Source organism: Tepidimonas thermarum, assembly GCF_007556705.1.
Taxonomy (GTDB): domain Bacteria; phylum Pseudomonadota; class Gammaproteobacteria; order Burkholderiales; family Burkholderiaceae_C; genus Tepidimonas; species Tepidimonas thermarum.
In genome coordinates this window covers 1-49934 of the sequence record NZ_VJOL01000015.1, presented here as the reverse complement: position 1 = coordinate 49934, position 49934 = coordinate 1, and the positions used below count along the sequence as shown (strand labels likewise).

Genomic DNA, 49934 nt, shown 5'->3' with positions numbered 1-49934 from the left:
CAGTCGCGCACTTGCTGGCCGTCGCCGTAGATGGGCAGCGGCTTGCCCGCCAGGGCGTTGACGATCATCAGCGGAATGAGCTTTTCCGGAAAGTGGTAGGGCCCGTAGTTGTTGGAGCAGTCGGTGGGGGCGTCGGTCCCCGCGGCGCTGGGTATGGCCGGGCAGGGCGCGGCGCGCTCCAGGGCCAGCGGCGCATGCCAACCCGCCACCGTCCACCACTGTTGGCGGCGGTGTCCGGCCAGCCCCTGCAGCGCGTCGGCCTGCGCCAGGGCCTGCAAGGCGGGGCGGTCCAGGGCGGCACGGCGTGCCAGGTCGTCCACACTGCGCAGCGGCTGCGCCTGCCGCGCCGCCACCACGCGCCGGCCCGCGGCCTCGCCCAGCCCCTGCACCAGCCGCAAGCCCAGCCGCACGGCCGGGTCGGGGGTGGCGCCTGCGGGCTCCAGCGTGCAATCCCAGTCGCTGATCTGCACGTCCACCGGCAGCACGCGCACCCCGTGCCGCTGGGCGTCTTGCACCAGCTGCGCCGGGGCGTAAAAGCCCATTGGCTGGGCGTTGAGCAGCGCGGCCAGAAACGCCGCCGGCTCGTGGCACTTGAGCCAGGCGCTGGCGTAGGCGAGCAGCGCAAAGCTGGCCGCATGGCTTTCGGGAAATCCGTAGCTGCCAAAGCCGCGGATCTGACGCACGATGGCGTGGGCGAAGTCGGGGTCGTAGCCGCGCTTGGCCATGCCGTCGAGCAGCCGTTGCTCGAAGCGCTCGAGCTCGCCCGGGCGCCGCCAAGCGCCCATGCTGCGGCGCAGCGCGTCGGCCTCCTCGGCGCTGAAGCCCGCGGCCAACATGGCAATTTGCATCACCTGTTCTTGGAAGATCGGCACCCCCAGCGTGCGCTCGAGGGCCGCGCGCAGCTCGGGGCGCGGCAGCGGCAGCGGCTCGCCCCGGCGCTGGCGCTCGCGGGCGGCCAGGTAAGGGTGGACCATGCCACCCTGGATCGGCCCCGGCCGCACGATGGCCACTTGCACCACCAGGTCGTAGAAGCAGGCCGGGCGCAGGCGCGGCAGCATGCTCATCTGCGCCCGGCTCTCGATTTGAAAGACGCCCACCGTGTCGGCGCGTTGGATCATGGCCAACGTGGCAGGGTCCTCGGGCGGGATGTCCGCCAGCGCAAACGGTCGGCCGCGCCGCTGGCTCACCAGTCGCAGGGCGCCCTGCAGCGCGCTGAGCATGCCCAGCGCCAGCACATCCACCTTGAGCAGGCCGAGTGCGTCGATGTCGTCTTTGTCCCACTCGATGACGGTGCGCCCCGGCATGGCGGCTGGCACCACCGGCACGGTGTGGGTCAGCGGCTCGCGCGTGAGCACGAAGCCCCCCGGGTGTTGCGAGCGGTGCCTGGGTGCACCGACCAGCGCCTGGGCCAGCGCCAGCCAGTGCTGCACGGCCGGATCGTCCGCGCGCAGCCCGGCGGCCGCCAGCGCCGCGGGTGGCAGGTCCTGCGGGGCCTGGTGGCGGCACTGGCGCGCCAGCGCGTCCACGGTCTGGGCCGCAAAGCCCAGCGCCTTGCCCACGTCCCGGATGGCGCGGCGGCCCTGCCAGCGGATGACGCTGGCGGCCAGGGCGGCGCGCTCGCGCCCGTATTTGGTGTAGAGGTACTGGATCACCTCCTCGCGGCGCTGGTGCTCGAAATCCACGTCGATATCCGGCGGCTCGGCGCGCGCGCGGCTGATGAAGCGCTCGAAGAGCAATGTGTGGCGCGTGGGATCGACTTCGGTGACGCCCAGGCAGTAGCAAACCGCGGAATTGGCTGCCGAACCGCGGCCCTGGCACAGGATGCCGCGCTCGCGCGCAAAGCGCACGATGTCGTACACGGTCAAAAAGTAGTGTTCATAGCCGAGTTCGGCGATCAGCGCCAGCTCGTGTTCCAGTTGCGCCTGCACCGGGGCGGGCGTGCCGTGGGGGTAGCGCTGGCGCGCGCCGGCCTGCACCAGCGCGCGCAGGTGTTGCGTCGGGGTGTACCCGGCCGGCACGACTTCGGGCGGGTACTCGTAGCGCAGCTCATCGAGCGTGAAGGTGCAGCGCGCGGCGATCTCGCGTGTGGCGGCGATCAGCGCCGGGTCGAAGCGCTGCGCCCAGCGCGCGACGGGCCACAGGTGGGCCTCGGCGTTGGCGCTCAGGGCCAGCCCGCAGGCGCTCAGCGGGCGCTGCAGCCGGATCGCGGTCAGGGTGTCGAGCAGGGGCTGCTCGCCCGGGTGACGCATGCGCACCTGCGGTGCGGCCACGGCGGGCAGGCCGCTGCGCCGGGCCGCCGCCATCAGGCGGTGCTGCCAGGCGGCGTCATCGAGCCGTCCGTCGGCGCTCACGCCCAGCCAGACCCGCTCGGGGCCGCGCGCGTGCAGCCAGTCGGCCAGGGCGCGCAGACCGGCGTCCCAGGCGGTATCGTCGGCCAGCGGCAGCGCCCAGGCCCAGGGCACGGCCATCAGCAGACAGCCGGGCAGCTCGGGCACGCGGTCGGCGTCGGTGTGCAGGGGCAGGGCCTGGGGGTCGCCCGGGGCCGCTGCATCGGCACGGGGCGTTGGGTCGCCACCGGTGGTGGCCTGGCGCAGCCGGCTGATCCAGGCGCTGATGTGCCCATAACCCGTGCGGTTGGCCGCCCAGGCCACCAACGTAAAGCCGCCGCCCGGCAGCGCCGGCCAGCGCACCCGCCAGTGGCTGCCGATGCACAACGGCAGCCCGCAGCGGCGCGCGGCCAGGTGCGCTTGCACCACGCCGCCCAGGGTGTTGTCGTCGGTCAGGCCGATGGCCGCATAGCCCAAGGCCTGGGCATGCTCCACCAGCGCCTGGGGGCTGGAGGTGGCGCGCAGCAAGCTGTAGTGGCTCAACGTCCACAGGGCGGCGGGTGCGCTCATGCGTACACCCCGGCTAGCGACCAGCGCGCGGTGCCATCGCCGCCACGTTGCCGCCGCAGCCACCAGCAGCGTCCATCGAGTGTGGCGGCCACATACAGCGCCTGCTCGGTGGGGGTGTCCCACCACCCCGTGCGGATGCGCTGTGGCCCGAGCAGCCGCCGCAGGGGCTGGCCATGCAGCCGTGGCTGCTCATCGGGGCCGGTGTCGAGGGGCAGCGCCTCGGGCAGCCACCAAGGGGGTTCCCACAGGCTGGCCAGGGCCAGCGCGGTGTCGGGCGCACCGCTGCTGGTGCGTGTCGCGGTGCCCGGGGCGGCGGCGTCGGGCACGCCATCGGCCTGCATGGGGCCCCAGGTTTGGCGCCGCGCCGGATCCCAATGCGCCGTGCAGCGCACGCCCTGCACCCGCTCCCGCCCCAGCCGGCTGGACAGGCGCGCCAGCAGCGCCTCCCAGTCCAGGGCGCCGTCGGTCGTGGTGCCGGCCAGCCAGTCGGCGGTGGGGGCCGACCACGGGGCCAGGTGCACGGTTTCAATCCACAAGCCTTCGACGGCGGCATCGAGCCGGGTGCGGGCCAGGGCGTCTTGCAACAGTTGGCGCAGCAGCGTGGCATCCCGCAGCGGGCGGCGGTGGCGAAAGGTCAGCGCGTCGGCCGCGGGCTGGCCGTGCCAGCCCAGGCGCCAGTGCAGCACGCCGGCCTGCCGCTGCTGCAGCCAGGCCACCATGCGCCCGATCAGCCGCTGTCCCGCAAAGGCCAGGGCGCTGGTGTCGCCGGTGGGGGCGGGCAGGGCCAGCGTTTCGTGAAAGCGCGCCGGTGCCGCCCAGGCCGGCTGCACGAACGGGGCCTGCCCGTACAGCACATCCAGCGCATGGAGCAAACCGGGGGCGGTGCGGCGGGCCAGGGCCGCGCGCGGGCAGCGCCGCAGCTCACCCAGGGTGCGCAGCCCGGCTGCGGCGAGCAGCGGCTGGTGCGCGTGGGCTGCGGGCAGGCGATCGAGCGGTAGCGCGTCCAGGTGCTGCGTCCAATCCGGCCCCAGCACCCAGCGGGCACCGCCCGTGGCCGGGGTGTCGAGCGCCAGTGCCAGGGCCGCCAGCGCCGTTGGGGCCGCACCCAGCCGCCCCCAGCCCTGCGCGCCGCCCTCCTGCTGCAGCCGCTGCAGCAGCGCGTCGCGGCCGCCAAACAGCCGCTGCGAGCTGCTCAGCTCCAGCAGCCACCCGCCCGCGTAGGCCACGGGGTGCGGCCCATAGCGGGCCAGCCAGGGCGCGGCCGGGTCAGGCGCGCACGAGGCGCAATGGGGCAGACAGGCGATCCACAGGGGGCGAGGGGGCATCGGGGTTGGCCTCCGCATCCGAAGCAGGGTGGGGGTCGCACAGGCGCTGCAGCGGCAACGGCTGTGCCAGCCAGATCGGGGTGGACAGCGGCGGGCCGCGCCGTTTGCGGATGTGCACCGCCACGCCGGTGGCGTCGCCCGCGCTGGCCTCCAGCCGCAGGGGGGCGACAGACGCGGGCAGCGTCGCGCTGCGCGGGTACGTGGCCAACACCCATGGCGCGGGCCATGCGCCCGGCAGCGCGGCGTGGCGCTGCGCCGCCGCGGCCGCCAGTTGCAGCCGGCGCATGCCGCTGGCGCTGGGGCGCCGCAGGTGCACCCAGCACAGGGCCACGTCGGGGCAGCGCAGCGATTGCTCCGCAGACCACAGCGCATCCTGGTCGGTGGCGGTCTGCACGCGCACCCATCGCCGCGGGGTCACGCCCTGCGCGACCCAGGCGTGCACGTTGGGCTCCAGCGGCAGCCCAATCAGCACCAGCGGCCCTTGCGCGGCGGCTGCACGCAAGGCCGGCAGCAGCAACCGCCAGGGCAGGGCATCAGGCTCCAGCGCGCATTCGATCAGGCTGCCCAGTGGCCAGCCCTGCCCAGGCAGCGCGGCGTCGAGTGCCGGCCAACCCGTCGGCACGGTGGGCCAATCGGCGGGGCCGACCTGATCGGCCCACCAGACATCGGGATGCAGCGGCAGCGGTGGCATGCCATAACTGTACAAAAAAACAGTATTGCCGTGTGCCGCGCGCGCTGCCATGGGCCGGGGCGGGGGCTCAAGGGTGGGTTGGTCCGCCGAACGGTGCCGCAGGGCCTTGGGAATGCGGCGCGTCAGCCCTACAATGGTCATACCGGCCACAGGGGTGGCGGTTTTGACAAAGGGATTGCATGTCTGGATTCGAGTCGGCCTGGAACATCGTCATTGACTTCCTGGCCCAGGGGCTCACCGCAGCCTCGTGGTGGCAGATCGTTCTGTTCACGCTGGTGCTCACGCACCTGACCATCGTCAGCGTCACGCTGTTTTTGCACCGCCACCAAGCGCACCGCGCCCTGGATCTGCATCCGGCGGTGTCGCACTTCTTCCGCTTTTGGCTGTGGCTGACCACGGGCATGGTGACCAAGGAGTGGGCGGCCATCCACCGCAAGCACCACGCCAAGTGCGAGCAGGAGGGCGACCCGCACAGCCCGCAGGTCTTTGGCATCCGCAAGGTGTTCTGGGAAGGCGCGGAGCTCTACCGCGCCGAGGCCAAGAACGAGGAAACCCTGCGCCGCTATGGCCACGGCACGCCGGATGACTGGATCGAGCGCCACCTGTACACGCGCCACTCGCGCCTGGGGGTGAGCCTGATGCTGATCTTGGACGTGGCGCTGTTTGGCGCCGCCGGGTTGGCGGTGTGGGCGGTGCAGATGGTGTGGATACCGTTTTGGGCGGCCGGGGTCATCAATGGCATTGGCCACTACTGGGGCTACCGCAATTTCGAGGCGCCCGACGCCAGCACCAACGTGTCGCCCTGGGGCATCATCATCGGCGGGGAGGAGTTGCACAACAACCACCACACCTACCCGACGTCGGCCAAGTTTTCGGTCAAGCCTTACGAGTTCGACATCGGCTGGGTGTACATCCAGGCGCTGGCCAAGCTGGGGCTGGCCAAGCCCAAGAAGGTGCCGCCCAAGCTGGCCTTTGGGGACGTCAAGCCGGTGCCCGACGAACAGACGCTGGAGGCGATCGTGGCCAACCGCTACGAGATCATGGCCCGCTATGCGCGCCAGATGCGTGCCGCCATGCGCGCCGAGTGGGAGACGCTGCGCGCCAAGACCGGCGACGAGTCGCTGTTGAAGCTGGCGCGCCGCTGGCTGCACCGTGACGACGACAAGGTGCCTGCCCCGGTGCGGGCCCAGTTGCAGCAGGTGCTCTCGATGGCCCCCACGCTGGCCAAGATGCACGCCATGCGCGAGGAGCTGCGGCAGCTCTGGTCCAACACGGCGCTCACGCGCGAGCAAATGGCGCGCGAGTTGCAGGCGTGGATCCACCGTGCCGAACAAAGCGGCATCCAGGCGTTGAGCGAGTTTGCCCAGCGCCTGCGCGCCGCCCGCATGGCGCCGTCAGCCGCCTAAGCGCCGGGCGGGGGCGGTGGTCCCCGCCGCTTGCCGGCGTTCGCGCACCCAACAAAAAACGCCAGCATGTGCTGGCGTTTTTTGTGGTGTGGGGGAAACGTTGGCCAGCCACCAGGGCCGGCCTGGGCTCACTTGAGCTTGGTTTCCTTGTACTCGACGTGCTTGCGCGCCACCGGATCGAACTTCATGAACGACAGCTTGTCCGGCGTCGTCTTCTTGTTCTTGGTGGTGGTGTAGAAGTGACCGGTACCCGCGGTGGATTCCAGCTTGATCTTTTCGCGTCCGCCTTTGGCAGCCATGATGGACTCCTCTCTCGTAATCAGGCCTGACCGCGCGCACGCAGGTCAGCCAGCACGGCATCGATGCCGACTTTGTCGATCAGGCGCAGCGCCGCGCCCGAGACGCGCAGACGCACCCAGCGGTTTTCGCTCTCGACCCAGAAGCGGCGGGTTTGCAGGTTCGGCAGGAACCGGCGCTTGGTTTTGTTGTTGGCGTGGGAGACGTTGTTCCCCACCATGGGCTTTTTGCCCGTGACTTCGCACACACGTGCCATGTTGGTCACTCCAATCCAATATCGCCCGCCGGGTCGCCCCGGCCGGCACCTCGCCCGCGTCCTGTGCTGTGCCGCCTGCCACACGTGGAGTGCCTCGTCTGGACAATACACGGCGTGTGGACGGCTCCGGCTCGCGGGCGGCCCATTGCGGCGGCCCGCATGTGACAGGCCCCATGGGCCAGCCCAAGCCGCAGCAAACCTAAAATTATACCGGCAAGCGCGCCCGGCCGGTGGTCAGCGCGGGTTTTGCTCCAAAAAACGCTGGGCGTCGAGTGCGGCCATGCAGCCGGTGCCGGCGCTGGTGATGGCCTGCCGGTACACGTGGTCCTGCACGTCACCGGCGGCAAAGACGCCGGGCACGCTGGTCATGGTGGCCATGCCCTCGTGTCCGCCGCGGGTGATGATGTAGCCGTCCTTCATCTCGAGCTGGCCTTGGAAGATCTGCGTGTTGGGGCTGTGGCCGATGGCGATGAACACGCCCTGCAGCGCCAGTTCCTCGGTGGCGCCGGACGCGACATGGCGGATGCGCACCCCGGTGACGCCCTGCGCGTTGCCCAGCACCTCGTCGAGCACGTGCCACAGCTTGAGCTCGATCTTGCCCTCGCGCACCTTCTCCATCAGCTTGTCCACCATGATGGCCTCGGCGCGGAAGGTGTCGCGCCGGTGGATCAGCGTGACCTTGCGCGCGATGTTGGACAGGTACAGCGCCTCCTCGACGGCGGTGTTGCCGCCGCCGACCACGCACACATCCTGCCCCCGGTAGAAAAACCCGTCGCAGGTGGCGCAGGCGCTCACGCCCTTGCCCATGAACGCCTGCTCCGACGGCAGCCCCAGGTATTTGGCCGACGCCCCGGTGGCGATGATGAGCGCGTCGCAGGTGTAGGTACCGCTGTCGCCCACCAGGGTGAACGGGCGCTTGGACAGGTCCGCCGTGTGGATGTGGTCGAACACGATGTGGGTGGCAAAGCGCTCGGCGTGTTGCTGAAAGCGCTGCATCAGCTCGGGCCCCTGCACCCCGTGCACGTCGGCGGGCCAGTTGTCCACCTCGGTGGTGGTCATGAGCTGACCGCCCTGGGCCAAGCCGGTGATGAGCAACGGCTTGAGGTTGGCGCGCGCGGCGTAGATGGCCGCCGTGTAGCCGGCAGGGCCGGAGCCAAGGATGAGGACGTGGGCGTGCGTGGTCATGCGCCGCATTGTACGAAGGCAAGCCACAGCGCGTCCGGCGACGGGCCGATCCCGGGTTAAGCTAGCGGGTGCCGCTGTTTTGCATTGCCGCCCATGAGCCGATCCGCCAACGCCCTCAATGCCGACCTGGCCGCCCCGGGCCGTGGCTGGCAGCGTTTTGCCCAGGAAGTGGCGCTGCTGCTGGGGGCCATGGTGTTGGGCTTTGGGTTGCTGGCAATGCTCAGCCACGATGCGGCGGACCCCGCCTGGTCCACCTCCGGCACCGGGGTGGGCTACCGCAACTGGGGCGGCCGCGTGGGCGCCTGGGTGGCGGATATCGGCTACACCGTGTTTGGTGCCTCGGTGTGGTGGCTGCTTGCCGCTGGTCTGCGCGCCTGGCTGGGGGCGCTGGCGCGCTGGCTGCGCACACAGCCCGCCGAGGCCGCAGCGCCGGCCACCCCGGCCGCCTGGTGGGCATCCCCCGTGTGGCGGGGGCTGGGGTGGGGCGCTGCGGCAGTGGGGCTGATGCTGGCGAGCTGCGTGCTCGAATGGAGCCGCCTCTACCGCTGGGATGCTTGGCTGCCAGGCCACATCGCCGGCGGCGTGGTGGGCGAACTCGTCGGCCCGCTGGCCTTGCGCTGGCTGGGGGATACCGGCTCGGCCCTGGTCGCGCTGACGTTGTGGGCGGTCACGGTTGCCGTCGTGTTTCGCTTCTCGTGGGCGCAGGTGGCCGAGCGCATCGGCGCGGCGGTGGACCAGTGGATCGCGAGCCGGCGCGAGCGGCGCGAGGTGGACGAAGACGTGCGCATCGGCCGCCGTGCCGCGCGCGAGCGTGGCCGCGAGGAGGCCGCGACCCGTGCCGCGCATCCCCCGCGCGAGGCCCAGGCGCCGCACAGCGCGCCGGATGCGCAACCGCACGGGGCGCAGGCGCCGCTGGCGGACGCGCCAGACACCGCTGCAGCGGCAGCGCCGCCCGATGACCCCGCGCCGCGCACGCCGCCCAAATCCGGCCCCCGCCTGCACATCGAGCCCACCGTCGCCGAGGTCGCGCCCAGCGCCCGGGTGGCGCAGGAGCGTCAGCAGGCGCTGTTCGCCGAAGGGGAGTCACCCCTGCCCCGGTTGGACCTGCTGGATCCGCCTGCGCGCCAGCCCGCCACGGTGGCGCCGGAAACGCTGGAGATGACCAGCCGCCTCATCGAAAAGAAATTGGCCGATTTCGGCGTCGAGGTGCAGGTGGTGGCGGCGCAGCCCGGCCCGGTCATCACGCGCTACGAAATCGAGCCAGCCACCGGCGTCAAGGGCTCGCAAATCGTCAACCTGGCCAAAGATTTGGCGCGCTCGCTGTCGCTGGTGTCGATCCGGGTCATCGAGACCATCCCCGGCAAGAGCCTGATGGCGCTGGAGCTGCCCAATGCGCGGCGCCAGACCATCCACCTCAGCGAGATCCTGGGCTCGCAGGTCTACCACGACGCCAAGAGCCTGCTCACCCTGGGCCTGGGCAAGGACATTGCCGGCCACCCGGTGGTGGTGGACCTGGCCAAGATGCCGCACTGTCTGGTGGCCGGGACGACGGGCTCGGGCAAGTCGGTGGGCATCAACGCCATGATCCTGAGCCTGCTCTACAAGGCCGAGCCGAAGGACGTTCGCCTGCTGCTCATCGACCCCAAGATGCTTGAGCTCAGCGTCTACGAGGGCATTCCGCATCTCATCGCGCCGGTGGTCACCGACATGAAGCAGGCTGCCAACGGCCTGAACTGGTGCGTGGCCGAAATGGAAAAGCGCTACCGGTTCATGAGCAAGCTGGGGGTGCGCAACCTGGCGGGCTACAACGCCAAGATCGACGAGGCCGCCGCGCGCGGCGCATCCATTCCCAACCCGTTTAGCCTGTCGCCCGAATCGCCCGAGCCGCTGGCGCGCCTGCCGTACATCGTGGTGGTGATCGACGAGCTGGCCGACCTAATGATGGTGGTGGGCAAGAAGATCGAAGAGCTGATCGCGCGGCTGGCGCAAAAGGCGCGCGCCGCTGGTATCCACCTGATCCTGGCCACCCAGCGCCCGAGCGTTGACGTCATCACGGGGTTGATCAAGGCCAACATCCCGACGCGCATCAGCTTTCAGGTCAGCAGCAAGATCGACAGCCGCACCATCCTCGACCAGATGGGGGCCGAGGCGCTGCTGGGCATGGGCGACATGCTGTACATGCCGGCGGGCACGGGATTGCCTACACGCGTGCACGGCGCGTTCGTCAGCGATGACGAGGTGCACCGCGTGGTGGCCTTCCTCAAGGAGCGCTACGGCGAGCCCGACTACGTCGAAGACGTGCTCGAAAGCACCGGCGGCGACGGCTTGGGCGGACCCGATGCCATGGGCGAGGGCGAAGCCGGTGGCGAGAAAGATCCGCTGTACGACCAGGCGGTGGCCATCGTGCTGCAGGATCGCAAGGCCAGCATCAGCTATGTGCAGCGCAAGCTCAAGATTGGCTACAACCGCGCCGCGCGGCTGTTGGAGGACATGGAAAAAGCCGGCCTGGTCAGTGCCCTGACCGCCAGCGGCCAGCGCGACATCCTGGTGGGCGGCCGGCCCGAATGATGCCGCGCGCACCCGTTGCGCGTGGCGCAGCGGCGCGCTCGGAACCGCATCCCACCCCCGTCCCTCGAAGCACCATGCACCGACGCAACACCCTGATCCTCCTGAGCACCCTGGCCGCTGCCCTCGCGGGCGCGCTGCCGCGGCTGGTGCACGCGCAAGCCGGCGGGCTGCAGGATTTGGAGGCGTTTTTGGCGGGCGTGCAGCAGGGGCGCGCCAGCTTTACGCAGACCGTTACCGCCCCGCTGCGCGAGGGCGAAACCGTGGCGCGCCAGCGCACCAGCCGCGGCGAATTTGCGTTTTTGCGCCCCGACCGTTTTCGCTTTCACTACACCCAGCCGTTCGAGCAGCTCATCGTGGCCGACGGGCAGACGCTGTGGCTGTTCGACCCCGACCTCAACCAGGTGACGGCGCGCCGCCAGGCCGAGGCGTTGGCCAACACGCCGGCCGCGTTGCTGGCCGCCGCGCCCGATTTGCGGGCGGTGCGCCAGGTCTTCACGCTCGCCGAAGGCGAGGCGGGCGACGGCCTGCGCTGGGTCGAGGCCACGCCCAAGGCGCGCGACGGGCAGGTGCAGCGGATTCGCATCGGTTTTCGCGCCGGGCAGCTCGAAACGCTGGACATCCTCGACAGCTTTGGCCAGCGCTCGCTGCTGCGCTTTGGCCCGCTGGAGCGCGCGGCAGGCTTGACGGCGGCGAGCTTTCGGTTCCAGCCGCCGCCCGGCGCCGAGGTGGTGCGGCCGTAACGGCCGTCTGGGCTGCCGCCCGGCCGCGCAGGCGCCACCGCCCTGGCTCACCCGCGCAGCGGCAGCGCGGCGCCGATGGCCATGAACACGCCGCCGCAGGCTTGGTTGAAGCGCCGCCCGACGCGCCGCAGCCACGGCGTCAGGCGCGACGCGGTGCTCGCGATCACCGCTTCGGTGGCGATTTCGATCACGGCAAAGGTGCCCGCCATCACCACGAATTGCCCCCACAGGCTGCGGTGCGGGTCGATGAACTGCGGCAAAAACGCGGCGAAGAACAGCAACCCCTTGGGGTTGGTCACCGCCGACAGCAGGCCCTGGCGAAACATCGAACGGCGCGAGCGCTGGGCCTGGCTGGCGCGGATGTCCATGCCGATGGGCGGGGCGCGCCAGACCTGCACCCCCAGGTACACCAGGTACAGGCCCCCGACCCACTTCATCACCGTCAGCCACACCAGCGAGGTTTGCAGCAAGGCCCCGATGCCAAACATCGACAGCGCGATCACGATGACGAAGCCCAGCGCCCCGCCACCGATGGTGTAGAACGTGCGCCGGCGCCCGTAGAGCGCACCGTGGGTGAGCGCCAGCAAGCCGTTGGGGCCGGGGGAAAGCGACAGGCCCAGCGCGGCCAGCGCGTAGACGATCCAGGTGTCGAGTGCCATCGGACGCATCGTGCCACTGGCGACGGGCGCGGGTCAAGCGCAGGCCAGCGGCTGCGCGACAATGGCGCCATGGCGTCCGCACCCCATGTCCCCCTGGCCGAACGGCTGCGACCGCGCACGCTGGGCGAGGTCATCGGCCAAGCCCACCTGCTGGGCGAAGGCATGCCACTGCGGCTGGCGTTCGAGAGCGGCCGTCCGCACAGCTGCATCCTGTGGGGGCCGCCGGGCGTGGGCAAGACCACGCTGGCGCGCCTGATGGCGCAGGCGTTCGACGCCCAGTTCATCGCCATCAGCGCGGTGCTCGGCGGGGTCAAAGACATCCGCGACGCGGTGGAGCGCGCCGAGGCCGCCCGCAGCGGCCTGCGGCCACAGCCCACCATCGTCTTCGTGGACGAGGTGCACCGCTTCAACAAAGCCCAGCAGGATGCCTTTTTGCCGCACGTGGAAAGCGGCCTGTTCACCTTCGTTGGCGCCACCACCGAAAACCCGAGCTTCGAGGTCAACGCCGCGCTGCTGTCGCGCGCCACGGTGTATGTGCTGCAGCCGCTGACCGAAGCGGATTTGCAGGCCCTCATCGACCGCGCGCTGGCCACCGGCGAGCTGCCGGCGCTGCAGGCCGAGGCGCGGCAACGCCTGGTGGCCTATGCCGATGGCGACGCGCGCCGCCTGCTCAACACCCTGGAGACGCTGGCGGTGACCGCGCGCGCCCAGGGGCGCACGGCGATCGACGACGCCTGGCTGCTGCGCACGCTGGGCGAGCGCTTGCGCCGCTACGACAAAGGGGGCGAGCAGTTCTACGACACCATCAGCGCCTTGCACAAGAGTGTGCGCGGCTCCGACCCGGACGCGGCGCTGTACTGGTTCGTGCGCATGCTCGACGGCGGGGTCGATCCGCGCTACGTGGCGCGGCGGCTGATTCGCATGGCCAGCGAGGACATCGGGCTGGCCGACCCGCGCGCGCTGCGGCTGGCGCTGGACGCCGCCGAGGTCTACGAGCGCCTGGGCAGCCCCGAGGGGGAATTGGCCCTGGCCGAGGCGGTGGTGTACCTGGCCGTGGCCCCCAAGAGCAACGCCGTCTACACCGCTTACAAAGCGGCGCGCAACTTTGTGGCGCGCGATGGCACCCGGCCGGTGCCGCTGCACCTGCGCAATGCGCCCACCGCGCTCATGAAGCGCCTGGACTACGGCCGCGGCTACCGCTACGCGCACGACGAGCCCGATGCCTTCGCGGCGGGCGTGTGCTACTTTCCCGAGGGGGTGGCGCCGCCGCGCTTTTACGAACCCGTGCCACGCGGGCTGGAGATCCGCATCGGCGACAAACTGGCCGAGCTGCGGCGTCGCAACGCCCAGGCACAGACGCCGCCAGGGCCGAAGCACGGCGACCATTAGTGCATCTAATGCAGCGCCAGTTGTATTGATGAAGCTGCACGGACCGGCTGCCGGATACCCCAACCGCGCGGGTAAACCCTGAGGTTTTGGGCCAGCCTAGGGCAAACACCGTCGCGCGCCGGCGGGGGCCTTGGCTACAATCCCGCCGCCGAACCCGCCCCACGGCCCTGATCGGGCCAAAACTGGCGGGTTTTTTGCTAACCCGTTCGGCCAGCAGTCGCACAGGTTGGTCGTTCCTCACAACGGAGAGCTCTCATGGATGTTTTGCTACAGCAGATCATCAACGGTCTGGTGCTGGGCAGCATGTACGCGTTGGTGGCGCTGGGCTACACCATGGTGTACGGCATCATCGGGCTGATCAATTTTGCCCATGGTGACGTGCTCATGGTGGGCGCGCTAACCAGCTGGACGATCATCGTCCAGGCCCGCGAGGCCATGCCCGGCGCACCCGGCTGGGCCGTGCTGATCCTGGCCGCGCTGATCTCGATGGTGGTGTGCGCCGTCCTCAACTACTCGATCGAAAAGCTGGCGTACAAGCCGCTGCGCAATTCGCCGCGCTTGGCACCGCTGATCACCGCCATCGGCATGAGCATCTTGCTGCAGACGCTGGCGATGATCATCTGGAAGCCCAACCCCAAGTCCTACCCCACGCTGCTGCCGAGTGAGCCGTTCAACCTGGGCGGGGCGGTGATTTCGCCCACGCAGGTGGTGATTTTGGCCACCACCGCGATCGTGCTGTCGCTGCTGATGTACATGGTCAACAAGACCAGCCTGGGCCGCGCCATGCGCGCCACCGCCGAAAACCCGCGCGTGGCCGGGCTCATGGGCATCCGGCCCGACGTGGTGATTTCGGCCACCTTCATCATCGGCGCCATGCTGGCGGCCATTGCCGGCATCATGTGGGCGTCCAACTACGGCACGGTGCAGCACTCCATGGGTTTCATGCCCGGGCTCAAGGCGTTCGTGGCGGCGGTCTTTGGCGGCATCGGCAACCTGGCGGGCGCCGTGGTCGGCGGCATTTCGCTGGGGTTGATCGAATCGCTGGGCGCCGGCTACCTGGGGCCGCTGACGGGCGGCTTCCTGGGCAGCCAGTACTCCGACATTTTTGCGTTCATCGTGCTGGCCATCGTGCTCACGCTGCGTCCCTCGGGGCTGCTGGGCGAGCGGGTGGCCGACCGCGCTTGATGGGCTGGGACAGGAGCTTGACATGAGCCAATCCAAAACCTCCTCCAAGCTGGTCGTCTTCGCGCTGGCGGCCATCGGCCTGCTGATGCTGCCGCTGCTGCTGCAGGCCACGGGCAGCAACTCGTGGGTGCGCATCGTCGATGTCGCGCTGCTGTATGTGATGCTGGCGCTGGGCCTCAACATCGTGGTCGGCTACGCCGGGCTGCTGGACCTGGGCTTCATCGCCTTTTTTGCCGTCGGCGCCTACCTCTACAGCCTGTTGGCCTCCAGCCACCTGGCCGACAACTTCCCGGCGATTGCCGCGATGTTCCCCAACGGCATCCACCTCAGCTTCTGGATCGTCATCTTCCTGGCGGCGATCTTGGCGGGCATGACCGGGCTCATCCTGGGCTATCCGGTGCTCAAGCTGCGTGGCGACTACCTGGCCATCGTGACGTTGGGCTTTGGCGAGATCGTGCGCATCTTCATGCTCAACCTGGACCGTCCGATCAACCTGACCAACGGCCCCAAGGGCATCGCCGGTGTCGATGCGGTGACGGTGTTTGGGCACAACATGGGGCAGCGGCTGACGATCTCGTTCGGGGACTGGACCTACACCTTCGAGTCGGTGACGCTGTACTACTACCTGATCCTGTTCTTCGTCGTGATGACGGTGATCATCGCGCACCGCATGGGCAACTCGCGCATCGGTCGCGCCTGGATGGCCATCCGCGAGGATGAAATCGCCGCCAAGGCGATGGGCATCAACACGCGCAACCTCAAGCTGGCGGCGTTTGGCTCCAGCGCCACGTTCGGTGGCATTGCCGGCGTGCTGTTTGCCTCGCTCATGCGCGGCGTGTACCCGGAGTCGTTCGTCCTCATGGAGTCGGTGATGATCGTCGCCATGGTGGTGCTGGGCGGCCTGGGCCACATCCCGGGCGTGATCCTGGGCGCGCTGCTGCTGGCCGGGCTGCCAGAGCTGCTGCGCCACCTGGCCGGGCCGCTGCACCACCTCACCGACGGCCGGCTGGCGCCGGAGATCTTGCGCCAGCTGCTGATCGCGCTGGCCATGGTCATCGTCATGCTGCTGCGTCCGCGCGGTCTGTGGCCCGCGCCCGAGCACGGCAAGGCCCTGAGCAAGTGAGGAGCACCCCATGACCGACACCATCCTGAAAGTCAGCGGCGTCTCCAAGCGCTTCGGCGGCCTGCAGGCGCTCTCCGACGTTGGCATCGAAATCAAGCGCGGCCAGGTCTATGGCCTCATCGGCCCCAACGGCGCGGGCAAGACCACGTTTTTCAACGTGCTCACCGGCCTGTACACGCCCGACAGCGGCACGTTCGAGCTCGCGGGCAAGCCCTACACGCCCACCGCGGTGCACGAGGTGGCCAAGGCGGGCATCGCGCGCACCTTCCAGAACATCCGGCTGTTTGCCGAGATGACCGTGCTGGAAAACGTCATGGTCGGGCGCCATGTACGCACCAAGTCGGGCATCTTTGGCGCCATTTTGCGCACGCCGTCCTTCCGCGCGGAGGAGCGCGCCATTGCCGAGCGCGCCATGGAGCTGCTGGAGTACGTGGGCATTGCCAAGTACGCCGACTACAAGGCGCGCACCCTGTCCTACGGCGACCAGCGCCGGCTGGAGATTGCGCGCGCCTTGGCCACCGACCCGCAGCTCATCGCGCTGGACGAGCCGGCCGCCGGCATGAACGCCACCGAGAAGGTGCAGCTGCGCGAGCTGATCGACCGCATCCGCCGTGACAACCGCACCATCCTGCTCATCGAGCACGACGTCAAGCTCGTCATGGGGTTGTGCGACCGTGTGACTGTGCTGGACTACGGCAAGCAACTCGCCGAGGGCACGCCGGCCGACGTGCAAAAGAACCCCAAGGTGATCGAGGCCTATCTGGGCACCGGAGGACACTGAGATGGCGAACACCCTGTTGAAAGTCACGGGCCTGAAGGTCTCCTATGGCGGCATCAAGGCCGTCAAGGGCATCGACTTGGAGGTGCGCGAAGGCGAGCTGGTCACGCTCATCGGCTCCAACGGCGCCGGCAAGACCACGACCATGAAGGCCATCACCGGCATGCTGCTGGCCGAGGGGGGCGACATCGTCTATCAGGGTCAGTCGATCCGCGGCGTGGGCTCGTGGGACCTGGTCAAGCGCGGGCTGGCGATGGTGCCCGAAGGCCGCGGCGTGTTCACGCGCATGACCATCACCGAAAACCTGCTCATGGGCGCCTACGTGCGCCGCGACAAGGACGAGATCGCGCGCGACATCGACCGTATGTTTGCGCTCTTTCCGCGTCTGAAGGAGCGGCGCGACCAGCTCGCGGGCACCATGTCGGGCGGTGAGCAGCAGATGCTGGCCATGGCGCGCGCGCTCATGAGCCGGCCCAAGCTGCTGCTGCTCGACGAGCCCTCGATGGGCCTGTCGCCGATCATGGTGGACAAAATCTTCGAGGTCGTGCGCGACGTGCACGCCCAGGGCATGACGGTGTTGCTGGTGGAGCAAAACGCCCGCCGTGCCTTGCAGGTGGCCGACCGCGGCTACGTCATGGACTCGGGCGAAATCATCATGACCGGCGACGCCAAGGCCATGTTGGACGATCCCAAGGTGCGCGCGGCGTACCTGGGCGAGGCGGCGGCCGAGGTCTAAGCCCCCATCAGGGGCGCCCCGCGCGGCGTGGGCGCGGCCTACAATAGTGGGTTTTGCGGCACCGGCTGCAAAACCCTCTTTCGTTGTGACGCCATGACCCATACGCCCGTTGCCCCGTCGGATGCCGCGCCTGCCGAGGCCGTCAGTGAAAACCAGCTGATTGCCGAGCGCCGCGAGAAACTGCAGGCGTTGCGCGCCGCCGCGCGGCAGGGTGGCGGGCCCGCCTTCCCCAACGATGTGCGGCCGCAGCACACCGCCGAGGCCCTGCACGCCGAGTACGGCCACATGAGCAACGAGCTGCTCGAGCCGTTGCACGCACGCGTCAGCGTCGCTGGGCGCATGATGCTCAAGCGCGTCATGGGCAAGGCGAGCTTCGCCACCCTCCAGGACGCGTCCTTTGGCCCGACCGGCGGGCGCATCCAGCTCTACCTGACCAAGGACGCGTTGGGCGAGGCCACCTACGATGCCTTCAAGCACTGGGATCTGGGCGACATCGTCTACGCCGAGGGCACGGTGTTCAAGACGCGCACGGGCGAGCTCTCGATCAAGGCCGACCGGCTGCGCCTGGTGGTCAAAAGCCTGCGGCCGCTGCCGGACAAGTTCCACGGCATCCACGACCCCGAGCTCAAGGCCCGCCAACGCTATGTGGACCTGATGACCGATGTGTCGGCGCGCCAGCGCTTCGTGGCGCGCAGCCTGGCGGTCACGGCGTTGCGCGAGTACATGGTGCAGCACGGCTTTTTGGAGGTCGAAACCCCCATGCTGCACCCGATTCCGGGTGGGGCCAACGCGCGCCCGTTCGTGACGCACCACAACGCGCTCGACCAGGAAATGTACCTGCGCATCGCGCCGGAGCTCTACCTCAAGCGGCTGCTGGTGGGCGGGTTCGACCGCGTGTTCGAGATCAACCGCAATTTCCGCAACGAAGGCATCAGCGTCCGCCACAACCCCGAATTCACCATGATGGAGTTCTACGCGGCGTACTGGAACCACGTGGACCTCATGGCGTTTACCGAGCAGCTGCTGCGCCACGTCGCGCGCACGGTTTGCGGCGGGGGGCAGCTGGTCTATCAGGGCCGCGACGTGGACCTGGAGGCGCCGTTTGCGCGCCTGACCATCCGCGAAGCCATCCTGCAGCACACCGATGCCGGCGAGCGCGTCGATGATGCGGCGTGGCTGCGTGCGCAACTGCGCCGTCTGGGCCTGGACCCGGTCAAAGAGCGGCTGGATGCGCGCAGCCTGGCGGGTCTGCAGGTGCTCTACTTCGAGGAGGTGGTGGAAGACAAGCTCTGGCAGCCAACCTTCATCTGCAACCACCCGACCGAAATCTCGCCGCTGGCGCGCGCCAGCGACACCGACCCCACGATCACCGAGCGCTTCGAGCTCTACATCACGGGACGCGAGATCGCCAACGGCTTTTCCGAGCTCAACGACCCGGAGGACCAGGCCGAGCGCTTCCACGCCCAGGTGGCCAACAAGGACGCCGGCGACGACGAAGCCATGTACTACGACGCCGACTACATCCGTGCGCTGGAGTACGGCATGCCGCCCGCCGGTGGCTGCGGCGTGGGCATCGACCGCCTGATCATGCTGCTGACCGACAGCCCCAGCATCCGCGACGTCATTCTCTTTCCCGCGCTGCGGCGCGAGGGCTGAGCAAGGCGGCGCGCGTCAGGCGTAGGCTTCGAGCGCCTTGCGCAGCTTCTTGAGCGCGGCCGCCTCGATTTGGCGGATGCGCTCGGCGCTGACGCCATACTCGTCGGCCAGCTCCTGCAGCGTGGCGCCGCCGCTGCCGTCGTCTTTGACCTGCAGCCAGCGCGCGGTCACGATGCGGCGCGAGCGCTCGTCGAGCTGCGCCAGGGCGTGCTCGATGCCTTCGGAGCCCAGGCGCTCGCGCTCGCGCGCCTCCAGCACCGCGGTCGGCTCGTGCCGGTGGTCGGCCAGGTAGGCGATCGGGCCGTAGGCCTCCTCGCCATCGTCGCCCGGCAGCGGATCGAGCACCACGTCGGCGCCGCTCAGGCGCGTCTCCATCTCGATGACGTCTTCGCGGCGCACATTGAGCTCGCGCGCCACGACGTCGATTTCGGCGTCGGTCAGGCGCTCGCGGGCAGCGTCTTCGTCCGCCGCGTCGGCCTTGAAGCCGCGCTTGAGGGCGCGCAGGTTGAAAAACAGCTTGCGCTGCGCCTTGGTCGTGGCCACTTTAACCATGCGCCAGTTGCGCAAGATGAACTCGTGGATTTCGGCCTTGATCCAGTGCACCGCGTAGCTGACCAGCCGCACGCCTTGCGCGGGGTCAAAGCGCTTGACGGCTTTCATCAGGCCGATGTTGCCCTCTTGAATCAGGTCGGCCTGCGGCAGTCCGTAGCCCAGGTACTGGCGCGAGATGGCCACCACCAGGCGCAGGTGCGACAGGACCAGCTTGCCGGCGGCCTCCAGATCCTGGTGCTGGCGCCAGCGCTGGGCGCAATCGCGCTCCTCCTCGGCGCTGAGCATGGGGATGCGGTTGACCGCGCTGATGTAGGCGTCCAGATTGCCCAGCGGCGGCAGGGTCAGCGAGGTGCTCGACCACGCCGTCGCCGGTGTTTGCGCAGCAACCGGGGTCAGGGCAAGGGACGTGGCAGTCATCGGCTCTCCTCTCCTGCAATGCATCGTCATCATGTTAGCACTCTCTTGGATCGAGTGCTAAGGCCTTGGTTCCCCGTCTGGGTAAGATCACCGCTGGCGCCCGCCATGATGGCGCCGCTGCCCCTTATTTGACCTGCGGAGCCTGACGTGCCACAGCCCTCCACCGGGTTGCGAACCCCGCGCAAACTGCGCAACACGGTCGTGTTGACGGTGGGGGTGTTTGCGCTGGCCTTTCCCCTCCTGGTCTTGGCCGGATTTGCCTGGCTGTACTACCCAGAGCGACTGGAGACGGCGCACTCGTACGTGCAGGAGCGCAACCGGGCCATCAGCGCCTTCGTCGAAGGCTATTTTCGTGAAATCCGCAACACCGTCCAGCTGCTGGGCGCGATGCCGGCGGTGGCCAGCGCGCCGTGGGCGCCAGAGACCGTGCGGCAGGACGTGCTGCGCCTGTACCGCGAGGCGCAGCGGGCCAACCCGAACATTTATTACGTCTACTCGGGCTACACGGACGGCACGCTGTTGATCAACGACTACACCCCGCCGCCCGGCTTCGATCCCCGCGTCAGACCCTGGTACCGGGCGGTCATGGACGCCCGCGGCGGTCGCCAGGAGGTCGTGGGGCTGCTCTACGCGGAGGCGACGACCGGCGAGCTGCTGCTGGCCACGGCGCGTTTGCTGACCGGCCCCGACCGCAGCGCCACCGGCGTGCTGTCGATCGACAGCCATACGCGGGAAATCGCTGCGCAGATCGAAGCCCGCTCGCACATTTTTGCGTCGGCGCAAAGCTTTCTCATCGACAGCACGCACACCATCGTCGCGCATGCCAATCACGCCCTGATCGGCAAGTCGGTGCGACAGGTCTGGGGGGACGACCCGCGCATCGGCCCGCACGGTGAGATTGCCTATACCGACGGGACGCAGCGGCGCATCGGCTACATCTCCGAGATTCCGATGGCCGCCTGGCGGCTGGTGACGACGGTGGATGAGGCCGAAATCCGCGCCCCGATTCTGCAGCGGCTGGCCGTGCTGGCCGGGATGTTGTTCGCGTCATCGCTGGCCATGACGCTGGTGCTGGCGGTCCTGTGGCAACGCCGCGTCATGCGGCCGCTGGCGCTGCTGCTGCAACGCCTACGGGCCCTTTCCGCCACGGGCAGCGCGGAGGGTTTGGCAGCGCAAGCGGACGATGGGATGGCGCAAATCGCCGCGGCCATCGAGAGCACCCTGATGCAGACGCTGCTGGCGCGCAACGCCCAATTGGACCAGGCCAACCAGCAAATCTCCGCGCTCAATCAGACGCTGGCGCAGCGCAACGTTGAGCTCGCGCGCCAGGCGACATTGGACGGGCTGACGGGCATTCCCAACCGCCGAACCATCGACGCGCATCTGGTCGCTGAGCACCAGCGTTTTCAGCGGCATGGCACGCCGTTTTCGGTCATCATGTTCGACATCGACCACTTCAAAGCGGTCAACGATGTGTTTGGGCATCAAGCCGGCGACGACGTGTTGCGCGAGTTGGCGCGCATCGTGTCGCAACGCATCCGCACCACCGACGTGGTGGGCCGCTGGGGCGGGGAGGAGTTTTTGATCGTGGTGCGCAACGGCACGCTGGCCGAGGCGCAGGAACTGGCGGAGCAGCTGCGTGCCCGGGTGGCGGCGCATGCCTTTCCCATCGATCGCCCGGTGACCATCAGTTTGGGGGTGGCGCAGGTCCTGCCGCACGAGTCGATCGAGCACTTGGTCGGCCGTGCCGACGCGGCGCTGTACCAGGCCAAACACGGCGGGCGCAACCAGGTGTGTGCGGCCCCGTCCCCTGCGGCGTGAAGGAGCACAGGCTGCGCGACGCAACCCTTGAAGGAGTCTGCCATGCGATGGATCCGTGGTGCGGGTGTGGTGCTGGTGGCGGCGACCGTGGCCTTGGCCGCGGGGGCGGAGGCGGCCACGCGCGTGCAGGCCGAGACGGTGGCCAGTGGGCTGGAGCACCCGTGGGCGGTGGCCTTTTTGCCACAGGGGCGCTTTTTGGTGACCGAGCGCCCCGGGCGGCTGCGCGTGGTGGAGCCGGACGGCCGCCTGCAGCCCCCCATCGCGGGCGTGCCGCGCGTGGACGCGGTCGGGCAGGGCGGCCTGCTGGATGTGGTGCTCGACCGCGACTTTGTGCGCAACCGCGTGCTCTACCTGTGCTATGCCGAGCCCGACCCGCAGCGTCGCGGCAATGCCACCGCGCTGGCGCGCGCGGTGTTGTCGCCCGATGCGCGCCGGCTGGACGCGGTCGAGGTGTTGTTCCGCCAGCAGCCCCCGGTGGCCAGCCGGCTGCATTTTGGCTGCCGCATCGTCGAGGCGCCGGACGGCACGTTGTTTTTGACGCTGGGCGAGCGCTACCACCGCATGGCCGATGCGCAGGCGCTGGACAACCACCTGGGCAAGGTGGTGCGGGTGGGCAAGGACGGCCAGGTGCCGCCGGACAACCCGTTCGTCGGGCGGGCCGATGCGCTGCCGCAGATATGGAGCTATGGCCACCGCAACCCGCAAGGCGCGGCCTGGGGGCCGGATGGCCGCCTGTGGATCCACGAGCACGGCCCGCAGGGCGGCGACGAAATCAACCGGCCGCCGCCTGGCGGCAACCACGGCTGGCCGGTGGTGACCTTTGGCGAGCAGTACGGCGGCGGCCCGATTGGCGAAGGCACGGCCAAGCCCGGCATGGTGCCCCCCATCCACCACTGGACGCCGTCGATCGCGCCGTCGGGCATGGCGTTTTTGACCAGCGACCGCTATGGCACCGCCTGGCGTGGCAACCTGTTCATCGGCGCGCTGCGTGGGCAGCACCTGGTGCGGCTGGAGCTGGACGGGCCGCGCGTGGTGCGCGAGCACCGTTTGCTGACCGACCTGGGCGAGCGCATCCGCGACGTGCGGCAGGGGCCCGATGGCTACCTGTATGTGTTGACCGATGCGTTCGATGGCCGCCTGTTGCGCTTGCGGCCCACACCCTGAGGGGACCAGCCGGGTGGCCCGGGTGCTTTCCTGGCGTAGACTGTCGGCTCGGGGTCGGCAGGGTGTCGGTCCCAACCGTCTGGAGGCGTCCCATGCGCATCACGTTTTCCCATCTCGCCACGGGTTTGATGGTCGGCACAGCGGCGCTGGCCATGGCGGCCAGCCCGGCCTGGGCCCAGTCCCCGGCCGATGGCGCGGGCCCCACCTGCCACGCGGCGGCCGCCCACAAGAAGCTGGCCGGTGCGGCCAAAACGTCGTTTCTGAAGAAGTGCGAGCAGGATGCCCAGACCGCCTGCGATGCCCGCGCGGCCGAGAAGAAACTGGCCGGTGCGGCCAAGACCAGTTTCACACAGAAGTGCCTGCGCGACGCGGTGGGGCAGGCCGCGCCGTGAGCACAACGATCGGTTGCGCGCCATGTCCGTTTTGACGCTCCAACAGGCCGTGCGTGCCAACCCCGTGCTCGCCGACGTGGCCGAGCGTGCGTGGGCGTCGCGCCGGTTGTTGCAACGCGTGGTGGTGCACCTGCCGCCGGGCCTGCGGGACCAGGTCAGCGCCGGTCCGCTGGACGAAGGGGTGTGGTGCGTGCTGGCGGCCAACCCGTCGGTGGCGGCCAAGGTGCGGCAGCTCGCCCCGGTGTTGCTGGCGGCGGCGCGCACGGCGGGGGCGGACGTGCAAACCCTGCAGGTGCGTGTGCAGGGGCATCCCCCCCGGGCATAACGGGCGCTGGCGCCAGACCCGTGGCACGCGGGGCTACAATGCCTGCAGCAAGTGGCCTGGGCACGCAAGTGCCCGGGCCGCGCGTCATGGCGCCCTGCCGGTGGCTGGGTGTTCCGAGTTTCGCTTTGGCCACGCGCGCTGCGCGCGCTTGCGTGGTGGGATTTGTATGGCCATCCCCTTTTTGACCAAGATTTTTGGCAGCCGCAACGACCGGCTGCTCAAGGGCTACCGCAAGATCGTGGCCCGCATCAATGCGCTGGAGCCGACGTTTGCCATGCTCAGCGACGAGCAGCTGCAGGCCAAGACGGCCGAATTCCGGCAACGGCTGGCCAACGGCGAGTCGCTCGACGCCCTGCTGCCCGAGGCGTTTGCCACCGTGCGCGAGGCCAGCAAGCGCGTCATGAAGATGCGCCACTTCGACGTCCAGCTCATGGGTGGCATTGCCTTGCACCAGGGCAAGATCGCCGAGATGCGCACCGGCGAGGGCAAGACGCTGACCGCCACGCTGCCGGTGTACCTCAACGCACTCACCGGCAAGGGCGTGCACGTGGTCACCGTCAACGACTACCTGGCCAGCCGCGACGCGCAGTGGATGGGCAAGTTGTACAACTGGCTGGGCCTGAGCGTGGGCGTGAACCTGCCGCAGATGCCGCGCGAGCACAAGCAAGCCGCCTATGCGGCCGACATCACCTACGGCACCAACAACGAGTACGGCTTCGACTACCTGCGCGACAACATGGTCTACGAGGCGCGCGACCGCGTGCAGCGGGGCCTGCACTACGCCATCGTGGACGAGGTGGACTCGATCCTGATCGATGAGGCGCGCACGCCGCTGATCATCAGCGGTCAAGCCGAAGACCACACCGAGCTCTACCTCAAGATCAAGGCGCTGGTGCCCGCCCTCACGCGCCAAGAGGGTGAGGCCGACCCGCGCACGGGCGAAGGCGTGATCAAGCCGGGCGACTTCACGGTGGACGAAAAGTCGCACCAGATCCACCTGACCGAGCAGGGGCACGAGCACGCCGAGCAGTTGCTGGCGCGCGCGGGGTTGCTGCCCGAGGGGGCGTCGCTCTACGACCCGGCCAACATCACGCTGCTGCACCACCTGGTCACGGCGCTCAAGGCGCAGCACCTCTACCACCGCGACCAGCACTACGTGGTGCAAAACGGCGAGGTCATCATCGTCGATGAGTTCACCGGCCGCCTGATGGTGGGGCGGCGCTGGAGCGATGGCCTGCACCAGGCGGTGGAGGCCAAAGAGGGCGTGCCCATCCAGCCCGAGAACCAGACGCTGGCCTCGATCACGTTCCAGAACTACTTCCGCCTCTACGACAAGCTGGCCGGCATGACCGGCACGGCCGACACCGAGGCCTACGAGTTCCAGGAGATTTACGGCCTGGAGACGGTGGTCATCCCGCCCAACCGGCCGAGCCAACGCCGCGACGAGCAGGACCGCGTCTACAAGACGATGGCCGAAAAGTACATGGCCGTCATTGCCGACATCCGCGAGTGCCACGAGCGTGGCCAGCCGGTGTTGGTGGGCACCTCGTCGATCGAAAACTCCGAACTGCTGTCGCAGATGCTGCAGCGCGAAGGGCTGCCGCACGAGGTGCTCAACGCCAAGCAGCACGCGCGCGAGGCCGACATCATCGCCCAGGCTGGCCGCCCGGGTGCGATCACCATCGCCACCAACATGGCGGGTCGCGGCACCGACATCGTCCTTGGGGGCAACCTGGAAAAGATGATCGCCGCGGTGGAGGCCGACACGACGTTGGATGCCGCCGCCAAGGCGCAGCGCATCGAGGCGCTGAGCGCGCAATGGCAGGCCGACCACGAAAAGGTCAAGGCCTTGGGCGGCTTGCGCATCATCGGCACCGAGCGGCACGAAAGCCGCCGCATCGACAACCAGCTGCGCGGCCGCGCCGGGCGCCAGGGCGACCCGGGTTCGTCGCGCTTTTACCTGTCGCTGGACGACCCGCTGATGCGCATCTTTGCCGGCGACCGGGTGCGCGCGATCATGGATCGCCTCAAGATGCCCGTGGGCGAGGCGATCGAGGCTGGCATCGTCACCCGCTCCATCGAGAGCGCGCAGCGCAAGGTCGAGGCGCGCAACTTCGACATCCGCAAGCAACTGCTGGAGTACGACGACGTCGCCAACGACCAGCGCAAGGTCATCTACCAACAGCGCAACGACATCATCGACGCCGAGGACCTGTCGGCCCAGGTGGCGGCGCTGCGCGAAGGGGCGCTGACCGATCTGGTGCGCCGCTACGTGCCCGCCGGCAGCGTCGAGGAGCAGTGGGACCTGCCGGGCCTGCAGCAGGCCCTGGCCGAGACCTATGGCCTGACGCTGGACCTGGTGGGTGAGGTGCAAAAAGCCGAGGCGATGGACGACGACGACATCGTGCGTCGGGTGGTCGAGGCCGGGCACGCCGCCTACGAGGCCAAGGTTGCCCTGGCGGGACGCGCGGCGTTTACGCCCTTTGAGCGCGTGGTGCTGCTGCAGACGCTGGACAGCCACTGGCGCGATCACCTCAGCGCGCTGGACTACCTGCGCCAGGGCATCCACCTGCGCGGCTATGCGCAAAAGCAGCCCAAGCAGGAGTACAAGCGCGAAGCCTTCCAGCTCTTTGGCCTGATGCTCGACAGCGTGCGCGACGAGGTGACGCGCATCCTCATGAACGTGCGGGTGCAGTCGCCCGAGCAGGTCAGCGACGCTGCCGAGCGCATGGAGCAGGACGCCGAGCGCCTGAGCAACGTCACCTACACCGCCCCCACCGAGACCGGCGAAGCCGAAACCACCGCCGACCAGGGGCTGCTCAGCCGCTCGGCTGGCGCCGGTGTGGCGCGCGTGGGCCGCAACGATCCCTGCCCCTGCGGCAGCGGCAAGAAGTACAAGCACTGCCACGGCAAACTGACCTGAGACCCAAGGGGAACCGATACCATGGCCGTCAACTGGACCGTACCGAGCGCCGACCAACTCTGGCCCGTGGCCGGCGTGCGCCTGGGCGTGGCCGAGGCGCACGTGCGCAAGCCCAACCGCAAGGACCTGACCGTGATGCTGCTGGATGAGGGCGCGGCGGTGGGCGGCGTGTTCACCCGCAACCGCTACTGTGCCGCGCCGGTGCAGGTCTGCCGCGAACACCTGGCGGCGGGTATGGGCGTGCGGGCGCTGGTCATCAACACCGGCTGCGCCAACGCCGGCACGGGCGAGCAGGGCCTGGTCGATGCGCACACCGTGTGCATCGCGCTGGCGCAAAAGCTCGATCTTGCGCCGCAGCAGATCCTGCCGTTTTCCACTGGGGTGATCATGGAGCCGTTGCCCGTGCCGCGCATCCTGGCCGGGCTGCCGGCGGCGCTGGCCGATGCCGCGCCGGACGGGGCGCACTGGCTGCGCGCGGCCGAGGGCATCATGACCACCGACACCGTGCCCAAGGCGGCCAGCCGGCGCATCCTCATCGAAGGCGTGCCGGTGACCGTCACCGGCATCGCCAAAGGCGCTGGCATGATCCGGCCCAACATGGCCACGATGCTCGGGTTCGTCGCCACCGATGCGCCGCTGGCGCCGGGCCTGATCGACGCGCTGGCGCGCCGCGCGGCGGACGGCTCGTTCAACCGCATCACGGTGGATGGCGACACCTCGACCAACGATTCGTTCGTCGTCATGGCCACCGGGCGCGCGCCGCTGGCGCGCATTGAGTTGCTCGACAGCCCCGCAGGGCAGGCGCTGCTGGCAGCGGTGACCGAGGTGGCGCGCACCCTGGCGCACGCCATCGTGCGCGATGGCGAGGGCGCGACCAAATTCATCACCGTGCGCGTCGAAGGCGGCCGCGACGCCGACGAATGCCTGCGGGTCGCGTACGCGGTGGCGCATTCGCCCCTGGTCAAAACCGCGTTTTACGCCAGCGACCCCAACCTCGGCCGCATCCTGGCCGCGGTGGGCTACGCGGGCATCGACGATCTGGACCAGGGCCGCATCGAGCTGTACCTGGACGATGTGCACGTGGTCACCCGTGGCGGGCGCCACCCCGCCTACCGCGAGGAGGATGGCCAGCGCGTGATGCGGCAAAGCGAAATCACCGTGCGCGTGGACCTGGGCCGGGGCGCGGTCGCCGAGACGGTTTGGACCTGCGACCTCAGCCACGACTACGTGAGCATCAACGCCGATTACCGCAGTTGACGGCCATGAACGAGCATTTCGAGCGGGTGCTGATGCGGGTGGAGGCGCTGGTCGCCCGCCTGGAGTCCATCCTGCCGCAGCCGCTGGGGGCGCCGGACTGGAACGCCTCGGTTGCCTTTCGCTACCGCAAGCGTGGTGCCCACGGCGTGCTCGAGCCGGTGCGCCACGTGGCCCCGATCCGGCTGGACGATTTGCGCGAGATCGACGACCAAAAGGCCAAGGTGCAGCGCAACACCGAGCGCTTTGTGCAGGGGCTGCCGGCCAACAATGTGCTGCTCACCGGCGCGCGCGGCACGGGCAAGAGCTCGCTGATCAAAGCCTGCCTCAATGCCTACGCCGCGCAGGGCCTGCGCCTGATCGAGGTGGACAAGGCCGACCTGACCGACCTGCCGGACATCGTGGACGTGGTGGCGCCGCGGCCCGAGCGTTTCATCGTCTTTTGCGACGACCTCAGTTTCGAGGAAGGCGAGTCGGGTTACAAGGCGCTCAAGTCGATCCTGGACGGCTCGGTGGCTGCGGCCAGCCCCAACGTGCTGATCTACGCCACCAGCAACCGGCGCCACCTGCTGCCGGAGTACATGCGGGAGAACCTCAGCTACACCCACACCGATGACGGCGAGGTGCACCCCGGCGAGGCGGTGGAGGAAAAGATTTCGCTGTCCGAGCGCTTTGGGCTGTGGGTGAGCTTCTACCCCTTCAGCCAGGACGAATACCTGAGCGTGGTGCGCCAGTGGCTGACGCACTACGGCCTGGGGGAGTCGGCGATCGAAGCCGCGCGCCCGCACGCACTGGTCTGGGCGCTGGAGCGTGGCTCGCGCAGCGGCCGCGTGGCGTACCAGTTTGCGCGCGACTGGGCCGCTCGCTGGTCGCAGGAGGGGGCGTGAGCACCCCGGCCGACGCCGGCGCGCCCGGGTTGCTGGTCATCGACCCCGACCGGCCGCGTGCGCCCGGGCCGCGCCCGGTGGTGGACGTGGCGGTGGGCGTGCTCATCGACGCCGCGGGCCGCTTGTTGCTGACGACGCGGCCGCCCGGCAAGGCCTATGCGGGGTATTGGGAGTTCCCCGGCGGCAAGATCGAGCCGGGTGAGACGCTGGAGCAGGCGCTGCGGCGCGAGCTGCAGGAGGAAATCGGTGTGACCATCGGCGCCGCGCACCCGTGGCGCGTGCTGCACGCCGATTACCCGCATGCGCGCGTGTGCCTGCAGGTGTGCTGCGTGTACGACTGGCACGGCGCGCTGCACATGCACGAGGGCCAGCGCTATGCCTGGCAGACGCTGCCGGTGACGGTGGCGCCGATCCTGCCGGGCACGGTGCCGCTGCTGGACGCGTTGGCGCACCATCCGCCGCCACACCGCCCGCGTTGACGGCGGGCTGCAGCCGCCTGTGGCGTCAATGCAGCCGCGTGCCATCCCCTTGTGCGCCGGGGTCGGGCGGCGTCGGGTCGGGCACGCGAAAGTGCTCGCTGGCCCAGGCGCCCAGGTCGATTTGCTTGCAGCGCTCGCAGCAAAACGGGCGCCACGGGTTGTCCGGGGCGTAGCGCGACGGCCCGCCGCAGGTGGGGCAGGTCACGGTACGGGCTGGAAACGGTGTGGTCATCGGGGGCCCTTGGGGCTCATGCGCACAGGTGAACTTCGAACTCGGCGTCGGCATCGGCGGCGTGCTCGAGCCGGCCATCCTCGGTGCGCCGCAGCAGCCGCACCGAAAACAGCAGCCGGTTGCCACTGATTTCCGGAATCAGCCCCAGCGCCGGGTCCAGCCACACGCGCAGCAGCTGGAAGGTACGGTTTTGCGGCAGGCTTTGCTGGAACTGGCCGCGGCTGGCGTACACCTTTTGCGCCAGCCCCGACTCGCGCAGCAGCCCCAGCAGCAGCTGCACCGGCTCGGCCAGGCAGGCGATCTCGCCCGCCCAGCGCGCCAGGTCTGCCTGCCGCTGCGCCGCCGGGCGGTGTTGCCAATCGTGGTAGGCCGGCAGGTCGAAGGCACAGGTGCCCCCCGGGATGGTGATGCGGTTGCGAATCGCCGTCAGCCATTCGATGCCTGCCAGCGCATGACCGGCCTTGCCTTCGTCGTCGCGCAGCGCGGCGTAGCAGGTGTCGATGCGGGCGATGAGCTGGTCCAGCGCCACCTCGGAGATGGCGGGGTTGCCCCGGTACCCGTTGAACACGTGCTTGTGCCGCTCCAGGTCCTTGAGGATTTCGGTTTTGAGGTCGGCGCGTGCGCCCACTTCCACGATCTCGAACAGCGTCTGGATCGCGAAGTGGTGATCCAGCGGGTGCTCGCGCGCCACCAGCGTGGCCAGCCGGTGCAGCAGGTGCTCGAGGCGCAGGTAGGTGCGGATGCGCTCGTTGAAGGGGTATTCGTAGAGGATCACGCGGGCATCATAGCGGCAATCCCCGCCGCTCCCACGCTTGGCGCACGCGCGCGCGCAACGTGTCGAGGTCGATGCCGTCGTTGTCGATCACCACGTCGGCCGCGGCCAGCCGCTGCGACCGGCTGGCCTGCTGGGCCAGCACCGCCAGCACCTGTTCACGCGGCCAGCCGTTGCGCGCCATGACGCGGCGGATCTGCGTCTCGGGTGCACAGTCCACCACCCACACGCGGTCGCAGCGCGTGCGCCAGGCGTCGGATTCGACCAGCAGCGGCAGGTCGAGCACGATGGCATCGGCCGCGCAGGCGGCGACGCGGCGGTCGATTTCGGTGCGCACCAACGGGTGGATGATGGCCTCGAGCCGCGCCTTGGCCTGTGGATCGGCAAACACCAGGGCGCGCATGCGGTCGCGGTCCAGCGCGCCGGCCGGGGTGATGAAGTCGGCGCCGAAGGCGCGCCGGATGGGCTCGATGGCGGCGCCGCCCGGGGCCGTGCTGGCACGCGACAGCGCATCGGCATCCACCACCGGCGCGCCGAGTTCGGCCAGCATCGCGGCCACCGTGCTTTTGCCGCTGCCTATGCCGCCGGTCAGGCCGATGCGCAGGGGCGGTGCCATCACAGCCCCAACAGGCCCAGCAGCCGCTGCGGCCCCAGCGCCCACACCAGCAAGCCACCAAAGGCCAGAAACGGCCCAAACGGCACGTAGCGGCCCTCGCGCAGCGTGTCGGCGGCCTTCATGGCCAGCCCCACCAGGGCGCCCAGGGCGGACGCCACCAGCACCACGGGGATGAGTGCCTGCCAGCCCAACCACGCGCCCAGCGCCGCCAGCAGTTTGAAGTCGCCATAGCCCATGCCCTCCTTGCCGGTGAGCAGCTTGAAGGCCCAATAGACGCTCCAGAGGCTGGTGTAGCCCGCCACCGCGCCCCACAGCGCATCGGGCAGCGCCACCCCCGTCCAGCCCAGCGCCGCAGCGACCAGTCCCCCCCACACCAGCGGCAGCGTCAGATCATCGGGCAGCAGGGTCGTGTCCCAGTCGATGAAGGCCAGCGCCAGCACCGTGGCCGCAAACGCCCACCACGCCACGGTGGCCGCGCTGGCCCCGTAGCGGCCACAGACCCAGGCAAAGGCCACGCCGGTGAGCAGCTCCACCAGTGGGTAGCGCCAGCCGATGGCTGCGCCACAGGCGGCGCAGCGGCCGCGCAGCACCATCCAGCCCAGCAGCGGGATGTTGTGGTACCAGCGGATGGGGGTTTGGCACGCCGGGCAGTGGGAGCGCGGCACGAGCAGGTTGTAGCGCGCCGGCGTGCCGTCAGCCCCGGCGCCCATACCCGCCCCGGTGCCGGCGCGGGTGTTGGCGCTGGCGGGCCCAGCCTCGGCGGTTGGCTGGGCAGCGGCGCTGGTGGCGGCATAGGCGGCGCATTCGTCCGCCCAGCGGCGCTCCAGCATGCGCGGCAGGCGGTGGATGACGACGTTGAGAAAGCTGCCGATCACCAGCCCCAGCACCGCCGCGGCGGCCACGAGCAGCGCGGGGTCCAAGGGTGTGGGGTCGGCAGGCATTGGGCTGGTGCGGTAAGGGCTGACCGCACGAGTGTAGCGCGGCCGCTGTTGCGCACTCAGGCCGGGGTGTCGAGCAGCCCGCGCCGCTCGATGAACGCCACCACCTCGTCCAATCCCTGCAGGGTCTTCAGGTTGGTCATGACCCAGGGGCGGCGCTGCGCATCGGGCCGCATACGCGCGGTATCCGCGGCCATGACCTCGAGGTTGGCCCCGACGTGGGGGGCGAGGTCGATTTTGTTGATGACGAACAGGTCGCTTTTGGTGATGCCGGGGCCGCCCTTGCGCGGAATCTTTTCGCCAGCGGCTACGTCGATGACGTAAATCGTCAGGTCCGACAGCTCGGGGCTGAAGGTGGCGGCGAGGTTGTCGCCGCCGCTTTCGACGAAGACGATGTCGGCGTCCGGAAAACGCCGCAGCATGCGATCGATCGCCTCCAGGTTGATCGAGCAGTCCTCACGTATTGCGGTGTGCGGACAGCCGCCCGTTTCCACGCCGAGGATGCGCTCCGGTGGCAGGGCGCCGCTGACCGTCAGCAGGCGCTGGTCCTCCTTGGTGTAGATGTCGTTGGTGATGGCCACGAGGTCGTAGCGCTGGCGCATCGCCTTGCAAAGCATCTCCAGCAGCGTGGTCTTGCCGGAGCCGACCGGGCCTCCGATGCCGACGCGCAGCGGCGGCATCGGCTTGGTGCGGCCGGGAATGGTGTGCAGCGGGGCGGCTGTAAGGGTGGTGTTCATGAGCGAAAAAGGCGGCTGTACTGGGTTTCGTGGCGGGCCGAGAGGATTGCCAGCATCGGCGTGAACGACTGGCGCCTCGCAGCCGGCAGCGCGGCGGCCCGCGCGACGAGCGCCGGCAGCGCCGCGCGCAGCCGTGCCAGCAGGCGCTGGCCGGCGGCCTGGCCCAACGGCACGGCCTTGATGGCGGCCTGCGCCATCGACTCGCACCAGGCAAAGCCCGCCGCCAGCAGCGCGCGTGCCACCGGCAGCGTTGGTGGTGTAAGGCTGGCCAGCGCCCAGGCGAAGGCCACTGGATAGCTCGGCTGGCGCAGGTCCGGTGGCACGTGCGCGGGCGGCGGACAGGGCTGTAGCTCGGGCGAGAGGCTGTGCAGCCACTGCACCACGGCGTGGCCTTGCTGTTCGGTCTGCAGGCGCAGCTCGGCGCTTTCGCGCGTGCGCATCACCCAGCCGTCCAGCGCACGCAAGCCGTCCCAGTCGGCCTGTCGCCACGCAGGCAGCGCCGCCGCGATGATCGCGAGGTCGGCGCGTGCCGGTGCCAGCTCCAGCTGCGCCCGCAGCCAGTCGGCGGCGCTGGCCTCGTCGTGCACCAGGCCGATCTCGACGGCCGCCTCCAGCCCTTCGGAGTATGAAAAACCCCCCAGCGGCAGCGCCGGCGAGGCCAGCCACAGCAGCGCCAACAGGGCGTCGTCATCGGCCGCGGCCGCGCCGCCCTGCGGCGGCAGTGGGTCAGGGCGCATGCCGGTGCCCGTTGTCGACGGACGCGATCGGGTCGTGTTCATGGTCGTGACCGTGACCATGCCGATGCGTGGAACCGTGGTGGCCATAGGCGCCGGTCTCTGGCTCGAACGGCGCCTCGACCTCGGTGACGTCGAGGTGCAGCCCGCGCAGCATGTCGGCGAGCACGTGGTCGCGCTCCAGCTGCAGGTGGTCCGCAGCGATCTGCAGCGCGACGTGCCGGTTGCCGAGGTGGTAGGCGGCCCTCAGCAGGTCCCCTGGCGTGCCGTGTTGCGGGCATGGTGTGACACGCAGCAGCGGCTCCGGCGCTGCCTCGACACGCAGCAGGTCGCCATTGGTCAGCACCAGCGCGTCGCTGCCGCGCAGCACGGTGCCGCGCGGCAGCACGACGCCAACGCGCCGTCCGAGCGTGTCGGTGGCCTCGAAGCGGCTGCGCTGGCGTTGCGCCCAGTCCAGCACCAGCGCCGGGGCGCGCGTCAGCAGCGCGGGCGCCAGCCCGCCACCGCGCGGCAGTACGCGCGTGGCCAGCAGCGGGGTTGTCGCAAGGTCAGCGGCCACGATCACACCTGCGCGTTCATAAGAGAAAGTAGCGCTGCGCCATCGGCAGCACCGCCGCCGGTTCGCACACCAGCAGCTCGCCGTCGGCACGCACGGCGTAAGTCTGCGGGTCGATCTCCATCACGGGGGCAAGGTCGTTGAGCACCATGTCGCGCTTGCCGATGCCACGGCAGCCGTGCACCGCCACCAGCGACTTGCGAAGGCCATAACGCTCGCCAACCCCCGCGGCCAGCGCCGCCTGCGACACGAAGGTCAGCGACGTGCGGGACACCGCCGCGCCAAAGGCGCCGAACATGGGGCGCAGATGCACCGGCTGCGGCGTCGGGATCGAGGCGTTGGGGTCGCCCATTGCGGCAGCAGCGATCATGCCGCCCTTGACGATGACGGCAGGCTTGACGCCGAAGAAGGCCGGCTTCCACAGCACCAGGTCGGCCCACTTGCCGACCTCCACCGAACCGATGACGTGCGCCACACCATGCGCGATCGCCGGGTTGAGGGTGTACTTGGCCACGTAGCGCTTGATGCGGAAGTTGTCGTTGCGCGGCTCGTGCTCGACGCCGTGTGCGCGTCCCGGCGTCGGGGCCAGCCAGCCGCGCTGCACCTTCATTTTGTGCGCGGTTTGCCAGGTGCGCAGGATGACTTCGCCGACGCGGCCCATGGCCTGGCTGTCGCTGCTCATGATGCTGATGGCGCCCAGGTCGTGCAGGATGTCCTCGGCGGCGATCGTTTCCTTGCGGATACGGCTTTCCGCAAACGCCAGATCCTCCGCGATGGCCGGGTCGAGGTGGTGGCAGACCATCAGCATGTCCACGTGCTCGTCCAGCGTGTTGATGGTGTAGGGCCGCGTCGGGTTGGTGGAGGACGGCAGTACGTGCGCTTCGCCGACGATGCGCAGGATGTCGGGAGCGTGGCCGCCGCCCGCCCCTTCGCAGTGGAAGGCGTGGATGGTGCGGCCCCGCATGGCTGCAAGCGTTTCCTCGACGAAGCCACTTTCGTTGAGCGTGTCGGTGTGGATCGCGACTTGGGTGTCGGTTTCCTCCGCCACCGACAGGCAGGTGTCGATCGCGGCGGGCGTGGAGCCCCAATCCTCGTGCAGCTTCAGGCCGATCGCGCCGGCCACGATCTGCTCACGCAGACCCTCGGGGCGGCTGGCGTTGCCCTTGCCGAGGAAACCCAGGTTCATCGGGAATGCCTCGGCGGCTTGCAGCATGCGCTCGATGTGCCAAGGCCCTGGTGTGCAGGTGGTGGCGTTGGTCCCGGTGGCCGGGCCGGTGCCGCCGCCGGTCATGGTCGTGATGCCCGACATCAGCGCTTCCTCGATCTGCTGCGGGCAGATGAAGTGAATGTGGCTGTCGTAGCCTCCCGCGGTGACGATCATGCCTTCGGCGGCCAGCACCTCGGTGCCGGGGCCGATGACGATGTCAACGCCCGGCTGCGTGTCGGGGTTGCCCGCCTTGCCGATGGCGACGATGAGGCCGTCGCGCACGCCGATGTCGGCCTTGACGATGCCCCAGTGGTCGATGATCAGCGCGTTGGTGATGACCAGATCCACTGCGCCCTGTGCCCGGCTGCGCGGGCTCTGGCCCATGCCGTCGCGGATCGTTTTGCCGCCGCCGAACTTGACCTCCTCGCCGTAGCCGCCGGCACGCAGCGTGAGGTCCGCTTCCACCTCGGCCCACAGCTCGGTGTCGGCCAGGCGCACCCGGTCGCCCACCGTGGGGCCGAACATTTCCGCGTACGCGCGGCGCGAGATCGTGGCCATCGTGCCTCAGCCTCCGTGTGCGTCATCGTCCAGCGGCCCGTTGACCAGACCGCGAAAACCCCATGCCTGCCGTGCGCCGCCGAAGGGCACCAGCTCGATGGTGCGCTGCTGCCCCGGCTCGAAGCGCACCGCCGTGCCGCTGGCGATGTTCAAACGCATGCCGCGGGCGGCGGCGCGGTCGAACGCCAGCGCCGCATTCACTTCTGCGAAGTGGTAGTGCGAGCCAACCTGGATCGGGCGCTGGCCGGTGTTGCGCACCACCAAAGTGATGGCGGGGCGACCGGGGTTGAGCGCGAGTTCGCCGTCGGCTGTCTGAAGCTCGCCCGGGATCGGATAGTCGGGAGCCGTCATCGCAGGCAACTCAACGGGTGAGCAAGGTGTACAGGCCCGCCAGGGCGACCAGCGCGCCCCCAGCTCGTGGCGCCCAGGCGTGCCAACGGCGCAAGGCCATGCCGATGGCGATACCCAGCGCGTGCAGGATGGCCGTGCTCACCACCATGCCGGCCAACGCCGCGTGGCCCAGCAGCTCCTGCCCGTGCGCGGCGCCATGAAACCAGGCGAAGCCCGCCACGATCGCTGCGACCACTGGGGCCGGCCAGGCAGCCTGCAGCGCGATCAACACCCCGATCACCACCATGGAGGTGACGATCATCGGCTCCACCGCCGGCACGGTCAGGCCCAGTTGCGCGCTCCAGGCGCCCAGCCACAGCACGCTGGCAAAGCTCAGCGGCGCCAGCCAGACGCGCTGGGTGGTCAGTGCGCTCCAGACGCCAACGGCCAGCATGACGATCAGGTGATCCAGCCCGGTCCAGGGATGCATCAGGCCCGCCATCCAGCCGTGGTGGGCGCCTGCATCGGCTCCGGTGTGGGCCAACGCTGCATGGGCCGCCAGCCAAAGGCCCGCGCCCACCACTGCGTGGGAAACATGCCGAAGGACCGGTGCGCGCAACGAGGGTAAGTCGTTAGGTATCATGGAAACATCTCCTGGTGTCGAAGGGGGTGTTACGAGATGGGCTGGTGCACGGTAACCAATTTGGTGCCGTCAGGGAAGACGGCTTCGATCTGAATGTCGTGAATCATCTCGGCGACGCCGTCCATCACGTCGTCTCGCGTCAGCACCTGGCGTCCTTCGCTCATGAGCTGCGCCACCGTCTTGCCCTCGCGCGCGCCTTCCAGCACGAACGCGCTGATCAGCGCCACCGCCTCCGGGTAGTTGAGTTTGAGCCCCCGGGCCCGGCGTCGCTCCGCAAGCAGCGCGGCCGTGAAGATCAGCAACTTGTCCTTTTCGCGTGGGGTCAGGTCCATGATCGATGCGCCAGCAAGTGCCGTGCCAGCCTGTCGCGGCGTGGCACGAAAGCTGCAAGTGAGCCGCGTATGCCACCTGCCTGCGCCAACGTCGAGCCGCGCCCGGCACCCTCGGCGCCGATCGCGCCGGTGCGCCGCGCCTACCACCGCTGGGTCGCCAGCGAGACGCTGGAGGACTACGCGCTGCGCTACACGCCACGGCGCTTTCGCCGTTTCAGCGCCGCGCGCGTGGCCAACACGGCGTTCGGCGTCGCCTCATTCCTGGTGCTCGAGGCGGTTGGCGCCACGCTGATGTTGCAGTTTGGCGTCGTCAACGCCGTGGCGGCGATCCTGGTGGCGGGCATCGTCATGGCGTTGGTGGGCTGGCCCATCTGCGTCGCCGCGGCGCGCCATGGCGTGGACATGGACCTGCTGACGCGTGGCGCGGGCTTCGGTTATCTCGGCTCGACGCTGACCTCGCTGATCTACGCCACCTTTACGTTTATCTTCTTCGCGCTGGAGGCGGCGGTGATGGCCTACGCGCTGGAGCTGGCGCTGGGCATCTCGCCCACGTGGGGCTACCTGCTGAGTGCGCTGGTGGTGATTCCGCTGGCGACGCACGGGGTGACGCTCATTGGGCGTTTCCAACTGTGGACGCAGCCGCTGTGGCTGGCGCTGATGCTGCTGCCGTGGATGGCGGTCCTGGTGCAGGACCCGGGGTCGGTGGCGCGCTGGCTGCACCGCGATGGTGCGGTCTTGGCCGCCGATGGGTTCGATGGGCACCGCTTCGGTGCGGCGCTGACGGTGGCGCTGGCGCTGGTGACGCAGATGGGCGAGCAGGCCGACTACTTGCGCTTCATGCCACCGCAGCGGCCCGGTCGGCGCTGGCGTTGGTGGCTGGCGGTGGCTGTCGGTGGTCCGGGCTGGGTGGTGCCTGGGGTGCTCAAGATGCTGGCCGGGGCGTGGCTCGCACACCTGGCTTTGGAGCACGGGGTGGACGCCGCGCACGCGGTGGATCCGAACCAGATGTACCGCGTCGCCTACGAGCACCTGCTGACGCCCGGCTGGGCGGTGGCGGCCACGGCGTTGTTCGTCGTCGTCTCGCAACTCAAGATCAACGTTACCAACGCCTACGCGGGTCGCGCCTGACGCACCACCATCCCGGACGTGTGGTCTGGATGGTGTTCAACATCGCACTGGCCTGGCTGTTGATGGAGATGAATGTCTTTCACGCGCTGGGGGCGGTGCTGGGCTTGTATGCGCACGTGGCGCTGGCGTGGCTGGTTGCGGTGGCGGCGGATCTGTTGGTGCTCAAGCCGCTTGGCTGGTCGCCGCGCGGCATCGAGTTCCGTCGAGCGCACCTCGTGGACATCAACCCGGTCGGTGTGGGCGCGATGGTCGGCGCCTCGCTGCTCGGGGTGGCGGCGCATGTCGGCGCATTCGGCGCGCTCGCGCAGGCGTTCTCAGCGTTGGTGTCGATGGGGGCGGCGTTTGGCCTCACGGTGCTGTTGGGTGCCTGGACGCGCGGCCGCCATCATCTGGCGCGTGGGCCCGACCCGGCGGTGGCTGGCGACGCGGCGGGCGCGCCTGCTGGCGCGCCGGTGGCCCTGCGCTGTGTCGTGTGCCAGGGCGAATACGAAGGGCCGGACATGGCGCGCTGTCCGGCCTACGGTGGCTGGATCTGCTCGTTGTGCTGCACGCTGGATGCGCGCTGCGGCGACGCCTGCAAGCCACATGCGCGCCTGGGCACGCAGCTGCGCGCCTGGCTGCGGCGCTGGCTGCCACGGCGTTGGCAGCCCTACGTGGACGCCGGGGTGGCGCACTACGTCGTGCTGCTGGCGGCGACCGCACTGGTGCTGGCCGGGCTGCTGGCGCTGCTGGCGCAGCAGGATCTGCGCCAGGCGCAGGCGCTGGGGGCCCCGGTGACGCTGATCCACGAAGCCTACCGCAAGGTCTACGGGGTGCTGTTGGCGCTGGCAGCGGGGGTGGTGTGGTGGCTGGTGCTGGCGCAGCGTGCCCGCCGCGTGGCGCTGCGCGAGTCCAACCGCTACACGCGGCTGTTGCTGCGCGAGATCGATGCCCACCGCCGCACCGATGCCCAGCTGCAGCGCGCGCGCGAGCAGGCCGAGGCCGCGCGCCGCGCCGCCGAGCAGGCCAATGACGCCAAGAGCCGCTACCTGATGGCCATCAGCCACGAGCTGCGCACGCCGCTGGGCGCCATCATGCTGTACGTGCAGTCGCTGCAGCGCGACGAAACGCTGCAAGAGCGCCAGGCCCACGCACTGGCGATGATCCACCGCGCCGGTGAGCACGTGCTGTCACTGATCGAGGGTACGCTGGACCTGGCGCGCATCGAGGCCGGACGCGTGACGCTGGACATACGCCCCATCGACGTGCGCGCTCTGCTTGAGGATGTGGGCGCGCTCCTGGCACCGCAGGCGCGCGCCAAGGGGCTGCGCTTCGAGCTGGAGGGCCCGCCGCGCTGGCCGGCAGCCGTGCGCGCCGACGCTGCGCGTCTGCGTCAGGTGCTGCTCAATCTGCTGGGGAATGCGGTGCGCTACACGGACGCCGGCACGGTCACGCTGCGCGTGGCCTGGGCGCGGGAGCTTGCCACCATCGAGGTTACCGACACCGGTCCGGGCATGAGCGCCGCAGAGCTGGAGCGGGTGTTCGAACCGTTCGCCCGTGGGGCGGCCGCCAGCCGCGCTGCCGGTGCCGGCCTCGGGCTGACGATCGCGCGCATGCTGACCGAGTTGATGGGAGGCGAGCTGACCGTGCGCAGCGCGCTGGGGCAGGGCACGACATTCCGGCTGCGGCTGTACCTCCCCGAGGTGGCCGCCCCGGTCGTGGCCGCCGCACCCGCGCCCGGGCCGGTGCCTACAACGCTGCCGCCGCCTGCCGTGGTGTCGGAATGCCCAGGGCTGCGCGTGTGGCCGCCGCCGCTGCGAGCGGCGCTGCTGGAGCGTGTGCGCCTGGGCTGGGCGCGCGGCGTGTTGCGGCTGCTGGATGAGGCGCCGCCCCTGCCCGGCGCGGAAGCGGTGCGGCGGGCCGCGCGCGCGCTGGAGTTCGACCTGCTGGAGCGATGGCTGATGGAGGCAAGCGACGATGCGACCGCACGTGCTGGAGAGTGAAACCGGGCCACTGGTGCTGATCGTGGACGACGTGCCCGAGAGCCTGGTGGCGTTGCAGGACATGCTGGACGATACCGGCTACACGGTGCTGGTGGCCAGCGACGGGCCCACCGCGCTGCAGCGCGCACGCCAAGCGCGGCCCGATGTGATCCTGCTGGATGCGCTGATGCCTGGCATGGATGGCTTCGAGGTGGCGCGCCGGCTCAAGGCCGACGAGCGCACCGCCGGCATTCCGATTCTGTTCATGACGGGCCTGACCGAAACCGAGCACTTGATCGAAGGGCTGGCGGCCGGAGCGGTCGACTATGTGACCAAGCCGGTCAAGCCGCAGGAGGTGATCGCGCGCATCGGCATACACCTGCGCACCTCGCGCCAGATCCGGCAGGGATCGATGGTGCAGCGGCAGGCGCGCAACGCGCTGGATGCGTTCGGTTTTGCCACGATCACGGTGCGCATGCGCGACGGCCGGCTCCTGTGGCAGACGCCGCTGGCGCGCGAACTGCTGTGGCGCTACTGTGGCACCGAGTCGCCCGTGACGCCGGAGCCGGTGCTGCAGTGGTTGCGCCGCTATGGGCCAGACTTGTGCCGCGGCTACCCGGCGCCTGCGGAGCCGCCGCGCCTGACGCTGACCAAGGGCACACGGCGGCTGACGTTGCGGCTGTACCGTTCCGTGGACGATCCGTCCGACACCAGTGCCGATAGCGAGGGTGGCCACTGGCTGATCGTCATGCAGGAGACCTCCGACACCAGCGTACTGGAGGCGCTGATGAGCACCTTTGGCCTGACCGCGCGCGAGGCCGAGGTGCTCTACTGGGTCGTGCAGGGCAAGATCAACCGTGACATTGCCGACATCGTCGGGGCCAGCGCCGCCACCGTCAAGAAGCACCTGGAGCGCATCCACGCCAAGCTCGGCGTGGAGACGCGCACCGCGGCAGCGGCGCTGGCGCTGCAGCGCGTGCCGCAGTTGCGCCCGGGCGGCGGGGTGTAGCGCCAGCGCGCGCGTACGCCATCCGGCGTACAGACGCGGCGGGGCGCGTTGCCTAGCATGGGAAGCGTCCGATGCCTTCCATCGCTTCCTCAACTGCGGAGAACCACCATGATGCAACGTCGCTCCACGCTCAAGGCCCTGTCCGCCGCCGCCGCCATGGCTGCCTTCGGCCCACTGTCGGCTCGCGCCCAGTCCGGCCCCATCAAGGTCGGCATCCTGCACTCGCTGTCGGGCACGATGGCGATTTCCGAGACGGTGCTCAAGGACATTGCACTGATGACCATCGAGGAGATCAACGCCGCCGGCGGCGTGCTCGGACGCAAGCTCGAACCGGTGGTGGTCGACCCGGCCTCCAACTGGCCGCTGTTTGCCGAGAAGGCGCGCCAGCTGCTGACGCAGGACAAGGTGGCCGCGGTGTTCGGCTGCTGGACGTCGGTCAGCCGCAAGTCGGTGCTGCCGGTGTTCGAGGAGCTCAATGGCCTGTTGTTCTATCCCGTGCAGTACGAGGGCGAGGAGCTCAGCAAGAACGTCTTCTACACCGGCGCCGCGCCCAACCAGCAGGCCATTCCCGCGGTGGAATACCTGATGAGCAAGGACGGCGGCAGTGCAAAACGCTTTGTGCTGCTTGGCACCGACTACGTCTACCCGCGCACCACCAACAAGATCCTGCGCGCGTTCCTGAAGTCCAAGGGCATTCCTGAGGCCGACATCATGGAGGAGTACACCCCGTTTGGCCACAGTGACTACCAGACCATCATCGCCAAGATCAAGCAGTTCGCTGCCGCCGGCAAGAAGACCTGCGTCATTTCCACCATCAACGGCGACTCCAACGTGCCGTTCTACAAGGAGCTGGGCAACCAAGGCCTCAAGGCCACCGATGTGCCGGTGGTGGCCTTCAGCGTCGGCGAGGAGGAGTTGCGTGGCGTCGATACCAAACCGTTGGTCGGGCACCTGGCGGCGTGGAACTACTTCATGTCGATCAAGAACCCGGCCAACGACGCCTTCATCAAGAAGTGGGCCGCCTACGCCAAGGCGAAGAACATCCCCGGCCACAAAGACAAGCCGCTGACCAACGACCCGATGGAAGCCACCTACATCGGCATCCACATGTGGAAGCAAGCGGTCGAGAAGGCCAAGAGCACCGCGGTGGATGAGGTCATCGCTGCGATGGCCGGGCAGACCTTTGACGCCCCATGTGGCTTCAAGGTCAAGATGGACGAGCGCAACCACCACCTGCACAAGCCGGTGTTCATCGGCGAGGTGCGTGCCGACGGTCAATTCAACGTCGTCTGGAAGACGAAAGGACCGATCCGCGCGCAGCCGTGGAGCCCGTTCATTCCCGGCAATGAGAAGAAGAAAGACGTGCCGGAGAAGGCCTGACGCAGCCAGGAAGGTGGGGTATGACAACACGCGCATCGCGCCAGCTCGTCGCGGCGCTGCTGGCTGGCCTGCTCGTGCTGTGGCCGCGGCTGGCCCCAGCACTGACAGGGGACCAGGCGCTGGCGGTGGCCGAGGGCACGGTGGCTGAACGGGTGCAGGCGATTACGCAGTTGGCCGCCGCGCCCGACCCGGCTGCGGCGGTGCTGCTGCGTGCGCTGCAGGACGAGCGCGTGCGCGTGCACCAGGGCAGCGTCTGGATTGAGCGTGACGATGCCCGGGGCCAGCGTGCCGACAGCGGCGCCATCGAGCCCATACCGCCCGAGGCCGAGGCGCCGCTGCTGAACAACCGGCTGCGCGCTGCCCTGGCGCTGGCGCTGGCGGCGCTGGACCTGCAGGAAGCGGACGTGGCGCGCCAGCGCGCGGCGGCGGTGACGCTGCGCCGCGCGCTGCTGGAGGAGCCGGACGAGGCATTTGCACCGCTGCTGCGCGCGGCGTTGGCGCCGCAGCGCCAGCCTGCGCTGGATGGGCACGCTGCGGCATTGCTGGCCCAGGCGCTGGCGGCGGTGGAGCTCGCGGATGCCGATCCGGTTCGGCGCGGCGCGGCCGCTGCCGTGCTGGGCGAAAGCGGCGAGCGGCAGGCGCTGCCGCTGTTGCAGCGGCAACGCGCGCAGGAGACCGACCCGGCGGTCGTGCACGCGCTGCGTCAGGCCGAGCAGGCGCTGCAGCGCACGCTGGCGCTGGCGGAGGTCGGTGGCACGGTGTTCACCGGGTTGAGTCTGGGCTCCATCCTGTTGCTGGCGGCACTCGGACTGGCGATCACCTACGGCCTGATGGGCGTCATCAACATGGCGCACGGTGAGCTGATCATGGTCGGCGCCTACGCCACCTACGTCGTGCAGCAGCTGTTCGCGCGGCTGTGGCCGCAATGGTTCGACTGGTACGTGCTGGCGGCGCTGCCCGTGGCGTTTTTCGCCACGGCGCTGGTCGGCGCGGCCATCGAGCGCGGTGTCATCCGCCACCTCTACGGCCGGCCGCTGGAGACGTTGCTGGCCACCTGGGGCTTGAGTCTGATCCTGATGCAGGCGGTGCGCAGCCTGTTCGGCGCGCAGAACGTCACGGTGGAAAACCCCGCTTGGCTCAGTGGAGCCCTCGCCGTGCCCGGGGGGCTGGTGCTGCCGTGGAACCGGATCGCGATTTTGGTGTTCGCTGCTGCGGTACTGCTCGCCGTCGCGTGGGTGCTGGCGCGAACGCGGCTGGGGCTGTTCGTGCGCGGTGTGACGCAGAACCGACCGATGGCAGCCTGCATGGGGGTGCCGACCGGTCGCGTGGATGCGCTGGCGTTCGCGTTCGGCTCCGGCGTGGCAGGGCTTGCGGGTGTGGCGCTGAGCCAGATTGGCAACGTCGGGCCAGATCTGGGTCAGAGCTACATCATCGACTCGTTCATGGTCGTGGTGGTGGGCGGTGTCGGGCAGCTGGCTGGTACGGTGCTCGCGGCTATGGGGCTGGGCCTGTTGAACAAGCTTTTGGAGGGGTGGGCCGGCGCGGTGCTGGCCAAGATTGCCGTGCTGGTGCTGATCGTGATCTTCATCCAGAAGCGGCCACAGGGGCTGTTTGCACTCAAAGGGAGGCAGGCATGAGCATCACCGCTTCGACCTCAGGCGCGGGGCTGGCCGCAGCGCGCGGGCCGCGGTTGCTGGCGCCGCGGGCGCACGCGCTGTGGTTGGCCCTCATACTGGTGGCGGGGGTGGCCCCGCTGCTGAACCTCGCGGTGCCGCCGGATAGTGTCTGGCACCTGAGCGACCACTGGATCACGCTGCTTGGCAAGATCATGTGCTATGCCATCTGCGCGCTCGCGCTGGATCTGATCTGGGGTTATACCGGCATCTTGAGCCTCGGGCATGGGCTCTTTTTCGCGCTGGGCGGCTACGTGATGGGCATGTACCTGATGCGCCAGATCGGTACCGATGGCCACTACGGCAGCGAACTGCCCGACTTCATGGTGTTCCTCGACTGGCAAGCGCTGCCGTGGCACTGGGCGCTGTCGCACAGCTTCGCGGCCACCCTGGTGCTGATCGTGCTGGTGCCCGGGCTGCTGGCCTGGGTGTTTGGCTACTTCGCATTCCGCGCGCGCATCCAAGGTGTCTATTTTTCGATCATCACGCAGGCCCTGACATTCGCCGCGATGCTGCTGTTCTACCGCAACGAGACCGGCTTCGGCGGCAACAACGGCTTCACAGACTTCAAGCGCATCCTGGGCTACCCGATCACGACCTCGCAGACGCGCGTGGCGCTGTTCGCCCTCACGGGCCTTGCGCTGATCGGCTGCTACCTGCTGGCGCGTTGGCTGACGACCAGCAAGTTCGGTCGCGTGCTGCAAGCCATCCGCGATGCCGAGGGACGGGTGATGTTTTGCGGATATGACCCGCTGCCTTACAAGCTCGCGATCTGGACGCTGTCCGCCGTGATGTGCGCGGTGGCCGGGGCGTTGTATGTGCCGCAGGTCGGCATCATCAACCCGCGCGAGATGAGCCCGGCGGCCAGCATCGAAATCGCGGTGTGGACGGCAGTGGGTGGCCGTGGCACGCTGGTGGGTCCGATCGTGGGGGCGTTTGCGGTCAACGGTGCCAAGAGCTGGCTGACCGTGGTGGCACCGGAGGTGTGGCTCTACGCGCTGGGCGCGCTGTTTGTTGCGGTAACGCTGTGGATGCCGCAGGGCTTGGTGGGGCTGTGGCGGCGCTGGGTGGGTTACCGCGGCGGGGAGCGTCACGAATGACCCCCGACCTGCTGCAAAGCGGCTCCGAGCGTTGGCGGCGCGCCCAGCAACGCACCGGGCAGGATGGTGCCAGGGGCGACCGCGCCGCGGTGTTCTCACACCCGGTACAGCCCGGCGCCATCGACACCAGCCACGGGCGCATCCTCTATCTGGAGGACGTGCAGGTCAGCTTCGATGGCTACAAGGCGCTCAAGGGTCTGAACCTGGATATTGCGCCGGGCGAGCTGCGCGCCATCATCGGGCCCAACGGCGCCGGCAAGACGACGATGCTGGACGTGATCACCGGTCGCACGCGCCCTGACCGCGGCAGCGTCTTCCTGGGCAGCACGATCGACCTGCTGCGCTACCGCGAGCCGCAGATCGCTGCGCTGGGGGTGGGACGCAAGTTCCAGAAACCCACCGTGTTCGAGCCGCTGACGGTGTGGGAGAACCTCGAGCTGGCGCTGGCGGGCGACAAGCGCGTGCGCGCGAGTCTGACCTTTCGCCCCAGCGCGGCGCAGCGCCAGCGCCTTGAGGCGTTGCTGGCGCTGATCCACTTGGAGGATGCCGCCCAGCGGCCGGCAGGGACGCTAAGCCACGGGCAGAAGCAGTGGCTGGAGATCGGCATGCTGCTGGCCCAGGAGCCCAAGGTGTTGCTGCTGGACGAGCCCGTGGCAGGCATGACCGACGACGAGACCGAGCGCACCGCGCAGCTGCTGCTCAAGCTCAAGGGTCGCCACACGCTGGTGGTGGTGGAGCACGACATGGCTTTCGTGCGGGTGATTGCCGACAAAGTCACCGTGCTGTGCGACGGTGCGGTGCTCACGGAAGGCCCGTTCGAGCAGGTGGCGCGCGATGCGCGTGTCATCGAGGTTTATCTGGGACGTTGACGGCTATGCTGGTGATTGACGACGTGCATCAGTATTACGGCGGCTCGCATATCTTGCGCGGCATCAGCCTGCAGGCGCGCGCCGGCGAGATCACCGTCGTGCTGGGCCGTAACGGGGTCGGCAAGACCACGCTGCTGAAAAGCCTGATGGGCCTGGTGCCGATCCGTCAGGGCTGCATCACCTTCGACGGCATGGAGCTGGCGCGCCGTCCCGTGCACGAGCGCGCGCACCGCGGCATCGGCTACGTGCCGCAGGGCCGCGAGATCTTCCCGCGCCTGACGGTGCGCGAAAACCTGCTGCTGGGGCTGGCCAGCCGCCCGGCCGGCACGCCGCTGCCACCGCAGCTGTTCGAGCTCTTTCCGGTGTTGGCGGATATGCAGGGCCGCCGCGGCGGGGATCTTTCGGGTGGGCAGCAGCAGCAGCTCGCCATCGCGCGTGCGCTGGCTGCGCGGCCGCGGCTGTTGGTGCTGGATGAGCCGACCGAAGGTATTCAGCCCAACATCATCCAGGCCATAGGCCGTGTGCTGCGCCAGCTGGCGCGACAGGGGTTGGACGGCGAGCCGATGGCGATCCTGCTGGTCGAGCAGTACTACGATTTCGCGCGCGAGCTTGCCGACCGCTACGTGGTCCTCGAGCGCGGCGCGGTGGTGGCCAGCGGCAGCGGCGATGAGATGGACACGCAAGGCGTGCGCGCGATGGTGGCGCTGTAGCGGGTCAGACGCGCCACAGCCGCAGAGGCGGCGCTTGCAGCCCCCAGGCCTGCTGGCGCAGCACGGCGCGTAAACGCTGCCACAGCACCATCAACGGCTCGACCACCTCAGCGAGCCCCCGCACCACCAGCACACGCTCGTGCGGGCAAGTGGCGCCGGCGGCCACCGGCTCGAGCGTGGCCGGCAGTTCGGCGCGTACGGCCTCCAGCAGCCGTTCGCGCTCAGCTTCGTTCCACGGGGTGCCGCTCGCCAGCACCAGTGTGCCGAGGGTGCGACGCCCGGCCAGGCCGGGGCCGCTGTCGAGCAGCCAGCGGTCGGCAGCGTCCAGCCACCCTTCGTCGAGCCAGACGTCATCGACGGCCATGCGCTGCTGCAGCACACCGGCAGCGAACGGGTCGCCGGCCTGCGGCAGGCCAAGCGCGCACACTTCCCACGCCAGCAGCTGCGCACCCGGGGCGAGTTTGGCGTCGAAGGCATTGCGCGCGATGCAGCCGGGGTAGGCAATCGTCTCCGCCGGCAGCCATTCCAGCCGCGCACCAGCCTCTACATGGGCGCGCACCGTCTGCGCCGCGCGCTCGCCGTCGCTGCGGTAAAAGCGCGTGGCACCCGGCGTCGTCACCAGTACGTGCGCGCCGGGCTGCACGCGCACGTCGATGGCCAGCTCGTCACCGCCGACGATGCCGCCGGGCGGATGCACCAGCACCGCATGCACCACCGCCGGGCCTTCCGGGTGCAACGTCTGCAGCACGCGCAGTGGCCCCTCGTGCGCGAACGCGAGCCGGCTGCGCCCACCGGCGATGCTGCCGTGCAACTCCAGCCGCGCGTGCCAGCCCATCGGTGCCGTCGTTCCGTCTTCAGCGCTGCACCGCTGCCGCGGCCACCGCCGTCATGTTGAGCACGCGGCGCACGGTGGCCGCCGGCGTCAGGATGTACGCGGTGCCGTTGACACCCATCAGGATCGGGCCCACCGTCACGCCGCCGCTGGTGGTGGTCTTCATCACGTTGTAGAGGATGTTGGCGGCGTCCAGGTTGGGGCAGACCAGCAGGTTGGCGCTGCCGCTCAGCGTCGAGTCGGACAGAAAGCGCGCGCGGATTTCGGGTTCGAGCGCCGCATCACCGTGCAGTTCACCATCGCACTCGATCTGCGGGTGGGCGGCCACGAACAAGTCGCGTGCCTGCCGCATCTTGCGCGCGCTGGCGCGCTTGGACGAGCCGAACGTGGAGTGCGACAAAAACGCCACCTTGGGCACGATGCCAAAGCGTTGCACCTCCTGCGCGGCCATCGAGGCGATTTCGGCCAGCTGCTCGGCCGTCGGGTCCTCGTTGACGTAGGTGTCGGTGATGAAGATCGGCCCGCGGTCGGTGTTGACGGCGTTGAGCGCGGCGTAGAGCGACGCGCCCGGGCGGCGGCCCAGGATGCTGTCGATGCGCTCCAGGTGCGTGGTGTAGGTGCCCACCAACCCGCAGATCAGCGCGTCGGCGTCGCCCAGGTGCAGCATCAACGAACCGATGATGGTGTTGGAGCGGCGCACCGCGGCCTTGGCCACCTCGGGCGTGGCGCCGTTGCGCTTCATGAGCTGGTGGTAGGCCTCCCAATACTGGCGAAAGCGCGGGTCGTCCTCGGGGTTGACGTTTTCCGCGTCCACGCCCAGGCGCAGGTGCAGGCCCGCCTTGCGGATGCGCGCTTCGATGACCGCCGGGCGGCCGATCAGGATCGGGCGTGCGATGCCTTCTTCCAGTGCGAGCTGCGCCGCGCGCAAGGCGCGCTCATCCTCGCCATCGGCATAGGCCACGCGGGGTTTGGGGGCGGCGGCCTTGGCGGCGTTGAAGATCGGCCGCATCAGGATGCCCGTTTGGTAGACGAAGCGCTGCAAACTGTCGCGGTAGGCGGCCAAGTCGGCGATCGGGCGCGTGGCCACGCCCGATTCGGCCGCGGCTTGCGCCACGGCCGGCGCGATGCGCAGGATCATGCGCGTGTCGAACGGCTTGGGGATCAGGTAGTCCGGCCCAAACTGCAGGTCCTGCCCGGCGTAGGCCGCAGCCACCTCGTCGCTGATTTCGGCCTTGGCCAGCGCGGCGATTTCGCGCACGCAGGCCAGCTTCATCGCCTCGGTGATGCGGGTGGCGCCGCAGTCCAGCGCGCCGCGGAAGATGTAGGGGAAGCACAGGACGTTGTTGACTTGGTTGGGGTAGTCGCTGCGGCCGGTGGCGATGATGCAGTCGGGCCGCGCGGCTTTGGCGACCTCGGGCCGGATCTCCGGCTCCGGGTTGGCCAGGGCCAGGATGACGGGCCGATCGGCCATGGTCTGCACCATCTCGGCGGTGAGCACGCCAGGCGCCGAGCAGCCCAAAAAGACGTCCGCGCCGCGCACCGCATCGGCCAGGGTGCGCGCGTCGGTGCGGCGGCAGTAGCGGCGCTTGGATTCGTCCAAGCGGCCAGCCAGCGCATCCTCGCGCTGGTCGTGGATGACGCCTTTGGAGTCGCACACCAGCATGTGCTCGGGCCGCGCGCCCAGCGCCACGAACAGGTCGAGCACCGCGATGGCGGCAGCACCCGCGCCCGAGACCGCGATGCGCACGTCCCCGATGGCCTTGCCCGTGAGCTCGAGCGCGTTGATGAGTGCCGCCGAGGCAATGATGGCCGTGCCGTGCTGGTCGTCGTGAAAGACGGGGATGTTGAGCCGCTCGCGCAGCTTGCGCTCGATGGTGAAGCACTCCGGCGCCTTGATGTCTTCCAGGTTGATGCCGCCCAGTGTGGGCTCGAGCGCGGCGATGATGTCGACCAGCTTGTCCGGGTCTTTTTCGGCCAGCTCGATGTCAAAGACGTCGATGCCGGCGAACTTTTTGAACAAACAGCCTTTGCCCTCCATCACGGGTTTGCCAGCCAGCGGGCCGATGTCGCCCAGGCCCAGCACCGCCGTGCCGTTGGTGACCACGCCCACCAGGTTGCCGCGGCTCGTGTAGTCGGCGGCTTTGTTGGGGTCGGCGGCGATTTCCAGGCACGGGTAGGCCACGCCGGGGGAGTAGGCCAGGCTCAGGTCGCGCTGGTTGGACAGCGCTTTGGTCGGGGTGACGGCAATCTTGCCACGGGTGGGGACGCGGTGGTATTCGAGCGCGGCGTCGCGCAGGGCTTGCTCGGCGGGGGTCATGGTGTGCACAACGAAGGGTAATGAGTCGCTATCGGTATCGAGTGTAGCGAGTGCGCGCCGCTTGCATCGATTGTGCAACCTCTTTTCTGTAAATTTCCGGTTGGGTGGTCATGACAACCGGGTTACAGGTTGAAGTTGAGATAGACCTTGCCGGTCAGCCACTCGTCGTCGAGTTCGGCGAGCATTGCGGAAACC

Annotated in this window: 46 protein-coding genes; 25 read left to right on the top strand and 21 right to left on the bottom strand. The window is 69.3% G+C overall.

Annotation, left to right across the window (positions count from 1 at the left end):
- The 3 genes from Tther_RS05540 to Tther_RS05530 all read right to left on the bottom strand — a co-directional run.
- Positions 1-2897: error-prone DNA polymerase (locus Tther_RS05540; protein ID WP_143901729.1), on the bottom strand; the 2897-nt coding region annotated here is incomplete at its 3' end.
- The gene (locus Tther_RS05535; protein ID WP_143901727.1) at positions 2894-4222 is read right to left on the bottom strand and encodes a DNA polymerase Y subunit UmuC family protein; all 1329 of its coding nucleotides are present in this window, start codon (positions 4220-4222) and stop codon (positions 2894-2896) included. The genes Tther_RS05540 and Tther_RS05535, both read right to left, overlap by 4 nt.
- Positions 4164-4913, bottom strand: coding sequence for a hypothetical protein (locus tag Tther_RS05530; protein ID WP_143901725.1), 750 nt, complete (start codon positions 4911-4913; stop codon positions 4164-4166). Before Tther_RS05530 ends, Tther_RS05535 begins: the two co-directional genes overlap by 59 nt.
- 179 nt (positions 4914-5092) lie before the next feature.
- On the opposite strand from Tther_RS05530, the gene Tther_RS05525 reads away from it, so the two are divergent.
- Positions 5093-6319, top strand: a complete 1227-nt coding sequence (locus Tther_RS05525) for a DesA family fatty acid desaturase (protein WP_143901723.1) — start codon at positions 5093-5095, stop codon at positions 6317-6319.
- Between the two features lie 128 nt (positions 6320-6447).
- Here the strand turns inward: Tther_RS05525 and rpmG are convergent, their stop codons facing one another.
- The 3 genes from rpmG to trxB all read right to left on the bottom strand — a co-directional run bounded on the left by rpmG (position 6448) and on the right by trxB (position 8057).
- Complete coding sequence (gene rpmG, locus Tther_RS05520; protein ID WP_143901721.1) at positions 6448-6618, bottom strand: 50S ribosomal protein L33; 171 nt, start codon at positions 6616-6618, stop codon at positions 6448-6450.
- 20 nt (positions 6619-6638) lie between these two features.
- Entirely contained in the window at positions 6639-6872 is a 234-nt protein-coding gene (rpmB, locus tag Tther_RS05515; protein ID WP_043698877.1) for a 50S ribosomal protein L28, read from the bottom strand.
- Positions 6873-7106: 234 nt separating this feature from the next.
- On the bottom strand, positions 7107-8057 hold the full coding sequence (gene trxB, locus Tther_RS05510) for a thioredoxin-disulfide reductase (protein ID WP_143901719.1): 951 nt from the start codon (positions 8055-8057) through the stop codon (positions 7107-7109).
- A gap of 93 nt (positions 8058-8150) precedes the next feature.
- Here trxB and Tther_RS05505 point away from each other — a divergent pair, with 93 nt between their 5' ends.
- Both Tther_RS05505 and lolA read left to right on the top strand, forming a co-directional pair.
- On the top strand, positions 8151-10625 hold the full coding sequence (locus tag Tther_RS05505) for a DNA translocase FtsK (RefSeq protein ID WP_143901717.1): 2475 nt from the start codon (positions 8151-8153) through the stop codon (positions 10623-10625).
- A gap of 74 nt (positions 10626-10699) precedes the next feature.
- Positions 10700-11365: an outer membrane lipoprotein periplasmic chaperone LolA gene (lolA, locus tag Tther_RS05500; RefSeq protein ID WP_143901715.1), complete on the top strand. Its 666-nt coding sequence runs from the start codon at positions 10700-10702 to the stop codon at positions 11363-11365.
- Between the two features lie 47 nt (positions 11366-11412).
- Here lolA and Tther_RS05495 read toward each other — a convergent pair whose 3' ends face one another.
- Positions 11413-12024 carry a LysE family translocator gene (locus Tther_RS05495; RefSeq protein ID WP_143901713.1) on the bottom strand — a complete coding sequence of 204 codons (612 nt, stop codon included), beginning with the start codon at positions 12022-12024 and terminating at the stop codon, positions 11413-11415.
- A 69-nt stretch (positions 12025-12093) separates the two neighbouring features.
- Here Tther_RS05495 and Tther_RS05490 point away from each other — a divergent pair, with 69 nt between their 5' ends.
- From Tther_RS05490 to lysS, 6 genes are all read left to right on the top strand, one after another.
- The gene (locus Tther_RS05490; RefSeq protein WP_143901711.1) at positions 12094-13413 is read left to right on the top strand and encodes a replication-associated recombination protein A; all 1320 of its coding nucleotides are present in this window, start codon (positions 12094-12096) and stop codon (positions 13411-13413) included.
- Positions 13414-13668: 255 nt separating this feature from the next.
- Positions 13669-14598, top strand: coding sequence for a branched-chain amino acid ABC transporter permease (locus Tther_RS05485; protein ID WP_143901709.1), 930 nt, complete (start codon positions 13669-13671; stop codon positions 14596-14598).
- Between the two features lie 22 nt (positions 14599-14620).
- A complete protein-coding gene (locus Tther_RS05480; RefSeq protein WP_143901707.1) occupies positions 14621-15721 on the top strand; it encodes an ABC transporter permease subunit in 1101 nt (366 codons plus the stop codon).
- Positions 15722-15731: 10 nt separating this feature from the next.
- Positions 15732-16502 (top strand): ABC transporter ATP-binding protein, encoded by a 771-nt coding sequence (locus Tther_RS05475; RefSeq protein WP_143901705.1) that lies wholly within the window; start codon positions 15732-15734, stop codon positions 16500-16502.
- A gap of 1 nt (position 16503) precedes the next feature.
- Positions 16504-17235 (top strand): ABC transporter ATP-binding protein, encoded by a 732-nt coding sequence (locus tag Tther_RS05470; RefSeq protein WP_143901703.1) that lies wholly within the window; start codon positions 16504-16506, stop codon positions 17233-17235.
- 93 nt (positions 17236-17328) lie between these two features.
- A complete protein-coding gene (gene lysS / locus Tther_RS05465) occupies positions 17329-18891 on the top strand; it encodes a lysine--tRNA ligase (RefSeq protein ID WP_143901700.1) in 1563 nt (520 codons plus the stop codon).
- Between the two features lie 15 nt (positions 18892-18906).
- On the opposite strand, the gene rpoH is transcribed toward lysS, so the two are convergent.
- On the bottom strand, positions 18907-19860 hold the full coding sequence (rpoH, locus tag Tther_RS05460) for an RNA polymerase sigma factor RpoH (RefSeq protein WP_143901698.1): 954 nt from the start codon (positions 19858-19860) through the stop codon (positions 18907-18909).
- A gap of 147 nt (positions 19861-20007) precedes the next feature.
- Between rpoH and Tther_RS05455 the strand changes: the two genes are divergently transcribed.
- The 8 genes from Tther_RS05455 to Tther_RS05420 all read left to right on the top strand — a co-directional run bounded on the left by Tther_RS05455 (position 20008) and on the right by Tther_RS05420 (position 29105).
- Entirely contained in the window at positions 20008-21681 is a 1674-nt protein-coding gene (locus tag Tther_RS05455) for a sensor domain-containing diguanylate cyclase (RefSeq protein WP_143901696.1), read from the top strand.
- Between the two features lie 42 nt (positions 21682-21723).
- Positions 21724-22845, top strand: a complete 1122-nt coding sequence (locus Tther_RS05450; RefSeq protein WP_143901694.1) for a PQQ-dependent sugar dehydrogenase — start codon at positions 21724-21726, stop codon at positions 22843-22845.
- 92 nt (positions 22846-22937) lie between these two features.
- Complete coding sequence (locus Tther_RS05445; RefSeq protein ID WP_221934002.1) at positions 22938-23237, top strand: hypothetical protein; 300 nt, start codon at positions 22938-22940, stop codon at positions 23235-23237.
- Between the two features lie 22 nt (positions 23238-23259).
- Positions 23260-23562, top strand: coding sequence for a DciA family protein (locus Tther_RS05440; RefSeq protein WP_143901692.1), 303 nt, complete (start codon positions 23260-23262; stop codon positions 23560-23562).
- A 166-nt stretch (positions 23563-23728) separates the two neighbouring features.
- Positions 23729-26485 carry a preprotein translocase subunit SecA gene (gene secA, locus Tther_RS05435; protein WP_143901690.1) on the top strand — a complete coding sequence of 919 codons (2757 nt, stop codon included), beginning with the start codon at positions 23729-23731 and terminating at the stop codon, positions 26483-26485.
- Between the two features lie 21 nt (positions 26486-26506).
- Positions 26507-27742 carry a bifunctional glutamate N-acetyltransferase/amino-acid acetyltransferase ArgJ gene (argJ, locus tag Tther_RS05430; RefSeq protein WP_143901688.1) on the top strand — a complete coding sequence of 412 codons (1236 nt, stop codon included), beginning with the start codon at positions 26507-26509 and terminating at the stop codon, positions 27740-27742.
- Positions 27743-27747: 5 nt separating this feature from the next.
- Positions 27748-28626 carry an ATP-binding protein gene (locus Tther_RS05425; RefSeq protein ID WP_143901686.1) on the top strand — a complete coding sequence of 293 codons (879 nt, stop codon included), beginning with the start codon at positions 27748-27750 and terminating at the stop codon, positions 28624-28626.
- The gene (locus Tther_RS05420) at positions 28623-29105 is read left to right on the top strand and encodes an NUDIX domain-containing protein (protein ID WP_425472805.1); all 483 of its coding nucleotides are present in this window, start codon (positions 28623-28625) and stop codon (positions 29103-29105) included. Before Tther_RS05425 ends, Tther_RS05420 begins: the two co-directional genes overlap by 4 nt.
- 25 nt (positions 29106-29130) lie before the next feature.
- Here Tther_RS05420 and Tther_RS05415 read toward each other — a convergent pair whose 3' ends face one another.
- The 11 genes from Tther_RS05415 to Tther_RS05365 are packed head-to-tail and all read right to left on the bottom strand — an operon-like array spanning position 29131 to position 36760.
- Positions 29131-29337, bottom strand: a complete 207-nt coding sequence (locus tag Tther_RS05415; protein WP_143901684.1) for a DNA gyrase inhibitor YacG — start codon at positions 29335-29337, stop codon at positions 29131-29133.
- 16 nt (positions 29338-29353) lie between these two features.
- Positions 29354-30112, bottom strand: a complete 759-nt coding sequence (zapD, locus tag Tther_RS05410) for a cell division protein ZapD (RefSeq protein ID WP_143901682.1) — start codon at positions 30110-30112, stop codon at positions 29354-29356.
- A gap of 7 nt (positions 30113-30119) precedes the next feature.
- A complete protein-coding gene (gene coaE, locus Tther_RS05405) occupies positions 30120-30725 on the bottom strand; it encodes a dephospho-CoA kinase (RefSeq protein ID WP_143901680.1) in 606 nt (201 codons plus the stop codon).
- Positions 30725-31666 (bottom strand): prepilin peptidase, encoded by a 942-nt coding sequence (locus Tther_RS05400; RefSeq protein ID WP_143901677.1) that lies wholly within the window; start codon positions 31664-31666, stop codon positions 30725-30727. The genes coaE and Tther_RS05400 overlap by 1 nt, the downstream gene beginning before the upstream one ends.
- A 56-nt stretch (positions 31667-31722) precedes the next feature.
- Positions 31723-32400 carry an urease accessory protein UreG gene (ureG, locus tag Tther_RS05395; protein WP_143901675.1) on the bottom strand — a complete coding sequence of 226 codons (678 nt, stop codon included), beginning with the start codon at positions 32398-32400 and terminating at the stop codon, positions 31723-31725.
- The gene (locus Tther_RS05390) at positions 32397-33137 is read right to left on the bottom strand and encodes an urease accessory protein UreF (protein ID WP_143901673.1); all 741 of its coding nucleotides are present in this window, start codon (positions 33135-33137) and stop codon (positions 32397-32399) included. Before Tther_RS05390 ends, ureG begins: the two co-directional genes overlap by 4 nt.
- On the bottom strand, positions 33127-33693 hold the full coding sequence (gene ureE, locus Tther_RS05385) for an urease accessory protein UreE (RefSeq protein WP_342781759.1): 567 nt from the start codon (positions 33691-33693) through the stop codon (positions 33127-33129). Before ureE ends, Tther_RS05390 begins: the two co-directional genes overlap by 11 nt.
- A gap of 16 nt (positions 33694-33709) precedes the next feature.
- Positions 33710-35455: an urease subunit alpha gene (ureC, locus tag Tther_RS05380; protein ID WP_143901671.1), complete on the bottom strand. Its 1746-nt coding sequence runs from the start codon at positions 35453-35455 to the stop codon at positions 33710-33712.
- Between the two features lie 6 nt (positions 35456-35461).
- A complete protein-coding gene (locus tag Tther_RS05375) occupies positions 35462-35806 on the bottom strand; it encodes an urease subunit beta (protein WP_143901668.1) in 345 nt (114 codons plus the stop codon).
- 10 nt (positions 35807-35816) lie between these two features.
- Positions 35817-36428 carry a HupE/UreJ family protein gene (locus tag Tther_RS05370; protein WP_143901666.1) on the bottom strand — a complete coding sequence of 204 codons (612 nt, stop codon included), beginning with the start codon at positions 36426-36428 and terminating at the stop codon, positions 35817-35819.
- Between the two features lie 29 nt (positions 36429-36457).
- Positions 36458-36760: an urease subunit gamma gene (locus Tther_RS05365; RefSeq protein ID WP_143901664.1), complete on the bottom strand. Its 303-nt coding sequence runs from the start codon at positions 36758-36760 to the stop codon at positions 36458-36460.
- Positions 36761-36829: 69 nt separating this feature from the next.
- Between Tther_RS05365 and Tther_RS13735 the strand changes: the two genes are divergently transcribed.
- The 8 genes from Tther_RS13735 to urtE all read left to right on the top strand — a co-directional run bounded on the left by Tther_RS13735 (position 36830) and on the right by urtE (position 46590).
- A complete protein-coding gene (locus Tther_RS13735) occupies positions 36830-37888 on the top strand; it encodes a purine-cytosine permease family protein (protein WP_425472804.1) in 1059 nt (352 codons plus the stop codon).
- Between the two features lie 29 nt (positions 37889-37917).
- A complete protein-coding gene (locus Tther_RS13730) occupies positions 37918-39870 on the top strand; it encodes an ATP-binding protein (protein ID WP_425472803.1) in 1953 nt (650 codons plus the stop codon).
- Positions 39845-40858, top strand: a complete 1014-nt coding sequence (locus Tther_RS05355; RefSeq protein WP_143901662.1) for a response regulator transcription factor — start codon at positions 39845-39847, stop codon at positions 40856-40858. Before Tther_RS13730 ends, Tther_RS05355 begins: the two co-directional genes overlap by 26 nt.
- A 111-nt stretch (positions 40859-40969) precedes the next feature.
- A complete protein-coding gene (gene urtA, locus Tther_RS05350; RefSeq protein WP_143901731.1) occupies positions 40970-42238 on the top strand; it encodes an urea ABC transporter substrate-binding protein in 1269 nt (422 codons plus the stop codon).
- 20 nt (positions 42239-42258) lie between these two features.
- Positions 42259-43875, top strand: coding sequence for an urea ABC transporter permease subunit UrtB (gene urtB, locus Tther_RS05345; protein ID WP_143901660.1), 1617 nt, complete (start codon positions 42259-42261; stop codon positions 43873-43875).
- Positions 43872-45011, top strand: coding sequence for an urea ABC transporter permease subunit UrtC (gene urtC / locus Tther_RS05340; RefSeq protein ID WP_143901658.1), 1140 nt, complete (start codon positions 43872-43874; stop codon positions 45009-45011). The genes urtB and urtC overlap by 4 nt, the downstream gene beginning before the upstream one ends.
- Positions 45008-45880 (top strand): urea ABC transporter ATP-binding protein UrtD, encoded by an 873-nt coding sequence (gene urtD / locus Tther_RS05335; RefSeq protein ID WP_143901656.1) that lies wholly within the window; start codon positions 45008-45010, stop codon positions 45878-45880. The genes urtC and urtD overlap by 4 nt, the downstream gene beginning before the upstream one ends.
- 5 nt (positions 45881-45885) lie before the next feature.
- Positions 45886-46590: an urea ABC transporter ATP-binding subunit UrtE gene (gene urtE / locus Tther_RS05330; RefSeq protein WP_143901653.1), complete on the top strand. Its 705-nt coding sequence runs from the start codon at positions 45886-45888 to the stop codon at positions 46588-46590.
- Positions 46591-46594: 4 nt separating this feature from the next.
- Here the strand turns inward: urtE and Tther_RS05325 are convergent, their stop codons facing one another.
- Together Tther_RS05325 and Tther_RS05320 are read right to left on the bottom strand one after the other, a co-directional pair.
- Entirely contained in the window at positions 46595-47425 is an 831-nt protein-coding gene (locus tag Tther_RS05325; RefSeq protein ID WP_143901651.1) for an urease accessory protein UreD, read from the bottom strand.
- A 19-nt stretch (positions 47426-47444) separates the two neighbouring features.
- Positions 47445-49739, bottom strand: a complete 2295-nt coding sequence (locus tag Tther_RS05320) for an NADP-dependent malic enzyme (RefSeq protein WP_143901649.1) — start codon at positions 49737-49739, stop codon at positions 47445-47447.
- Positions 49740-49934 lie beyond the last annotated feature (195 nt).

Excerpts from the sequence above, each read along its gene's own strand:
- Tther_RS05535 (WP_143901727.1), bottom strand. The coding sequence starts at position 4,222 with ATGCCCCCTCGCCCCCTGTGGATCGCCTGTCTGCCCCATTGCGCCTCG.
- Tther_RS05530 (WP_143901725.1), bottom strand. The coding sequence starts at position 4,913 with ATGCCACCGCTGCCGCTGCATCCCGATGTCTGGTGGGCCGATCAGGTC.
- Tther_RS05525 (WP_143901723.1), top strand. The coding sequence starts at position 5,093 with ATGTCTGGATTCGAGTCGGCCTGGAACATCGTCATTGACTTCCTGGCC.
- rpmG (WP_143901721.1), bottom strand. The coding sequence starts at position 6,618 with ATGGCTGCCAAAGGCGGACGCGAAAAGATCAAGCTGGAATCCACCGCG.
- rpmB (WP_043698877.1), bottom strand. The coding sequence starts at position 6,872 with ATGGCACGTGTGTGCGAAGTCACGGGCAAAAAGCCCATGGTGGGGAAC.
- trxB (WP_143901719.1), bottom strand. The coding sequence starts at position 8,057 with ATGACCACGCACGCCCACGTCCTCATCCTTGGCTCCGGCCCTGCCGGC.
- Tther_RS05505 (WP_143901717.1), top strand. The coding sequence starts at position 8,151 with ATGAGCCGATCCGCCAACGCCCTCAATGCCGACCTGGCCGCCCCGGGC.
- lolA (WP_143901715.1), top strand. The coding sequence starts at position 10,700 with ATGCACCGACGCAACACCCTGATCCTCCTGAGCACCCTGGCCGCTGCC.
- Tther_RS05495 (WP_143901713.1), bottom strand. The coding sequence starts at position 12,024 with ATGGCACTCGACACCTGGATCGTCTACGCGCTGGCCGCGCTGGGCCTG.
- Tther_RS05490 (WP_143901711.1), top strand. The coding sequence starts at position 12,094 with ATGGCGTCCGCACCCCATGTCCCCCTGGCCGAACGGCTGCGACCGCGC.
- Tther_RS05485 (WP_143901709.1), top strand. The coding sequence starts at position 13,669 with ATGGATGTTTTGCTACAGCAGATCATCAACGGTCTGGTGCTGGGCAGC.
- Tther_RS05480 (WP_143901707.1), top strand. The coding sequence starts at position 14,621 with ATGAGCCAATCCAAAACCTCCTCCAAGCTGGTCGTCTTCGCGCTGGCG.
- Tther_RS05475 (WP_143901705.1), top strand. The coding sequence starts at position 15,732 with ATGACCGACACCATCCTGAAAGTCAGCGGCGTCTCCAAGCGCTTCGGC.
- Tther_RS05470 (WP_143901703.1), top strand. The coding sequence starts at position 16,504 with ATGGCGAACACCCTGTTGAAAGTCACGGGCCTGAAGGTCTCCTATGGC.
- lysS (WP_143901700.1), top strand. The coding sequence starts at position 17,329 with ATGACCCATACGCCCGTTGCCCCGTCGGATGCCGCGCCTGCCGAGGCC.
- rpoH (WP_143901698.1), bottom strand. The coding sequence starts at position 19,860 with ATGACTGCCACGTCCCTTGCCCTGACCCCGGTTGCTGCGCAAACACCG.
- Tther_RS05450 (WP_143901694.1), top strand. The coding sequence starts at position 21,724 with ATGCGATGGATCCGTGGTGCGGGTGTGGTGCTGGTGGCGGCGACCGTG.
- Tther_RS05445 (WP_221934002.1), top strand. The coding sequence starts at position 22,938 with ATGCGCATCACGTTTTCCCATCTCGCCACGGGTTTGATGGTCGGCACA.
- Tther_RS05440 (WP_143901692.1), top strand. The coding sequence starts at position 23,260 with ATGTCCGTTTTGACGCTCCAACAGGCCGTGCGTGCCAACCCCGTGCTC.
- secA (WP_143901690.1), top strand. The coding sequence starts at position 23,729 with ATGGCCATCCCCTTTTTGACCAAGATTTTTGGCAGCCGCAACGACCGG.
- argJ (WP_143901688.1), top strand. The coding sequence starts at position 26,507 with ATGGCCGTCAACTGGACCGTACCGAGCGCCGACCAACTCTGGCCCGTG.
- Tther_RS05425 (WP_143901686.1), top strand. The coding sequence starts at position 27,748 with ATGAACGAGCATTTCGAGCGGGTGCTGATGCGGGTGGAGGCGCTGGTC.
- Tther_RS05415 (WP_143901684.1), bottom strand. The coding sequence starts at position 29,337 with ATGACCACACCGTTTCCAGCCCGTACCGTGACCTGCCCCACCTGCGGC.
- coaE (WP_143901680.1), bottom strand. The coding sequence starts at position 30,725 with ATGGCACCGCCCCTGCGCATCGGCCTGACCGGCGGCATAGGCAGCGGC.
- Tther_RS05400 (WP_143901677.1), bottom strand. The coding sequence starts at position 31,666 with ATGCCTGCCGACCCCACACCCTTGGACCCCGCGCTGCTCGTGGCCGCC.
- ureG (WP_143901675.1), bottom strand. The coding sequence starts at position 32,400 with ATGAACACCACCCTTACAGCCGCCCCGCTGCACACCATTCCCGGCCGC.
- Tther_RS05390 (WP_143901673.1), bottom strand. The coding sequence starts at position 33,137 with ATGCGCCCTGACCCACTGCCGCCGCAGGGCGGCGCGGCCGCGGCCGAT.
- ureC (WP_143901671.1), bottom strand. The coding sequence starts at position 35,455 with ATGGCCACGATCTCGCGCCGCGCGTACGCGGAAATGTTCGGCCCCACG.
- Tther_RS05375 (WP_143901668.1), bottom strand. The coding sequence starts at position 35,806 with ATGACGGCTCCCGACTATCCGATCCCGGGCGAGCTTCAGACAGCCGAC.
- Tther_RS05370 (WP_143901666.1), bottom strand. The coding sequence starts at position 36,428 with ATGATACCTAACGACTTACCCTCGTTGCGCGCACCGGTCCTTCGGCAT.
- Tther_RS05365 (WP_143901664.1), bottom strand. The coding sequence starts at position 36,760 with ATGGACCTGACCCCACGCGAAAAGGACAAGTTGCTGATCTTCACGGCC.
- Tther_RS13735 (WP_425472804.1), top strand. The coding sequence starts at position 36,830 with ATGCCACCTGCCTGCGCCAACGTCGAGCCGCGCCCGGCACCCTCGGCG.
- Tther_RS13730 (WP_425472803.1), top strand. The coding sequence starts at position 37,918 with ATGGTGTTCAACATCGCACTGGCCTGGCTGTTGATGGAGATGAATGTC.
- Tther_RS05355 (WP_143901662.1), top strand. The coding sequence starts at position 39,845 with ATGCGACCGCACGTGCTGGAGAGTGAAACCGGGCCACTGGTGCTGATC.
- urtA (WP_143901731.1), top strand. The coding sequence starts at position 40,970 with ATGCAACGTCGCTCCACGCTCAAGGCCCTGTCCGCCGCCGCCGCCATG.
- urtB (WP_143901660.1), top strand. The coding sequence starts at position 42,259 with ATGACAACACGCGCATCGCGCCAGCTCGTCGCGGCGCTGCTGGCTGGC.
- urtC (WP_143901658.1), top strand. The coding sequence starts at position 43,872 with ATGAGCATCACCGCTTCGACCTCAGGCGCGGGGCTGGCCGCAGCGCGC.
- urtD (WP_143901656.1), top strand. The coding sequence starts at position 45,008 with ATGACCCCCGACCTGCTGCAAAGCGGCTCCGAGCGTTGGCGGCGCGCC.
- urtE (WP_143901653.1), top strand. The coding sequence starts at position 45,886 with ATGCTGGTGATTGACGACGTGCATCAGTATTACGGCGGCTCGCATATC.
- Tther_RS05325 (WP_143901651.1), bottom strand. The coding sequence starts at position 47,425 with ATGGGCTGGCACGCGCGGCTGGAGTTGCACGGCAGCATCGCCGGTGGG.
- Tther_RS05320 (WP_143901649.1), bottom strand. The coding sequence starts at position 49,739 with ATGACCCCCGCCGAGCAAGCCCTGCGCGACGCCGCGCTCGAATACCAC.